Genomic DNA, 56,413 nt, shown 5'->3' with positions numbered 1-56,413 from the left:
GTTCATTGCCGGCTGAAGATCACGGCATGAGGATGTGATGTCATAGGGTTAGGTGAGAGAGATTTCATCTCTTCACCTACCTTGTCGTGAAGTCTGCCCTGCAATGTGGCCGAGCTGAAATATGGAGTGAATGTCGGCTTTACGAAAATATCTCTGACGGGTGGAATGTCTTGAATGTAGGCGTAAGCGGACCTGCCGCCTTCGCCTACATAGCTGCCGCCCCACGCGGGTATGTAGGCCTGCCGAAAGCCGACATTCTTACCCGAATTGCATACGGGTAAGCTGTTCGGAGATATCCCACAGGCGGGCAGCATCCTGCCGGTCGAGTGCGGCGGGAGGTATTTTGGCAGCGGTGGGATACCCCCGTGTCTCGCTCAGCCTGTCGGGGCCATAATAGCAGCCGCCCTTTGCCTCCGATGACGTCGCGGCGAAAAGTGTCGGGAGTGCGCCCTGGCCGGCCGGCTGGAAGAGAAACCACAATATCCGCCGCGCAAGGCCCAATATACTCGAAGCCCCGGCTCCGTTCGGAAGCAGATCGGTACGCGAGATGCCAGGATGGGCTGCGATACTGGTGATCCCCCAGTTTCCCGCGTCGCTGCGACGCTGAAGTTCCAACGCAAACATCAGGCAAGCCAGCTTGGACTGGCTATAGACCGGCATGGGCTTATAACTATGTGCGGCCTGAAGATCGTCAAACGCGATCTGACCGTCACGCGCGGCAATACTGGAGAGTGTTACAACGCGCGGATGGTTCCCCTTTCGAAGCAGGGGCAGCAAATGCGCGGTGAGTGCGAAATGTCCAAGATAATTGGTTCCGAACTGCAGTTCGAAGCCATCCGGGGTCACTTTGCGTGTGGGTGGCATCATCACGCCGGCATTGTTGATAAGCACGTCGAGATGGTCGTGTTGGCTACGCAGACGTTCGCCAAACGCGGCAATTGACGCAAGATCAGCCAGATCAAGAGCTTCAAAGCTGATGGCGGCCTTGGGAGTGTCCCTTTTGATCCGGGCAATAGCTTCCGCGCCTTTGCCCGGGTTTCGTCCGGCGAGAATGACCGTTGCTCCGGCGCGCGCGAGCGCCAGCGCATCTTCAAACCCGAGGCCGCCTGTCCCGGTTACGACGAATGAGCGGTCATTTATGTCTGGAATGTTGGACGTCGTCCATTTGCTCATGTCCGGCTCCTGTACAGGTAAGAAATTCCCTTATTGGGAAGTGATGGTCGATAGTCCGATGACGCTCGCCATGGATCTCGACAGGGGTTCGATAGTTAGCTGTGCCTATCGGGAGGACGAATGCCCGAACTGCCAAATTTCTTGCCCGATCCTGCAATGGTCTGGCTCAGGCCATGCGCAGGGCGTAGATTGAGATGTTAGAATTTGGGCCGGAGCAAGGCATGTCTTCATCTCTCGCCAGAGCTGTAACCTGCTATCTGGACGCGCAGGGTTGTGGCGCGAATGGGCTTTGCACGACGTCGTTCGACGGTCTGAATATCATCAGACTGAGCGAAAAGACGCCGCCGAGTGGCATGGTCTACAAACCGTCGCTCTGCATCACCCTTCAGGGCGCGAAGGCGGTAGAGTTTGGTGATGCCATTTTTGAGTATGGCGCCATGGCGTTCCTTCTGGTCAGCATTGAAATACCCGCTCTTGGCCGCGTGACGGAAGCAAGCCCTGAATGTCCCTATATCGGCATCACCCTGGATCTGGACGCAGGTATCCTGCGTGAGGTCATGTCGGAACTCGCTCAGCCGCCCCTTCCCTCGAATGATCAGGGTATCGGGGTCTTCGTCGCCGACCTGTCTGAAGATCTGGCGGATTGCATCCGACGGCTTATACGACTGCTCGATAATCCTGCAGCACTACCGATCCTCTGGCCGGGGATCATGCGGGAAATCTGTTTCTGGCTGTTAACAGGGCCTCATGCGGGCGAGATCTGTAAACTCGTCCTGCCCGACAGTCACATGCAACGGGTCGCAGAGGCCATTCATCTGCTGCGCGCCAACTTTACGAAGCCGGTAAGGATTGAGCATCTTGCTGCTGTTGCACGCATGAGTCTTTCGTCTTTCCATCAGCATTTCAAAATGCTGACCTCCATGACGCCGCTCCAGTATCAAAAACAGTTGCGTCTGCTTGAAGCACGCCGCCTCATGGTGTCAGAGGACGTCAGCGTCTCAAACGCCGCGTTTGAAGTCGGTTATGAAAGCCCGTCGCAGTTCAGTCGGGACTATGTCCGCAGGTTTGGGACCGCACCCAAACGCGACGTGATGGAACTTCGGTCCTTTATCATCTGATCATGCAGGGCCCGTGTGTAAGGCGCTGTCCATCGGGTGGATTTAGCAGACAGGCGGTAGTCGCCTCGTTCAGGACGTACGTTCTTCGCAGAAGGTTTTTCGCATAGCAGACACTCTTTATTCGAAACTGAACTATAGGGTTGCGCCGAAACTGCGCCAGGGCAGCCAAAACCAGCTTAATGAATACTTGGTTCTGTATGGAATTTTCATGAACGTTGACAGCACCGATGGTAGATCGGCCTTTTTGAGCAGCCGAATAAAAGCCCACTCACTCCTATAAAACAGATCTTCTTATCAAAAATACTTGATAAGATATGGAGATATTTTCTTCTCATGAGACAATACTAGAATTATTTTTGAACTGCCATTTCTTACCTCTTCCTAATTTGATGCTCTTTGTTGTGATAAGAAATATATTCGTCGTTAATTTCATGATCTGCGTGGGTTATTATCTCGTTATATTTTAGTGAGATAGAAAAATAATCAAGCATGGCATGATGATTGGGACAAACGCAGATAATATTCCCTAGTTCGTCTGGCCCATTATGCGGGGAACCAAGCGGCTGAATATGATGAGCTTCAGCATATCGCCGACCATCTACAAGTTCGATGGTTTCTCCGCATATTTGGCACGCGTATTTGTGTAGCTCTTTCACACGTCGTGCTAGAAGTGTCTCACGAAGAATTCGATATGTTGTCGTTTCCACTCGTTCAGGTTTCTTGCCATCGGACGCAACTGGAGTTTTCGGCGGCTGTTTGAGTGATGTCGCTGGTTTAGCAGTCTGTGAGTAGGGAGACCAGTCAAATGCAATGACTTTCTTGATCTCATCTTCCCACCATTGAAAATCATCTGGCTGCCGTCCATACAACGAAAAATAGCCCTTTCCGGGCACGAGGCCGTCTTGAGTGACCACTAGCCCTGTGATCCCAGGCAAACCAGCTTCGCTAACAGCGTCAGCCAGCGTTCCCAATCCTTGATTAACCAATTCGTGTGGTATGCCCGGCAAGCCCAATGCCCGGTGAACTTCACCGTATGTTTTGAACGTCTCAGGTCGTCCTGGTCGGACAGACGGAAGAATACTTACTAGATAATCTAGAACATTTTGAGCAGAACGAGTTAATTTCATAACGAGTCCAAGCAGGTTTCTGTATTGCGTATTCAATACCAGAGATGAGCCGCCATCCAAAGGAATGGTGTCCATCCGAAGGTGGGACCGTCAACTTTGGCCTGACCTTTATCCAAAGAGCCGCCGTTTCGCTTACCCCCATGCTATCTGTCGTCTTCAAGAATTAAGCAGACAGGCGGGAACCGCCTCTTTTCTGCCGTTTCCGAAGCCGAGCTTGTTTCCCGCAAGCAGACATCGATATCAGCCATCTTTCGCTTCATCGCGACCTATCAGAGCTTTACCAGATCAAACTTCCAAAAGATGGGTACGGCCTTGTTTATCAGTTCATCGACGAAAAGGTCGTTATCTATGTGATTGCTGCTGGCCGGAAAATCGATAATGAGATTTATGAATTAACTTTGAAACTGACAGAATAAACTACTTTCTTGGTAAAAAGCCAGATTCAGCCTACATACCGGATATACAGCATACCGACATACTTTCCACCTAGCGGAATTCGGAAAACCTTGTAAAAACCAGCGAGCTGCCATTAGTCCCAATAATGATGCTCCTATCCGTCCAAGCCAAACCTGATGTCGGTTGGCCTCAGAACCTTTTTGGAAATTCACGGATGGGCGTTTCTGCGTAGCATGAGGCTGCCCATGGCGATGTGGATCATGGCCTCGGAGACATCGACGCGCTGCTCGTAATCCCGCACGAGACGTCGCCAGCGGGTCATCCAGCCGAAGGTCCGCTCGACGACCCAGCGGCGGGGCAGAACCTCGAAGCCTTTTGCGCCGGCCGAGCGCCGGATGACCTCGACGCTGAAGTCCAGAAACGCTGCCTTGTCCATGAGCATCGCCCGGTCGTAGGCGCCGTCGGCGAACAGGTGCTTCACCCACGGCCAGCGCTTGCGGATCGCGTCCAGGATCATCTGTCCGCCGGCGCTGTCGGAAATATCCGCGGGCGTCAGGTGCACCATCAGCAGGCGCCCATCGGTATCGACGGCGATATGCCGCTTGCGCCCGACGATCTTCTTGCCTGCGTCATAGCCTCGCGTCTCTGCGTGAGGCGCCTTGATACTTTGGCTGTCAATCACACCGCCCGTCGGGCTCGCTTCACGCCCTTCAGCTTCACGATCGAGCATCGTACAGACGTCATGGATCGTGCGGAACAAGAACCGGCGCATCAGACGGCGAAACCACCAGTAGACTGTCTGCCAGGGGCCGAAATGAACAGGAAGCATCTCCCACCCGCAGCCTGAGCGCACCAGGTAGCGCAGGCCGTTGAGGATCTCTCGAAAATCGACGCTCCGCTTGCGCCCTCGCGGGCTTGCAGGCGGCATCAGAGGCGCGATCTGTCCCCACTCCTCGTCGGTCAGATCAGATGGGTAGCGCTTCGTCTTGCGGGATAGAGCAGCCATGCGTGCTCGGGCGTGAGGTGTCCACATCCCAAGGGTGAAACACCTTTCAGACCCAATGCAAAGCCCCATACCCCCAATTTCCAAAAAGGCTCTAAGGCCGTATGAAAAATACTTTCACCTAGGTCAGAAGAAGTCTTTCATTGATGCCGAAAATCCACATCAATCCTTCTGGACGTAAGTAATTTTAAAATATTCCAGTATTCATGGCGAATATACATTACCAAAATACTGGATGAGGCGCAGCACTCAGCCACGCTCCATAAAATCCATTTCCAACGCTGCCTACTCTCTTTGAGACGTTGGCTTTATATCCCCCGCTGAAGAAGCTCATGCGCATCCGGATCTTCGCCCTTGAATGCAGGATAGTCCGTATAACCGTGTGACCCGCCCCCATAAAAGGTAGAGCGGTCATACCGGTTTAGCGGCCAGTTATGCCGGAGCCGCTGAACAAGATCCGGATTGGCTATGAAATCGCGTCCGAAGGCAATCAGATCGGCATCCCCGGATTCCAGAAGCCGCTCGGCACTTTCGCGTGTAAATCCGCCAGCCGCGATAATGGTCCGGGAAAAAAGCGGCCGCAACATTGAAACATCCACCGGGTCACGCTCCGCATCCGCCCCGATCCTCGGCTGGACAACGTGCAGATAAGCAATCCCCATGGCGTCCAGCATCGTCGCGACATAGCTGAACGTGACATGACGGTTGCTGTCCGACATGGAGCCGTAAGAGCCGCTGGGCGTAAGCCGCACACCCACACGATCGCTTCCCCAGACGTCAATCGCAGCCTGAGTGACCTCCCGCAGAAAACGGGCACGGTTTTCTACAGAGCCACCATAGTCATCGGTCCGCCTGTTCGTCCCGTCCTGAAGGAACTGGTCGGGCAGATAGCCATTGGCCCCATGAATCTCGACACCGTCGAACCCCGCCTGCAACGCACGCCTCGCAGCCTGCCGATAGGCGTCCACCAGACCGGGGATCTCATCGCGCTCCAGGGCACGGGGCATGTCATATGGAACGGTTCCGTTCAGTGTCCAGGCCGTACCCTCAGCGCGAATGGCGGAAGGCGCCACAGGGGCTGCGCCGTCCGGCTGAAGAACACGCGCGGACTGGCGCCCCACATGCCACAGTTGCAGGAACATCCGTCCACCTTTTTCATGAACCGCATCCGTAATGCGCTTCCAGCCTAGGATCTGGGCATCGTCATAAATACCAGCGGCGCGCTCGAAACCATATCCCGTCAGCGCCACCGGAGACGCTTCGGAAATCAACAGGCCACCCTGCGTGGCGCGCTGGGTATAATATTCAAGCATCAGCTCGTTGGGCACATTGCCGACGCCTGAGCGCATCCGCGTCAGCGGTGCCATGACGATACGGTGTTCAAGCCGTGTGGGTCCAACGAATTTGGGAGAGAAAAGAAGATCGGCCATGGGGAAGAACTCCTGTGCAGACCGCGATAACCGCGGAGCACCCTGTTGCTGCTGACACGACAGAGAGTGGACATTTCCGTATTGGATTGGCAGAGCAGGATTTGATATAGATATCATTCCGTATTGGAATACTGAAATGGATCGTCTCCAGGCCATGACCACCTTTGTGCGGGTCATTGAAAGCGGATCGTTTTCCGCCGCCGCACGTCTGATGCATCTTGGGCAGCCTGCCGTTTCAAAGGCCATTGCCCAGCTCGAACGTCAGCTTGGCGTGCAGCTTCTCCTGCGTTCAGCGCACGGCCTGACCCCCACGGATGCAGGCCAGCGCTATTTTGAACGTGTCGCGCGAATCGTGTCTGACGCTGAAGACGCAGACGCGGCAGTCCGTGACAGCAGCAGTGACCTGCGCGGACGCTTGCGTGTCGCCGTGCCAACAACTTTTGGCCGCCTCCAGATCGTGCCGCGGCTTGGTATGTTCCTGAAGGAGCACCCAAGACTTGACGTCGATATGGAACTCGATGACCGACGCGTAGATCTCATGGCAGAGGGCATCGACGTCGCCATCCGTCTCGGCCCACTGACTGACAGCGCAATGATCGCAAAACGCCTCGGGCGGGGACGGCGCTCCGTCATCGCAAGCCCGGATTATCTCAGGACCGCCCCGTTTCTTGAAACTCCCGAAGACCTCATGGCCCATCAAGCCATCAGCTACACACGCAACAGCCCGGCAAAACATGTTTTCCAGCAAGACGGACAGGACATGAGCGTCCTGCTGAACTCAAGGCTGCATCTCAGTGCCGCCGAAGGCATCCGGGCTGCCGTTCTCGCCAGTCTGGGCCTGACGATTGCCGCGGACTGGATGTTCGAACCCGAACTGAAAAGCGGCGCTGTGGTGCGGTGTCTGACCTCATGGTCGCTGCCCCCCGTCGATTTATGGGCCGTCTATCCTTCCGGCAGACTGACCAGCGCAAAAGCCCGGGCTTTTGCGGATTTTGTAAGCAGAGCGGTCGGAGGCCTCGAAACCGTATCGCGATAAGACCGTGTTTTCTAAACGTCTCTGCACAGAAACGACGGCTACAACTCGAGCGATAATAAATAGAAACGTACAGTTTACGTCATTTCCATTTATTGTCCGAAGGTGGCGGAATAAAAAGGACATCAACGGCACGGTACATCCCGGGCCTGATGTCCCAGACTTCCAAAACCGAAAGATAAACCGATGAACACGTCCTTTCCCCGCGATCAGGCTCTCTTCGCCTCCCGTATCCTGCTGGCCTCACTTTTCGTCCTGATGGGCTGGAGCAAACTGACTGGCTTCGAAGGCACCGTCGGCTACATGGCCAGTACAGGCGCGCCGGTTCCAACAATCTCTGCCGTCATCGCCATCGTGACTGAACTGGGCATCGGCCTTGCTCTCGTCGCCGGTTTCCTGACGACACCCCTCTCCATCCTTCTGGCCGTCTACACCATCGTCACGGCGTTCATCGGGCATCACTACTGGACGTTTACCGGAATGGTCCGCTACGACATGTGGATCCATTTCTACAAGAACTTCAGCATCGCAGGCGGTCTGCTCGCCCTTGCCTCTGCTGGAGCCGGCCGTTTCTCGCTGGACGCACGCCGTAAATAAGCCCCTTCAGGTGTTGGACACCGCCCAGGGTGGATGTTCAAACGCCGTCACCAGATGTTCCAGAAAAGCACTGACCCGGAAAGGACGCAGCGTACTGCTCGATGTAACGAGATAAAGGGCAATACTGGCTGCGTCCCAGTCAGGAAGAAGCTGTTCGAACCGCCCTTCCTGTAAACCATCCCAGACCATGAATTCGGGGAAAAGACCAAACCCCAGATGCGCCTTCAGCGCGGGCAGGAACGCCTCTGCATTGTCGGCCCGAAACCGCGAGGCCTGGGACAGCACAAACTCTTCACCACTTTTCCCACATGTGAGGCGAACCGTGCCAGGCGCAGAACTGTTCGTGTAGACGAAGCTTTTCTGCCCTTCGAGCTCACGGGGATGCGTCGGACGTCCGGTCCGGTTCAGATATTCCGGGGTCGCCACCAGAAGCAGGCGTACCTCACAAAGGCGCCGGGCCCGCAGCGATGAATCCGCAAGCGATGCAATCCGCAGGGCCAGATCGTACCCTTCCGCCACCAGATCAACGAGCGAATCACTGAAATCGACCGTGATGTCGATCTCTGGATATCGCTCCAGAAAACCAGGGAGAACAGGCGAGAGATGTCTGATCCCAAAGGTCATGGGCGCTGCAACCCGGATCAGCCCCGAAGGACGATGCGTTCCCCCTCGGGCTTCACTTTCAGCCGCTTCAGCTTCCGCAAGAATATGGTTGGCGTGCCCCAGCAACTGACGACCGGTGTCCGTCACGGACATCTGCCGGGAATTGCGGTTAAACAGCGCAATGCCCAGAGACTGCTCCAACCGGCTGACGGCTTTCGAGACAGTCGGCTTGGAAAGCTGAAGCTCCTCGGCCGCACGCACGAAAGAGCCACGTTCAGCAACTTTTGCGAAAATAACCCAGGCTTCGAAGTCCGGCAGTCTCATTGTCACACCTTCCCGAAGCTTAGGATCTGGCCGTATTCCACTACATTTCTCCGAATTTCGTACCTTGGTACAATCAGGAAAATTCTGGAAACCGTTCTTTTCATCATTTCTATATAACTCTCAATCCGTCAGGGCTTCCGGATCTTGACTGGGGCGATCGTGTCCCCCTGAAAAGTCAGAAACTCTTCCAAGGAGCCGAAAGGCCAGCCTGTGCCTTTGGGCTGTCTGCTGCCTGATCGTACTTTCTACGCCCCGCATCCAGGAAGCGGAGAGCGGACCAATGAGCATGGTCTTCCCAGAGCAATTTCCCGAAAGCGCCTCACAAGCCTGAAAGGTTCTTTCCAGCCTTCACAAGCCGGTCGGCTCGATACTTCAGAAAGCAATCCATCCCTTCAATCAGGCGGCGTCTGGGGTCAGTCCCACCCATCTGTTTATCGCCATCATCCGTCCTGTCTGAAGTGGCCGCGATCTCCCGCCGGGCCTCCAGTGCATCGGATAGGAGCCGCTCTTCATTCATCCAGTCCGGCTTCCAATCACCATGCAGGGGCAGGAAGCCTTTCGCGGCCCCACTTCAGCCCGAAGGACTGCAAGGGCCTTGTCGCGCCTCCTAAGGGCCTCATGCTTATCCCGCGTCCCGAGTGATCGGATGACTTCCTGTTTTATGCCGGATTTGGTTCCGTAGGCTTCCCCTACATCGGCCCAGCGATTGCGAGGAATGGAAAGCCTTGCCGACCACGTGTCACCGCCTGTTTTTTTCAGGGCGCGCATATCCTCATCCTTCTTCACCATGGAAGGACTACCGATGAGACACTACCGAGCGAGTAGTAGGCTACTACCGACAAGTGGTCGTAAATGACTGATTTCATTGGTTTTCTCGATGTATGGCGGAGAGAGTGGGATTCGAACCCACGGTACGCTATTAACGTACACACGCTTTCCAAGCGTGCGCCTTAAGCCGCTCGGCCATCTCTCCTGTCGAGCGAGGCGGTGTTTACGAGAGCTTTGCCCGCAGATCAAGTCCCTTTCGGGCATTCTCGACAAATTTTTCAATAAGTTCGGCAGATTTGTGGCCCGGAGAGGATTCAACACCCGAAGAAACATCCACAGCAGATGCCTGGCTTTCCTGAATCGCTTTCTGAACGTTAGCTGGATTTAAGCCGCCTGCAAGCATCCAGAAGGAAGGAGGGATCCAACCCTGCGTCAAAGACCAGTCAAAAGTCCGACCCAGTCCACCCGGACGGCTATCCTGGGCACCCTTGGGGGCCTCTACGACATATCCTGCCATTTGTGGGTCTGTGGGAAGATCCGATGGACAGGCAATGCCGCACGCTTGCCAGACTGGTCTCCCAAACCGCGACTGGATATCGGCTGCCCGTTGCGACGTGTCGTAAATCTGCAGAATGTCCAGTGGCACTGCGCGAAGAACCTGCTCGATGAACTGGTCATCCGCCTTCACAAACAAGCCCACCCTAAGCGGCCCTCCGTCTCGAGCGGAGGGCGCACTGTTGTGCAAGCGAGAAGCCCCAGCAGGACTTACGAACCTGGGAGAGGCCTCGCAAAACACGAACCCAACCCAATCCACATTCAGGCGCGCACAGAGCGCCATTGTTTGGGGTTCGCGGATGCCGCAGATCTTGACGCCAGTCATGCGCTGGCAAGTTCTTCCATAATAGCTCTGGCCGCCAGAACCGGATCAACGGCCTTCGTGATAGGCCTTCCTACAACAATCCAGTCTGCTCCAGCACGAGCAGCCTGTGCAGGCGTCATGATGCGCTTCTGGTCATCAGATGCGCTACCCGCGGGCCGGATACCCGGCACGACAAGAACAGGCCCATCACCTAAGGCTTCGCGCAACGGCACGATTTCATGTGCAGAGCAGACCAGACCATCAGCACCTGCCTTGATGGCGAGCTTTCCCAGTCGAAGCACCTGTTCCTGAGGCGTGGAATTGACACCGGTCTCGTGAAGTTCCGCAGAATTCATGCTGGTGAGGACGGTAACCGCCAGCAGTTTAGGACGCTTCGCTTCATCAGGAAAAACAAGCTCCAATGCGTCCCGGGAACGAGCAATCATCTCTGTCCCGCCACTGGCATGGATCGTGGTGAGAGCTGGCTTCAGGGGGGCCAGGGCATACAGACCCGATGCGACTGTATGGGGAATATCGTGCAGCTTCAGGTCCAGAAAGAGTTTTTGCCCCTCTGACACTGCTTTTACCGCCTCAAGCCCGCAGGCATATGTGAATTCGAGACCCAACTTGATGGCATCGACATCATTTTTCAGACTGTCGGCCCAATGCTGTGCCTGAGAGCGGGAGGCCGTGTCGAGAGCGGCAATGAGGCGGGTGCGGCGGGACATGCTGGTGATCAGACCTTCTGTTCAGGCGTAAGAGTAGACGTGCCGGGGAGGGGAGTTCCTGCAGGGTTCTGGAAGCGGTCAAGACGCTGGTGAAGCTCTACAAGCTGGCTCTCTAGCGTCCGCACATGCTGCTCGGCGCGGCGCGCCCGTGAGCGCTGCTGCATGTCGCCAATCAGACCAATCAGGAAGCCAAGTAGCAGGGTAATTACCCCCACTCCCAGAACGAGCGTGCCGATGGACAGGTGCCAGCCGAAAGAAACCAGCCAGATGGGTTCCAGATCCGTATTGCTCAGGGCAAAAACGATCAGGACCGCAAGAAGGATAACGAGAATGAGCAGTCTGAGCATGAACATGGTCCTATCGTGCGACCTGCAGCGCAACAAGACGTGCGGGCAGGAAGATTGATTCCCTGTCAGCAATCATGATGTCCTGTCCAAAACGGGATCATGCGCCAGTGCTGACATTGCGTGGAATGGCGATATCATTCCCAACGTATCATCGAAAGGGATTGTGATGTCTGAAATCATTCCGTTGCGACCAGCTCTTCCGAAAAGTGATACATTCTGGGCGGTTTTTGCGTCCCAGGGCAGGCGCACGGTCATTGCAAACATCTACGCCACACGAGAAGAGGCTGAGGCTGACAGGCGATGGCGTGAAGGTCAGGTTCACGCCTATATTCTGTTCCTGCAATCCGAAAAGCGGAATATTCCTGAATATAGGATTGAGAAAATAAAGCGTTCCGACCTTCCCAGAAAGTGGACGCCGTTACCCGCTCTGGGAATGCTGCGTGGCGGCAGTATCTGAAATCGTCCGGCTGGCCAAAACGGAAACATCATGACAGAGTGATAGGCGCCACATTTCCTTGCATTTCAGTGCAATACGAAATGGAGGGATTGATGACCGAATGAGGACGAAAGCCAATGGATCAGACATACACCGATACTGTTGCAGGCAGCTCCGCCAGCCTGGACGTGTCGGATTCTCTACCCTCTTCTTCCTCTCTTATCGTCGGCTCCCAGTACCTCCGGGCGCTCTCCATTGATGTTCAGAACACTCCGGATGTCTACCGTGACCTTCCGTCCCAGCCTCATATCGGGATGACAGTTGACGTCACAGGCCGCCAGCTCGGAGAGCAGCCGACATTCGAAGTCAACCTGGTCATCCGGGCTCAGGGATTTGAGCGCGCTCCCACCCAGGACGCCCCCAACCCCAGAGTATTATATGAAATCAGCCTCGCTTATGCAGGTCTATTCGGTCTGACAGGACGTATCCCACAGGATGCGGTCGAGCCTCTTCTTCTGGTCGAAGCTCCGCGTTTCCTGTTTCCTCCGGCCCGCAGCACCATGTTGAACACGGTCCGGGAGGCGGGTTTCCCTTCTCCGAACATTCAGCCGATCGATTTTCATGCCCTTTGGCAGAGCAGACGCTCTCAGCAGCGGTAAAAATGTGGCAACGGCCTGACCGTCTGGCAGGTCGCTCCAGAGGACACAGCGTCAATGAAAGATCATATCCTTGCATCTCCGGCTTTTGCAGGTGATCGCCCCCCCTTATGGGCGGCCTTTGACGCGGAGTGGTACCGAACCCGGTATGGCCTGCAGCTTAGGGAAGAAGCAAAGCAAAACGGCGAAACCATCGAATTAGATCTGAGCGAAGAGGGGCTGGAGCGTCACTGGAAAGAAAAAGGCGCGAGATCCGGGTTTTCTCCAAACCGTTTTTTTGATGAAGAATGGTATCTTCGGCAAAATCCCGACGTCAGAGAAGGGATCAGCCTCGGGATCTTTAATAGCGGCTTTCTCCATTACTGTGAGAGCGGCTTTCGAAGCCGTTCCCCTCACTGGCTTTTTTCGGAAGAAAACTATTTCAGCTGCAATCCGGACCTGAGCCCCCATGTTCTGACCTCACAGGGGTTCTGCAACGGTTACGACCATTATCTTGCGATAGGTGATCAGGAACATCGCAAATCCCACATGTTCTTCGACCCTGAAATTTTCCGATCATCCAGCATGGCTGAACGGCAGCACTATGATTTCGGGATCGGTGACTTCTTCCAGTTTATCAGATTTTCATCTGCGGGGCGCCGGCGCACTTCCTGGTACTTCGATCCTCAATGGTATCTGGAACGCTACCCCGATGTAGCCAATGCGCTGGAGAACAGCAGATACCAGAGCCCGCTGCATCATTACCTTACCAATGGCAATCCAACAGCCTACGATCCCAATCCGTGGTTCAGCGAAGCATTTTATGCCGAGCAGTATCCTGATGTCGCCAATATCGTGGAGCAGGGCGGCTTCAGAAACGGATACGAGCATTTCCTCCGTTTCGGCATGGCAGAAAAACGCCGGCCGCAGACGGACGTCAACCTAGCTGACCTTTTGACACAGAGCGGAGTACAGCGTCAGCTGCGACGGCCGGATATTCCAGACATTTTCAGCCTCTGGGTTCAGTCTCAGGGAGCCCCGATTGCCGAGAGCATCGTGGAAGTTTCTGAAAAACAGTGCCAGTCTCTGGATCTTCAAAGAGCGCAAACGCTCATCCCGTCATTGATACGCGCGCCGCTGGATTTTCGCCCCGTCGCGGCCCCGGATGTGACAGTGATCATTCCTGTCTCAAACCAGTTCCCGGAAACACTCTCTACTCTTGCGGCACTTCATGCGAACATCGACCGCAGTCTCCAGATCATTCTGATCGACGCGGGATCCACGGATGAGACCTCCCAAATCGAGAGGTTTGTTCGCGGAGCCCACATCGTCCGTCCTCCCTACAGAACAACGCGTGTCGAACAGATCGGACTTGGCCTCGAGCTTGCACGAGCAGATGTCATCCTGTTGCTTCCTGCGGGCATCCAACCGTTTCCGGGCGCTGTGAATATCGCCCTCAAAGCCTTCTCTAACCCGGATGTCTGGGCAGTCGGTGGACAGTCTCTCGGTCTTGATGGAAGGGTGCGGGAAGCGGGGAGCGTAGTCTGGAGAAACGGCAGCTTTACTCCATTCGGGCAGGGGGTGCGGGCAAATGAGCCTGAGATCGCATTTCGCAGATGGGTGGATGCCTTTACCGGAGGACTTCTATTCTGCCGCCGGGCCCCGCTCTGCGCGAACAACCTTCTCAGCCCAGACTGCATTGGCTCTGAAGCCGAGATGCTTGCGATTTGCCTGTCCCTGCGTCAGGCGGGAGGAAAAATTCTATATGACCCCGATGTGATCGACAGATCGGCCTCGGAACCGGAAATCAACGGGGATCTCAGGGCTCGCAATGAGGCATGGCTGAAACGGCGCTTTGCAGGATTGCTATCGCGGCAAGCCTTCCCGGGAACCAGTGTCATGCGTGCCCGGTCTGCGTGCGGATCTCCAGCTATCCTTTTCCTGTGTGAACGATTGCCTCATGCCGCGCTCGGTACATCGTATATCCGCCATCGCGACATGATGATCAGTCTCAGTCAGTTAGGGTATCAGGTAACCGTCTTCCCTCTTGATGGCAGTCTGCATGATTGCGTAGAAACAGCGCTGGATTTCCCTGCAGATATTGAGTTGATGGATGACTGCGACCTGTCCGAGCTTCCGGATTTCCTACAACAGCGCGCCGGATGCTTCGATTATATCTGGATTGGCGGAACGAATACTCTTCAACGCACTGCCTCCATCCTGAAACAGAACCCTCAGTCGTTACCAAAGCTCGGCATGGTAGCAGACGTGCACGCCAGTCATGCAAGGGAAACCCATCTTCGGCGGCGCGTTGGCGCCATTAATAATCGGGAAATGCTTCTGGACGAACTTGAGCTTGATACTGATCAGGTATGGATTGCCCAGGCCGTCGTCGTTGGAACGGCGACAGAAAGGGCTGATCTCGAAGCTATCGGCCTAAGCAATCTCCATGTTCTTGGAGCTCCGCCCATTCCGATAGCTCTCTCTCCCCGCTTTGAAGAGCGCTCGGGTATTCTGCTTGTTCTTCCCATTCATACCAGCGGAGATGCCGTTCATGATGGACTTCACTGGTTTGTTCATGAGGTTCTGACAAAGCTGGACCGTGGCCTGCCGCCTGACGCGACGGTTCTTCTTGCTGGCTACCGAGCGCGACAGGTCGATCTTTCCGGGTACACAAGATATCGGCGACTGGAAGCGTTCCCGGAAGAAGCCGATCTCGCAACCCTCTACAGATCCCGCCGCATCCTCGTTGAGCCAGCCCGCGTTCTGGCGTCAAGGCCACGAGAAATACTGGATGCAGCTGCATCCGGATTGCCAGCGGTTCTTTCCGACACCATTTGTGAGACATTGGGTTGGGAAGATGGAAAAACCTGTCTGGCAGGAGGGTTCAGTAACCCCGACCAGTTCGCGCAGGCCATAATACGGCTGTATACGGACATGAATTTGTGGAACACGATAAGCCGTGGCGCACAGGACTGGGTACGCGACGATCCGTCCCAGTCAGGTTTCAACAATGCTCTCAGGGAAGTCCTCTCTGCGGCTGCGGGAGACACACCTCTTTCAGTTTCGAAAGTGGCACCACGAGCAGCTAAGAACATCGAAAAAGCCGCGAACTTTGCGCCTGCGCCTATCCGGCTCCAGCCCCGCCGGATAACGGCTGGCTGAGAACATGAACATGGAAAACAAGATGACTGCCACTACCGAGAAACTTGACGCCGTTCTCCAGAATGTCGACGCCCATCTGGACACTTCGGTTTCACGTCTTTTCGAGCTTCTTCGTATCCCGAGCATTTCCACACAGCCTGCACATGCAGCTGATTGCCGAAAAGCTGCTGACTGGATGCGACACGAACTCGAAAGTCTGGGAATGAAGGCAGACATTCGTGATGTCCATTGGGCCGCGCCAGGTCATCCGATGGTCGTCGGTCATGACAAGGGCACTAAAGGCAAGGACGAACGTCCGCATGTCCTGTTTTATGGCCATTATGATGTTCAGCCGACAGATCCGGAATCGCTGTGGAAGGCCCCTCCATTTGATCCGCAATTGATCGAAGAGCCCTCAGGCCGCAAAGTGATCGTGGCCCGGGGAGCAAGTGACGACAAAGGGCAGGTGATGACCTTTCTTGAGGCCTGCCGGGCCTGGAAACAGGTTACCGGTTCGCTGCCAGTCAAAGTGAGCGTGCTTCTGGAAGGCGAAGAGGAGTGTGGCGGCTCGAACCTTTTTCCGTTTCTCAAAGCAAACGCTGCTGAACTGAAAGCGGATGTGGCGCTTGTCTGTGACACGTCGATGGCGGATCGGAAAACGCCAGGTATCACGACATCCCTGCGTGGCATGATCGCCGAAGAAGTGCTCATTCAATGTGCCAGTCATGATCTTCATTCAGGTCTGTATGGCAATGCGGCCTCCAATCCAATCGCCGTCCTCTGCCAGGCTCTGGCAACGCTCCGAAATGCCGAGGGCGGGGTGACACTCCCGGGTTTCTATGACGGTATTCAGGAACCAGCTCCTGCGACACGTGCGCAGTGGAGCAAACTCTTCCCCAATGACCAGTCACTGCTTGATGAGGCAGGGCTTTCAGTTGCCGCAGGCGAAAAAGCCTATAGCGCGATCGAGCAGACATGGTGCCGCCCAAGCTGTGAAATCAATGGTATTTCCGGTGGCTATGAAGACGAGGGCTTCAAGACCGTTCTGCCTGCAAAAGCCATGGCAAAAGTCTCATTCCGGCTGGTGCCTGGACAGGATCCTGACCGTATCCGCGAGGCATTCCGCAACCATATTCGAGCCGCATTACCTTCGGACGCCCGTGTAACCTTTACAGGGCATGGTGGGTCTCCAGGCTTCGAAGTCTCCCGTGACAGCCGCTTTCTCGCGCCAGCGCTGAAAGCCTTGACGGATGAATGGGGCGTGCCTGCCGCAACAGTCGGGTCCGGCGGCTCCATACCAGTGGCCGGCGAAGTTCGGGATGCTCTGGGGCTGGATGCTCTCATGATTGGTTTTGCCCAGAATGACGACCGGATTCACTCCCCGAACGAGCAGTACGGGCTGGACTCCTTTCACAAGGGCATCCGCTCCTGGGTGCGCGTGATTGCGGCGCTGGCAGACGCGGGCTGATGCTGAATACCTCCGCACCGCTGGCCCTGACGCTGGGTGACCCTGCGGGTATCGGACCTCAACTTGCTGTAGAGGCGTGGCGTAGGCTTCGGATCTCGGGAGAGGGGACGTTTTTCTGGCTGGGCGATCCACGCCTGATTGAACAGGCGGTTCCTGTAACCCGGATTGAAACACCGGAAGAGGCGGCTACGGTTTTCGCCGACAGCCTGCCAGTTCTTCCGGTCTCCTGTGTGGCGAATGTCAGCCCGGGACAGCCGGATCCACGTAACGCCGAGGCGACAATCAGCAGTATTCGTCTGGCTGTTGAATATGCCTTGGCGGGTCGGGCCGGCGGGGTTGTGACGAACCCGATCGCCAAGCACATTCTTGCTGCAGCGGGATTTCCGTATCCGGGCCATACGGAGTTTCTGGCGGCCCTGTGTAGCATGCCGGGGGAAGAGATCATGATGCTGGCGTCACCGCAGCTCAGGGTCGTTCCGGCAACCGTTCATGTCTCGCTTCGAAAGGCTCTCGATACGCTGACGACTGATCGCATCGTCAGTGTGGCCTCGACCGCAGACGCTGCGTTGAAACGTGATTTCGGGCTTGTGGCGCCGCGTCTGGCGATTGCGGGGCTGAACCCGCATGCCGGTGAGCATGGCATAATGGGGGACGAGGAAATCACGATCATTCAGCCGGCGATCGAGAGGCTTCGGGCGCAAGGAATCATCTGCCAGGGCCCAATGCCGCCGGACACGATGTTCAGCGTTAACGCCCGGCCGAATTACGATGTTGCGATCTGTATGTATCACGATCAGGCGCTTATTCCGCTCAAGACGCTTGATATGGCGGAAGGCGTGAATGTGACGCTGGGACTGCCGATCATCCGCACATCGCCCGATCACGGCACGGCTTTCGATATCGCCGGGCCTGTGACGGAAACATGCCGGGCCGATGTATCCAGTCTTCTGGCCGCCATCCGTCTGGCTGGCGAAATGAGCACGTATCGGGAAGGAAAGAGGTCATGATCCGTCTTGGAGTGAATATCGATCACGTCGCCACGCTACGCAATGCCAGAGGCGGCACGTTCCCGGATCCGGTATCAGCGGCTGAACTGGCCATTGCGTCAGGAGCGGACGGGATCACGGCGCATCTGCGGGAAGATCGTCGTCATATCCGCGATGCCGACATGCCGCGTCTCAAAGCGCTTTCCGCACCGCTGAACTTCGAAATGGCCGCAACAGACGAGATGGTCCGGATCGCCTGTGGCCTTCGTCCCCATGCCTGCTGTCTGGTTCCCGAAAAACGGCAGGAGGTTACGACCGAAGGCGGACTGGATGTCATGGGTCAGCGAGCCTCTCTGGCGCCCCGGATTGCACGACTGAAGGACGCGGGGATCCGTGTCTCGCTCTTCATTGACCCTGATGCACGACAGATCGAGACTGCGGCAGCGCTGGGAGCCTGCGTTGTGGAGCTTCACACCGGGGCTTACGCTCTGGGTGGGGCGCAGGAACTGGAGCGCCTGCAGGCAGCAGCGAAGACCGTTGCGACATGTGGCCTGGAGCTGCATGCCGGGCATGGACTAACTTACGGGAATGTAGGCCCGATTGCCGCACTGATTGGTCTTGCCGAACTGAATATCGGCCATTTCCTGATTGGACAGGCGATTTTCGATGGGCTGGGGCCAGCCTTCCGAAAAATGAAAAGCCTTATCAACAGCTAAAAAAAAGCCGGGACGATTATCATCCCGGCTTTTTGGCTCACTTGACCGGCTGGATAACCGGCTGTGTGTCGTCCTTGGTGAATTTCGGAACATATTTCCCGGACTGATCGGAATACGTCGCCGAACCACTCTGGGCCGGGGTACGGGGCGGATGGAAGCCGGAAACAGGACCGAACGGCCCGGCATTTATGCGACGCATCGTGGATTCACGCTGACGGGCACAACCACGGGTGATGATGGAGCAGATACCATCTGTCCCGATATATTCGTCATCATTCCCGGTGTAATGAACTTCTGAAACCCGGTCATGATCCATACGGACAAGCATACGACATGCCGTACCGCCGCCGCCCAAGGCAGACTGATAGATGCTGATGGCAGACTGGACGGGAATGAAACCGGAATCGGCAGGCATGGTCGGAAGCGCCATGGTTCCATCATACTGCCAGAGTTCGGTCGTATCGTTCAGCTTCTTCGTGCTGCCCGGGATGCCGGCACAGGCCTGAAGGTCGTAGCTGGTCATGCCCACCATTTCGAACTGGGCCTTGTGGGCACTACGGGAATCAAAATAACCGCATCCGGACAGGGCGGCGGTAGCCGTCAGGGCAACGAACATGCGTGTAAAAACGGGGCGCATCATGTCTCCTTTGCGCGTAGGGGGAGCAGACTGCAGACCCGGAACGATGCATGACGAACAGGTCACAATCACATGTGAAGTGCCCTGTTTCTACAACAGCATCCCGAACGGGGATAGAGGAAGCGGGTTCCTTTGTTCCGGATGATGGGTTAGAGGGCAGTTCCCTTGCATCACAGGAATGCCACCAATGGCCGATATGACCCCATCCGAGGTGACACGCCTCCAGACCACGCTGCAGCGCCTGCTCGGGTCCCCGAAGCTCACCGTCAACAAGCCCAGCCGCAAGGGCATGAGCGTTGAACTGGCCGTTTCAGGAGAAGTCATCGGAACAGTTCACCGCGATGAAGATGAAGGCGAAATCTCCTACGCCATTCACATCACGGTTCTGGAAGAAGATCTGCCAGCAGCCTGAGACTTCAGGCTGCATGCGCCGGGGCGGGCATTTCGAATCGCGTGATCTTCCAGCCCCAGTGCTCGAATTTCATGTGCAGAACGAACGGCGTCTGCCCCGGCTGATCCAGACTGGCTTCAAATTTTCCAGCGCTCACAAAATGGGCATGCATGGAATGCCACATTCCGAGCCAGCCTGATGTCGACGCTTCACGTGGCATGACCTGATGGGCAGTGGTCATCAGTGTTGCCGGTGTCAGATGGGTGTCAATGGCATTGGATACGACCTGCCCGGCAAATGAGCTCCCGAATCCCGGAAGATCGTCATCGGCTGGCGCTGCGGGGGAGAACTGTTCCTTGAGGCAGTGACTCAGCGACGCCCAGTCCACATGCGGGGCAAGGCGCGACGGATTATTGCCGCTCATGGCCCGGTCGATATCCCACAGAGCGAGATAGGGCGACACGGCATAGGCTGCCAGAACGGCGCCTGCGCTGACACCAAGTCCCTGCCATGCCCGCGGCATAGCTCTGCGAAAACCGTTTTTCATGATGACTTCTCTGCTCGGGTCCTGCGAGACACCAGGACAGTGATGGACGATAATCACGCTAACGTCTTTCATGTGGGAAAGTCAGCAATTATCATCATTCCATGGACATGAATTTTTCCGACCACGAGCTGGAACGGTATTCCCGCCACATTCTCCTGCCGCAGGTCGGAGCCACGGGACAGGCACGGCTGCGCGATGCCTCTGTGCTGATAATTGGCGCGGGAGGCCTCGGGGCTCCCCTGCTTCAGCAGCTTGCCGCTTCAGGAGTCGGACATATCGGGATCATGGATCATGACCGCGTGGATCTCAGCAATCTTCAGCGGCAGGTGCTATATGGCACAGACGATATCGGGCAATTCAAGGTGGAAGCAGCCGCTCGGCGGCTGAAAGACCTGAACCCGCTCGTACAGGTCCGTCCGTATCCCTTTTGTGCAAGTGCGACGACACTGGATGAACTGGTGCCGCTCTATGATCTGGTCTGTGATGGCACTGACAATTTCAAGACAAGGCTGGCCGTATCCGATGCATGTGTTCGTCACGGCAGGTCTCTGGTCTCCGGTGCTGTGCAGGGTTTTTCGGGGCAACTGGCCGTATTCCGCCCCCAAAAAGGTGGCCCTTGTTATCGCTGCCTGTTTCCTGAAGCGGAAAAGACTGCGGCCCCTAACTGTGGAATGTCGGGTGTTCTTGGAGCGGCCACGGGCGTGATGGGAAGCCTGATGGCTGTGGAAGTCATGCGGGAAATCATCGGGTTGGAGGGGGCCGACGAAACGCGCATGACCATGTGGGATGCCCTGTCGGGCACGATGAACAGTTTTGTGCTGAACCGTGATCCGCACTGCCCGGTGCATCATGACGATCTGGCGCACGCATGAGCCGACCGATGTTCCTCACTCTGGCTGATGATTCCTGGCAGCGCGCCCATTATGCTCTGGTCGTCGCGGCCGGTGGCCTCTCGCTCGGGCGGGATGTAACGATTTTTGCTGGCGGAAAAAGCGTTCTGGCATTGACCCCGGACTGGAGAGCGCTTCAGGGCGTCATTTCAGACAGCGAGCTTGAAATTCGCGGGATCGCGGGCTTCGGGGAACTAAGGGACGCGGTGCTGGATCTCGGGGCAACGGTTATGGCCTGTGAGGCCGGTCTGAGGATGGCAGGCCTGTCTGGGAAGGACCTGCTGGACGGAGTGACTGTGCGGGGAATTGTCAGCTTTCTCGAACTGGCGGGAGACAATCCCGTCCTTGCGCTGTAAGTTTTCCTCAGAGACACGATTTTAGGATGTCTTTCCCGTTTTGATGACTTGCCCAAACCGTCGGCCCTTGGCAGGGATGCGCTCATGAGAATGTCAGTCCTCCCTCTGCGTCCCGTTACCAGCCGTTCCGCTCTTCTTCGTGCGCTTCTGGCCGGCACGGTCCTGTTCGCCGCTCCCGGCGCATGGGCAGCCCATCACCATAAAAAGCACGGAGAGGTCGCCGCGAAGACCGCGGACAAGCATGGGCCCGCTAAAAAGCATCATAAGGCTGATGCTTCAAAGCCTGTGGCACCGGCTGCGAAGCACAAGGCGGCACATCATACTGCCCTGAAACATGCGGCTCCGGCTGTTGCGGCGGCCGCTGCCGTCGGTGCAGCAGGTGCGGCGGTAGCGGATCAGCCGGCAACTCCTGCCGTCCCGCCAGTGCCCGAAAATACGGACAAGGGCAGCAACACTGGCCTTCCGTTGCCACGTTACGCCGCCCTCCGGGCCGACAAGGTCTATATGCGTCGTGGCCCCGGTGACCGCTATCCGATTGATTGGGTCTATCATCGCCGTGGCCTGCCCGTGGAAATCGAACGCGAGTTCGATGTGTGGCGGCTTGTGGAAGATTCTGACGGCCAGAAGGGCTGGGTGCATCAGGCGACGCTTTATGGCAGCCGGACCTTTGTTATTCCGGGCCTGCCTCCCGAAGGTGTGAAGGCCCAGACCGGTGAGGCCAGCGCGCAGGCAGGCGACCATATTGGTAAGGCCGATGCCCGTATTCTTGCCCGTGTCGCCACTCAGGATGAAGCGAGGGCACATAAAAATGATGTGCTCCTCATGAGCCATCCGGAAGAAGATAGCAGCGTCATCGCGGTGCTGGAGCAGGGAACGGTGGGCAACATCAAGCTGTGCCCCCAGAACTCCCAGTGGTGCCGGGTGAGCGTGAAGGGCTACGAGGGCTGGCTGCCCCGCCGTCTTTTCTGGGGGCTTCTCCCGGGCGAGACGATTCAACCAAACTGATTTTTCGATCGAGGACGCCGTATATGACATCGAGTTCCCATCACCGCCGCACGCGGATCGTCGCAACTCTGGGCCCGGCTTCATCCTCGCCTGAGATGATCCTTTCCCTCGCGCAGGCCGGTGTGAATGTCTTCCGGCTCAATTTCTCTCATGGTGCCCACGAAGATCACGGTGAGCGTCATGCCGCCATCCGCGCTGCCGAAGAGAAGGTCGGGCATCCGCTGGCCATTCTTGCGGATCTTCAGGGACCGAAACTGCGTGTCGGCGTGTTTGAAAACGGCCCGGTCATTCTTGAGGAAGGCAAGCCGTTCCGCCTGGATCTTGACCGGACGCCCGGCACAATCTCGCGCGTCTGTCTGCCGCATCCTGAAATCATTTCTGCCGCCAAGGCAGGCAGCCATCTTCTGCTGGATGACGGCAAGCTCAAGCTGCGTGTCGTGAATGTCGGCGAAGGCTTCCTCGAAACCGTCGTGATCGTGGGTGGCAAGCTTTCAGAGCGCAAGGGCGTCAATGTCCCGGACGTGACACTGCCCATTCCGGCGCTAACTGAAAAAGATCGCCGTGATTTCGACTTCGCGCTGTCGCTTGGCGTGGATTTTGTGGCGCTTTCGTTCGTCCAGCGCCCCGAAGATGTTCGGGAAGCCCGCGAGATTGCAGCCGGTCGTGCGGCGATCGTGACCAAGCTCGAAAAGCCGCAGGCGATGGATGATCTGGCTGCCATTGTGCATCTGTCGGATGCGATCATGGTGGCGCGTGGCGATCTGGGCGTGGAACTGCCGCCTGAGGAAGTTCCGGTTGCGCAGAAGCGCGCGATTGCCGAAGCCCGAAAGCAGTGCCGCCCGGTGATCGTGGCGACGCAGATGCTGGAGAGCATGATTGAGAGCCCGACCCCGACACGGGCCGAAGTCTCTGACGTGTCCAACGCCGTTTATGATGGCGCGGATGCAGTCATGCTTTCTGCGGAAAGCGCCGCAGGAAAGTATCCTCTGGAAGCCGTGTCTATGATGGTGCGGATTGCAGAGCGGGTCGAGCAGGATCACGAATGGCGCATCCGTATGGACCGCCTGCGTCCGGTACCGGACGAAACCGTTCAGTGCGCAATCGTTCAGGCAGCATGGCAGGTCAGCAGCACGCTGCACGCAGGTGCCATTGCATCCCACACCCGCAGCGGCGGTGGCGCGATGCGTATGGCCCGGGAGCGGCCCCATTGCCCGATTATCGCCCTGACACCGGAACTGGACGTCGCACGGCGCCTCTGCGTTGTGTGGGGAACATTCCCGCATGTGGTGGATCGTGAACAGACCGCCCATGGTATTGAAGATCTTGCTGGCCCAGCCGCTGAACTCGCGCGCAGCATGGGCTTCTGCAAGACCGGGGACCGGGTGCTCGTTCTGGCTGGATTGCCCTATGGTCATTCCGGCAGCACGAATACCCTGCGGGTCGTCACAGCCTGAAAATAAGGCCTGGCGGTTCTCGATAAGAGTCCGGCGGATGGCGCGTCCGCGCTCTATCCGACTTGTAATGGCTGCCTCGTCACCAGTTCGGATAGCATCGGCCATTGCCTGTGTGTCAGCGACGAACTTGTCGAGCGTCCCCAGAAGCGCCTCCCGATTGGCGAGGAAAATATCCCGCCACATGACAGGGTCCGAAGCTGCAATCCGTGTAAAATCCCGAAACCCAGACGCAGCATAGTCCAGAACGGCAGCACGAATTTCTTCAGACAGATTGTCAGCAGTATCGCAGATCGTGAATGCCAGAAGATGGGGCAGATGGCTGACCATGGCGCAGATCCTGTCGTGCTTTTCATCCGACAGAATTTTCGTTCTGGCTCCGCACAGCGTCCAAAGCTTCTCGATTGTGGTAACCGCATCAGGGTTCGCCCCCTCGGGAGGCACCAGCAACGCCCAGCGATTCTCAAAAAGGGTTGAAAAACCGGCATCCGGCCCTGAATGCTCGGTTCCAGCCATCGGATGCCCCGGAACATATGCAACATTCTCGGGCAGAATTGCCTGAAGCGTCGGGCCTAGCTGTCCTCGCACGGAAGCAACATCCGTCAGAATGCTCCCGGGCCTCATATGCGGGAGGAGTTTCCGGGCAACTGCCTCCACAGCGCCAACGGGCACGCAGATCATGACGCAGTCCGCCTGCGCAGCAACGGCAAGGTCGGACGTCGTGACATCCGCAATGCCAAGTTCGAGAACCCGCTTGAGAACATGAGGGTTCGAATCAGCCGCAATTAGGGTTTCGGCAATTACGCCTGTCTCGCGGGCCCGACGAAGGACAGATGAGCCAATCAGGCCGGGGCCGACAACTGCGAGAGACCGGAAGAGGGGTGTCATAGGACTTTTGGCGCTGCTGCGAAGGAATTATCCCCGGACTTCTTTCCGTCGCGGGACGTTGCCTCTTTCTTGATATTACCGGCCAGAGCAGTCACCGCGGGGGCGATGACATTCATGCGGGCCGGAGCAGGAGGAGGCTCACTCTTCGCGACCGATGCAGGACGCTCATGTCGAAGCCGACGCATTTCAATGAACTGCCAGACCAGCAGAACCGGGATGCCGATTAGAATGTCGCGCCCACGTCGCAGCAGGGAAAGACTAAGGGAGATTTCCGCATCGATACCGAAAATCATGCCCAATGCGACATAGGCCGCTTCCTGCACACCCAGTGCTCCAGGGACAAGAAAACCCGCCGACATGATACCGCAGACCACACCCTCAATGGCGACGGATGAGAAAAATCCGACATGCGCGCCCAAGAGCTGAAGCGCCAGCCACGTCATGGCAGCACTACCCATCCAGCATACCAGGTGACAGAACGCTCCAAGGGAAATGCGATCCGGACGGCTCCAAAGGCTCTCAAGCCGGGATTGGAAGGCGTCAGTATTCCCGATCAGCGCGTTACGCCACTCAGACGCGATATGGCGTCCCAGGAACATGGCGACCTTGCGTATCATCGCGCCGCCACGCTGCTGGGTCCAGATAAAACCAGAAATTCCAACGCTCAGAAGCGCCATACCGCCGATGAGTGGCCAAAAAAATCTGGCTGCGCCGTGATGACCGACAAGACAGAGTAGCGCGATCAGAACAAAAGCAATCTGCCCCAGAACCTCCGTCGTGATGTCCACCAGATTGGCTGCGACACCTTCTGGCCAGTGAAGTTCTTCGCCTTCTTCGGTTCTTGGATCAACGCCGGCCAGTGTGGCACGCACTCCAATGACCATGCCGCCGAGCTGAGAGAACGGCAGGCAGGCTCCCGCACTGTCACGAACGAGGCGTGCGCCCATGAGGCGTTTCATACCAAGAATGGGAACCGCAGCATGCCATGCAATTCCAAGACCGATGTCGATCAGGAGTTGGAAGGCCGCGAGAAGCAGGAAGCCACCAACGCCGACTTTGGAAAGCGCTTCCATGACGGGATGAATACCCGCTTTGGCCGCAATGAAGGTGAACAGGGCCACCCCGAGAAGGGAAAGGAGAACTGGGAGAGTTTTTTTCAACGTCTTCGTCACATGCCGTTTGCACACGCTCTATCGCACACAGGGTGAATATTCCACCCTTGCAGACGCTTTCCCCGAAAAGCCAGGGGGATTATGCTGTCACACATTGCTACCTTTTTTTGCTGATGACCCAAGGAGACTCTGCCACCATGAACGATGTCACACTCGTTACGGGGGCTACCGGGTTCGTCGGCTCCGCCGTCGCCCGCGTCCTTGAAGAACGTGGACACCGCCTCAGGCTTCTCGTCCGGCCGACATCCGATCGTTCAAATATTGCGGAGCTTGACGCGGAAATTGTGGTCGGTGACCTCTCCGATCCCGGGACGCTTGCGCCCGCACTAAGAAACGTCAAAACCCTTTTCCACGTTGCCGCCGATTACCGACTCTGGGTTCCGGATCCGGAAATCATGATGAAGGCCAACGTGGAAGGCACCCGCAACCTGATGCTGGCTGCCCTCGAAGCCGGTGTGGAAAAAATCATTTACTGCTCGTCGGTTGCGGCCCTGGGTCTGCGATATGACGGGGTCCCGGCGGACGAGGCGACGCCGGTTTCCGAGAGCCAGGTCATCGGGATCTACAAGCTTTCGAAATATCGTGCAGAGCAGGAAGTCCTGCGTCTGGTACGCGAGAAAAATCTTCCTGCCATTATCGTCAACCCGTCCACGCCGGTTGGCCCACGAGACATCAAGCCAACGCCAACGGGGCAGATGATCCTCGACTGCGCCAGCGGGAACATGCCGGCCTATGTCGAGACCGGCCTGAACATCGTCCATGTCGACGACGTGGCCGAAGGGCATGCGCTGGCACTGGAGCGAGGAAAGATCGGCGAAAAATATATTCTCGGTGGCGAGAATATCATGCTGGGCGATCTGTTCCGGATGGTGAGTATGATTGCTGGCGTAAAGCCCCCTGGCATCAAGCTCAAGCAGTCCTGGCTCTATCCGGTGGCCCTCGTCTCCGAATGGCTGGCGCGCGGGTTTGGTATCGAGCCGCGGGTCACACGCGAGACGCTGGCCATGTCCAGGAAACTGATGTTCTTCTCGTCCGACAAAGCGAAAAAAGAGCTCGGATATGCTCCACGCCCGGCCCGAGATGCCGTGACAGACGCAATCGCCTGGTTCCGCCAGCATGGACGGATGAAATAATGCTCTTCGGAACTGCACTGACCAGCCTGGGAGCCTGGATCTATCTTTCGCTGTTCCATGGGACATTCTGGCAGAAAGGCCCCATTCTCGATCAAAAGCCTACACCGGTCTCAGCACCGGACGTGGCCGTCGTTGTCCCAGCACGTGACGAGGCTGAGTCCATCCGCGAATGCTTGGCTTCGCTTCTGGAGCAGGATTATGACGGCAAACTGGCCGTCATTCTGGTGGACGACGAAAGCACGGACGGAACCGGCGATATCGCGCGTAGTCTGCCTGACCCGAAGCAGCGTTTGACCGTCATCAGCGGGAAGAAACGGCCGGCTGGGTGGAGTGGCAAGCTATGGGCCATCCATCAGGGGGAACAGGAAGCCCTGACGCGGATTGGCCCTTACGGCTACATCCTGCTGACAGACGCAGATATCATGCATGCGCCAGGTCATCTTGCCTCTCTGGTCGCCAAGGCGCGGGAGGATGATCTGGATCTTGTCTCGGAGATGGTCGCACTCAACTGCGAAAGCAGCGCGGAGCGATTTCTGGTCCCGGCTTTCGTCTATTTCTTTGCCATGCTCTATCCGTTTTCACGGATTGCAAGCGAGCATTCCCGGATCGCTGGTGCAGCGGGAGGGACAATCCTTCTGCGGCGGCGTGCTCTGGAGAGGATTGGCGGGATTAACGCGCTGCGTGGGGCACTGATTGACGACTGCACGCTTGCCGCGCATGTGAAGCGCTCAGGCGGGCGTCTCTATCTCGGCCATAGTGCACTGGCGTGGTCCATCAGACCTTATCGCGGGATGAAAGACGTCTGGGACATGATCGCCCGGACGGCCTATGTGCAACTTCGGTATTCGCCGCTGCTTCTGATTGCAACGATCATCGGGATGGCCATCATCTGGCTCCTGCCAGTTGCTCTAACAGTGTTTGGTAAAGGACGGGAACGCCGGGTCGGGCTTCTGACCTATCTGCTCTCCTGCCTGACTTTTGTGCCGACCCTGCGTCGTTTTGGTCTGCCTTTGTGGCGTGCTATTCCCCTTCCACTTGTTGCCGCGTTCTATATGGCGGCGACCATTGGCTCAGCCCTCGACCATCATCGCGGGGTCGGCGTTCGGTGGAAAAATCGTTCCTACACGGATGAAACATCGTGACAGACAACATCTGGGGGACGAAAGACGTCACCTCTGCCAAAGGCAAATCCGACGAAAATTTTCCCGTCGGTTCATTCCTGATCGCACCAAGGCTTAGGCCTTACGTCCACACCTACTATAATTTCGCGCGCGTCGCGGATGACATGGTGGACACGACTGAGCTCACACCTGCCGAAAAAATCGCTCGACTCAGAGGAATGGCGGCCGTCATCCGGGGCGAAATCACCGCGCCACAGCGCGCCGATGCCCAGACGGCGGTCAAACTTCGTGACGTCCTTCTCCAGACGGGTGTGCCGCTGGAGACCGCGACGGATCTGCTCGAAGCGTTCTGCATGGATGCGGAAAAGACCCGTTATGAGAGCTGGGACGAGTTGCTGCATTACTGCAAATATTCAGCAAATCCCGTGGGCCGTTTCCTGCTCCTGCTTCACGGCGAGGGCGAGGAGACACTCGCACCATCCGACGCGCTGTGTTCCGCGCTTCAGGTGGTCAACCATCTTCAGGACGTTGCGGACGATCTGAAGACTCTTGATCGCTGCTATGTTCCGCTGCCGTGGCTGGAAGAGGAGGGCGTCTGTCTGGATGATCTGCGTCTGGTGCGCAGCAAGCCAGGGGTCCGTCGCGTGTTTGACCGGATGCTGGATGGTGTGGACGCCCTCAACAGGAGCGCCCGGATCCTGCCGCTTCTGGTCAGGGATCGCCGGATGCGGCTTGAAGCGGCCGTTATTGTCGAACTTTGCCATATCCTGACAGCACGTCTGCGTCGGCAGGACCCGCTGCTCGAACGTGTCGCCCTGACAAAATCGGATGGCGCGAAAGCTCTGTTCCGGGCTCTGCGCTATTTCCCTGCCGCTGGCTGAGCCAGAACGACAGGGAGAGCTGGGCCAGATCAGGCGATGATCTGGTCCAGTGCGGTACAGAACGTCTTCATTTCATCCATGGAGCCGACAGTGATCCGCGAGGCGTTAGGCCAAACAGGCCAGGACCGTCCGATCACGATATTCTGCTTCAGGAACGCATCCTTGATAGGCTCCGCCGGCTTCTTCCAGTCGATAACAAACATGTTTGCATCTGACGGGATGAAGTGAATGCCACGCTTGCGCAGATGCTGGAACGTCATGCTCCGGGCCGCAATCATTTCCTGACGACGGGCTACGATAGCGGATTTCATGGTCAGGCTCATCGTGCCACAGGCCATGGCCGGAACCGGAAGCATCGCGGTTGCGCTCTTGCCATCATAGCGCATCATGCTCTCATGCAGATCGGGCCTGGCAAATGTCAGGCCAAGACGCATCCCCGCCATGGCGAACATCTTGGAGAAGGTCCGTAGGACGACAACATCCTTGTTCTTGGCGACCAATTCAACTGCGCTCGGCGCACCCGAAAAATGGATATAGGCTTCATCAACCAGAACAACTGAGCCCTTCGGCTTGTTCTCAACAAGCCATGCGATGTCGCGAAGCGGCGTGAGGGTGCCAGTCGGGTTGTTGGGGGAGCAGATGTAGTAAACGCCAGCATTGGGATCTGCAGCCAGCATGGCCCGCACATCGGTGCGATAGCCATTTTTGGCCACCAGTGGCACCCGGGCAAGGGGGATTTTCAACCAGTCCGCTGCCACCCAGCCAGCTTCATAGCTCGGATCCGCCGTGACAAGCCCACGCGTAGGCGAACAGAACGTGACGATCGCACGGGCAAGGGGGTCGGATGATCCGCACCACGTCATGACATGGCTCTCGGGGATCGCCTCCACATCCGATGCAGCTTTGACCAGATCATCGCGCATGTGACCGGTCGGATCATAGCGGTTGCTCTGGAAAACGGACGAGGCACCAGCCTGCGCGGCTTCCGGGAACGGTCCCGTCCAGCACTCATTGCTTCCGAGGCGCGTCATGCCCTCGAAATTGATACCTGATGGCAGAATGCCGGCATGTGCAGATTTCGTCATCGCATGGACGGTCGCGCCCGCTGCCAGAAGCGTGGCGATCCGTCCGAAGCTGCGACGGGAGTATCCCCGGGCAAGAAGGTCGCTACGGGCGGCGGGAGAGAGGGGACTGGTCATTATGGGCCATACTCCAGACTAGGGCCGGAACATGTTAATTCCGAAACGTTTTCCCTGTCAAAGCAGGCCCGGAAGATATTTTCAGTATTCTTCCTGCTGGCCGGGCAGGGGCACGGAAGTCGGCTTTCCGGGAGATCCCGCATACGTCAGCAGGAGAACGGTCTGGCTGTCTCCGGTTACCCCGCGATGAACGTCGTTAACCGACTCCGCAAAGGCTTCACCTTGATGGAAGGTCCGCCTTTTGCCGCTCTGCCGATCCTCGATTGTAAGGGTTCCTTCCAGCACATATCCGGCGTTCGGATAGGGGTGAACATGCCAGGGCAGCGCGGAATGCGCCGGGATGGTCAATCGGATCATGCTCAGCATCGGACGTGTCGTCGGATAATGATCGTAAGGCGTGCCATTCCAGGAGTGATCATCCGCGAGAAGATGATCGGCGTGTCCACTGGCCGTCGTGGGGGGCGACATCTGTGCTAAAGCGAGCGGCGCCGAAAAGGCTCCACCCACGAGCACTCCGGCAAGAAGGGCTGTGGTCTTCAGAGGGGAAAATTGCATGGTGGAAGACTCCTTTTCAGGTGTTGCCTTTTGGCATCACCTTAACGCATGGCAGCCCTTTCCGTTCAGGTCATCTTTGTCTCGCGGGGATTTGAGGTTAGAACCCTGATCTTCTGGAACAAGACAGGGGACGGACATGGTTTTCAGCAGGATGCGCGCTTCTTCCGGTCTTCCCTGCGCGCAGGCCGATCTGGACCATGTCGAGAGGATTGTTACCGCTTCGGGGACATCCTTTGCCCGCGGGATGCGCATTCTTCCCACGGACCGGCGTCAGGCGATGTTCGCGGTCTATGCGTTCTGCCGCCAGGTGGACGACATTGCGGATGGTGACGCTGGCGTCGCGGACCCGATGGCGGCCCTTCAGGACTGGCATCGCCGGATCGACCAGCTCTACGAAGGTGTGGCCTCGGATGCGCTCGATCGCATCCTGATCGTGGCCATCCATCGCTATCAGCTTCAGGCCAAGGATTTTCATGACGTTATTGACGGCATGGCCATGGACTGCGGCGCGCCGATCGTAGCGCCCGATGAAGCCACGCTTGATCTATACTGTGACAGGGTAGCCTCGGCGGTCGGGCGGCTTTCGGTCTGTGTGTTTGGAGATGCCTCGGACAATGCCAGGCGTGTGGCATACCATCTGGGACGCGCACTCCAGCTGACCAACATCCTGCGTGACATTGCCGAGGATGCCGAAAGAGGCAGACTATACCTTCCCGCCGAGCTCCTGACCCGCTTCGATGTTGCCAAGGATCCGAAGGAAGCGCTCTACGCCCATGGTCTGGACAATGTGGCGCGTATTCTTGCCCAGCGGGCGAAGGACCATTTCCGTGAGGCCCGGGATTCCATGCGACTGTGCGACAGCACTGCAATGCGCCCAGCCCGCATGATGGCGGCGTCCTATGCGCCCATCCTCTCCGCGCTGGAAAAACGTGGATGGAAAACGCCGGATATCGCGCCAAAAGTCTTCAAACCCTGGAGGCAGCTGCGCACCCTCGCAGCGTATGTGAAGTAAGACCCATGAGCCATGTCCACATCATCGGCGGTGGTCTGGCAGGCCTCTCCGCCGCAATCGAACTCGCGGCGCAGGCTCGTGTCACGGTCTATGAAGCAGGGCCGGCCTGTGGTGGCCGGGCGCGTTCGTTTCATGACCGCTCTCTCAATGCCCGGATCGATAACGGCAATCATCTCATCCTGTCGTCCAACGATCTGACATTCCGCTATCTGGACATCATCGGCGCACGTCATACCCTGACGGGGCCGGGACTGCCGATCTTTCCATATTACGACCTTGAAGACAGTCTTGCCTGGACCTTGCGCTTATCGAAGGGAAAGCTTCCCTTCTGGGCGCTTCCCGGCGGACGCCGCGTTCCGGGCATGAAGTTGTCCGAGCTCGCTTCTCTGGGGCGTTTCCTGCGTGCGGGCGACAGCACGACTGTGGACACCTGCCTGAGTTCCGGGCAACTGAGCCGCAGGCTGCTGGTGCCCTTTGCGATTTCCGTCCTTAATACGGATATCCATACTGGTAGTGCGAAACTGCTTGGAAATGTCATCCGCAAATCCCTCGCGAAAGGCGGAATGGCCTGCTGCCCATGGTTTCCGGCGGTTGGTCTCTCCGAGACACTCATCGATCCGGCCTTGGCTTATCTGAAGCGCTTTCACGGCGAAGTCCGTACGGGCATTCGCGTCAGTGGCATCGAACAGCAGAATGGCCGTGCAACAGCGCTCGAAACAGCTGAGGGACGCATTGAACTTGGCCCCGAAGATCAGGTTATCATGGCCGTGCCTGGGCCGGTTGCGCAGTCCCTTCTTCCGGGACTGAAAGCTCCGGATGCTTTTGAAAGCATCGCGAACGCGCATTTCCGCCTTCCCGCAGCCGTTCAGGCGCGCGGTGTTGTGGCACAGGCCGGGTTCGTAGGGCTGGTGGGCGGCATTTCGGAATGGATTTTCCTTAAGGGAGACATCCTGTCCGTCACCGTCAGTGCGGCCAATCGCTATGCCGATCGCCAGAACAGCGAACTGCTGGCCACGATCTGGTCCGAGATCCGGCGCGCACTTGATCCTGTCCTGTCACAATCGCTTCCGGTTGCCATGCCACCCGCACGTCTGGTCTGGGAAAAGCGGGCGACATTCGCCGCGACACCCGAGCAGAACCGCCTGCGTCCGGGCCCCCGCACGGATCTCGTGAATCTGGCTCTGGCCGGGGACTGGACCGACACCGGACTGCCATCCACGATCGAAGGATCCATCCAGTCAGGCCTTCAGGCTGTTGCTGCGCTGGGCTTCCGCTCGGCCGTTGAAAACACAGGATCGTGATGAGCGCTCTCGCAGTCATGATTGTAACACAGCTCCCGCGTTTCAGGACTGCCTGTGTCGGGGGAACCGAACAATGCTGATCTATTCTGATATTCTGGAAAAGGAGGACCGCGTGAGCGCGACCTTGTCCCGCCAATCCGTCGAACCCGATGAGATCAATCATGCCATTGAGGGCGCGCAAACTGCGCTGGGCGGGAAGCAGAAGTCAGACGGACACTGGGTGTACGAGCTCGAAGCAGACGCGACGATCCCTGCGGAATATGCGCTGCTCGAACATTATCTCGACCGGATCGATCCGGAAAAGCAGGCCAAGATCGGTGTCTATCTGCGCCGGATCCAGGGCGATCACGGCGGATGGCCCCTTTATCACGATGGCGGTTTTGATCTCTCGGCGACCGTAAAGGCCTATTTCGCGCTCAAGGCGATCGGGGACGACATCGACGCGCCACATATGCGCATTGCACGCGAGGCCATTCTAGATCACGGCGGTGCTGCGCGAACAAACGTGTTCACGCGGATCCAGCTTGCCCTGTTTGGGGAAGTGCCTTGGGACGCAACGCCCGTGATGCCGGTCGAGCTCATGCTCCTGCCACGTAAGGCGTTCTTCTCGGTCTGGAACATGTCCTACTGGTCGCGGGCCGTCATTGCACCGCTGCTTGTGCTGAACGCGCTTCGGCCCAAGGCCATCAATCCGCGCGGCATCCATGTTCAGGAACTGTTCGTTAAGCCGCCTTCCGAGGTCACCGACTGGATCCGTGGTCCATATCGCTCGGCCTGGGGACGGTTTTTCAAGCACCTGGATTCCGCACTGCGGCCTGTTCTGCCGCTCATTCCGCGTAGCCTCCACAAGAAAGCCCTGAAAGCCGCCAGCGATTTTATCGAGCCGCGTCTGAGCCGGGGAGGGCTTGGTGCCATCTATCCGGCCATGGCAAATGTCGTGATGATGTATCGTGCGCAGGGCGTGCCGGACAGCGACCCGCGTGCAATGACGGCATGGGACGCGATTCAGGATCTTCTTGTGGATCATGGTGACGAGATCTATTGCCAGCCCTGCGTGTCGCCCGTCTGGGATACAGGCCTGTCTGGCCTTGCGATGATCGAAGCCGCATCGGGACCCGCGGGCACCAAACATGAAGAAACGCTCGCTTCTCTGAAAAAGAGCGCTGAATGGCTCCGGGATCGCCAGATCCTGGACGTCAAAGGCGACTGGGCCATCAACGCGCCGGACCTGCGCCCTGGTGGATGGGCCTTCCAGTACGAGAACGATTACTACCCCGACGTCGATGACACTGCTGTTGTTGGCATGCTGCTCCATCGTGTCGATCCTGAAGGAAGTCAGGAAGCCATTGCCCGCGCACGGGAGTGGATCATCGGCATGCAGAGCACCAATGGCGGTTGGGGTGCGTTCGATATCGACAACGATCTCGAAATGCTCAACCACATTCCGTTCTCGGACCATGGCGCCCTTCTGGACCCACCAACGGCCGATGTTTCGGCGCGCTGCATCTCTTTTCTTGCGCAGCTTGGAGACCCGGACGACAGGCCGGTCATCCTCAAGGCGCTTGACTATCTGCGCTCCGAACAGGAGGCCGAGGGCTGCTGGTTTGGCCGTTGGGGAACAAACTATATCTACGGGACATGGTCAGTCCTGTGTTCGCTGAACATCGCTGGCGTGCCGCATGACGATCCGATGGTTCTGCGCGCGGTGAACTGGCTCGAAAGCGTCCAGCGCCCGGATGGCGGCTGGGGTGAGGACTGTGCAACCTACGAAGGCGGGACGGCTGGCGAGTATAACCAGAGCCTTCCGTCTCAGACAGCCTGGGCGGTTCTGGCGCTTATGGCCGTGGGGCGCCGTGAGAGCGAGGCCGTGAAGCGCGGTGTGGCCTATCTTGTGTCTCAGCAGGACGACAAGGGAGAGTGGCAGGAGGAAGCCTATAATGCCGTCGGTTTCCCCAAGGTCTTCTACCTGCGCTATCATGGCTACAAGCAGTTCTTCCCGCTGACTGCGCTGGCCCGCTACCGCAATCTCGGTGCGAGCAACAGCGGCAAGGTGGAGTTCGGTTTCTGATGCTGGGTATTCTCGCAGGCCTGAAACAGGAAGCCCGTCTGATCCGGCGGTTTTTGCCCAATGCCCCTCTGGCCCTGAGCAATGCGACACCGGAAGGTGCGCGCGGTGGGGTGGAGCGTCTGCTCGCGGCAGGCGCAACGGAACTCCTGTCTTTCGGATGCGCAGGAAGCCTTTCACCAGATGCGCCGCCAGGCACCGTCATCGTCGCCGACCATGTGCGGTATGAAGGGCGGGATATTCCCTGTGATCCCGATCTAAGCCAGGTGTTTGGTTCGGCCTATGCCCGACGCGGTGGCATTCTGCATAGCGACGTGCTGGTTGAGCTGGCTCTGGAAAAAGCGTGGTATTTTTCGGAAACGAAATGCCTTGCCGTGGATATGGAGAGCGGTGTCGTGGCGGCGGCTGGTGTTCCCTTTGCTGTTCTCCGCGTTGTCTGTGACGATGCAGGCAGAGACCTTCCCCCTGCGGTCAAGACAAGTGTGAGGGATGGAGCCGTATATGTCCCGGGGCTGATAGGTTCTCTATTGCGGCATCCGCTACAGATCGGCGGCCTGATGCGCCTTGGAAAAGAAGCAGCTCTAGCGCAGCGCGCAATGGGCTCATTCCTTCAGGCCAACCCGCCTCAGCGCTGAGAACGTACCCGCTCCAGCAAAGGTCGCCATCACCCCGATCGGGACGAGCCAAGGAAATGCAATGGTATGGCCTTGAATCCTGACATAGGACGCAAGCGCCAGCACACCAACTGCGGAGATGAAACCAGCAATTGCGGCACGCTCATCTCGCGAATGGCCAATCATTGCGAACAGGAAAACTCCGAGCGTTGCACCGTAGCTGTAGGACGCAATTGAAAGTCCAAAGACAACAGCCGATCCACTCGGCCGAGAAAACAGCAATGCGGTCAGGACAAGAAGAACGGCCCAGACAGCCGTGAGAGTCCTCAGCGAAAAGGGGCCTCGCGGCAGGAAGTCAGCCTTGGTTGCGGCCGCCATCGCATTCATGGCGCTGGAAAGAGATCCCATGGTCGCAGCAAGAATGCCGGCTATCAGGATCCCGCTCAGCACTGGCGGCAAAGTGAGAATAAAGTGCGGAAACAGGGCATCAGGCCGGCTGCCCTGACCGGGCATAAGGTCGCGCAGCGATACCCCGATGCACGACAACAGAGCAAACAGGCCGCCTACAACGAAAACGCTGCCAATCATCGCTGCCCGCGCACCATTGAGCGTCTTTGCGGCCAGACAGCGCTGGAGCATCAACTGGTCTGTACCGTGGGACGCCAGAGACAGGATTGCGCCACCTATGACAGCGCCTGCGATAGAAAACGGGTCCGTAAACGGCGGCAGACCATGACTGAAAACAGGCGCCCCGTGAAAGGGCGGCATTGCACTGCGAGACCATATCACGCCCAGACAGGCGATACTTCCACCAAGATAGAGACCAAGTTGCAGACTGTCTGACCAGACGACGGCTCTCAATCCACCTGCAAGCGTATAAGCTAGTGTCAACAGAACGATTAAGACCAGAAGGGACAGGTCCGATATCGCATAGCCCATGCTCGCAAACAGCATCGACACCGGAAGCATCCCCGCATAGAGACGAACGCCCTCTGCCACCAAGCGTGTGACCAGGAATGTGCCGGAGAGAAGCTTCTGAAGTCGGGCACCAAATCTCTGGCCGATATAGCGGTAGATGGATGTCGCACCCCGTTCGTGCAACGGCAGAAACCAGATGGCGACTGCCATGCGACCAATGAGATAACCAGCCGCCAGACCAACGAAAACATACCCCTTCAAGTAAGCCACACCAGGGACGCTGACGATGGTGAGGGTAGAGGTTTCCGTCGCAACCAGAGAAAGGCAGATTGCCCAAGGAGGAAGATCCTTGTGGGGCTGTCGGGCCAGCATGATGGAAATAACGGGAAGCAGACAAAGATACAGTAGAATAATAAGCAGGCTTACAGTCATGTGTTGTTATTGCTTTATCGGAATGTCTTTATGCAAGAAAAAGGGAGGCGCTGATGCCCCCCTCTTTTCTAAACGAATATTTCAGGCAGGTTCGTTTGCGTCAGCCAGACGCTCGGGACGGAACCCGGTGGCGATGACATACAACTCGCTGGACTCCTTGCGGGAAGCGGGAGGTTTAACATGCTTCACGCTGGAAAATGCAGTTTTCATCACAGCCAGCATTTCCTTTTCCGAGCCGCCCTGAAACACCTTCGCGATGAAGCTGCCCCCTTCGGCCAGGACCTGAAATGCAAAATCGAGCGCCCCTTCGGCAAGACCCATGATGCGCATGTGGTCGGTCGCCGCATGACCCGTCGTGTTGGGCGCCATGTCGGACATGACCAGATCGGCAGGGCCGCCAAGCATATCTTTCAGACGGTCGGGCATGTCGGGATCCGTAAAGTCTCCTTCGATGATCTCCGCCCCTGCAACCGGGTCAACCGGAAGCAGATCGAGCCCCACGACATGCTTTGCGCCGCGCTTGACCGCAACCTGCGTCCAGCCGCCGGGAGCGGCGCCCAGATCGATGATGCGGGTGCCTTCTTCAATCAGCTTGAAGCGGTCGTCGATCTCGATCAGCTTGAAAGCCGCGCGTGACCGCCAGCCCTGCTTGCGCGCGGCTGCGACATAGGGATCATTGAGCTGACGGTTGAGCCAGCGCTGCTGTGCCGTAGTGCGTCCGCGGGCTGTTTTGAGCGAAACCGTCTTGTTACGGGCGGTTTTCGACGTTGCGGAATCACGTGTTGCGTCGTTCTCACCGGGATTGGATGCGCTTTTCAGGGCCTTGCCCGGAATACGCTTCGGTCCCGTGTCCTTGCTGGAACCGGAGCGGGATCTTGGCGGCTTCATATCGTGGCATATGTCCCGAATGGGCCCCGTGACCGGGGCGTGGCATGGCGACTGGTCGTATAGCGTCCCTTGCCGGAACGCTGACCGTGATCGCGGGCCATACGCAGCAACATCCCGTCGCGCAACCCCCGGTCTGCAATCGTTACGTCTTCAACCGGCCACAAACGGTGGATTGCCTCAAAGATTGCACAGCCTGGCAGGACGAATTTCATGCGCTCAGCTCCCACGCAGGGATGATCCGCCAGTTCGTCATTGTTCAGGCGTCGCAGACTTCCGATAGCATCAACCATGCTGGGGCCGGGAAGAGTCAGTCCATCAATGGCCGCGCGGTTATAGCGGGGCAGTGACAGTGCCACCCCGGCCAGCGTCGTCACGGTTCCGGACGTCCCGATCAGACGCGTCTTTCCATGCGTGACTTCCCGCCGGATGCGGTGCACGTTCTCGAAGCCTTGCAGATAATCCTGAACATGGCTGATCATCGTCTCATAAGAAGGGCCATGGCCTTCACCGAACATTTCCTGAAGCGTAATTACGCCGACGGGAACGCTTGTCGTGCCGATCAGGGTCTGGGTCTGACGCTCGGGGTCGATCCGGACCCAGGCGACTTCAGTAGAGCCGCCGCCAATATCAAAAAGGACCCCGCGATCCGCACGGACAGGTTTGTGTTCCGGTTGACGGAAGAGGGGGGAGCAGCTTTCCAGCGCCAGTTCCGCTTCTTCACGCGCCGTGATGATGTCGATGGTCAGGCCGGTTTCATGCTGCACACGGGCCAGAAACTCTCGACCATTGGCGGCCTGCCGGCAGGCTTCGGTCGCAACAGCACGCACATGAACGAGGGGCCACTGCTTCATACGTTCCGCACAGATACGGAGTGCATCGAGGGCGCGCTTCATGGACTCTTCAGCAAGACGACCACTAGCCCGAAGGCCTTCGCCCAGACGGACCGAACGATTGAAGCTGTCCACAACACGAAAACCATTGGGCGTACCCGCCGCAATCATGAGACGGCAGTTATTGGTGCCAAGATCAATGGCGCCAAAGAACGGACCCGTACGTCGTGCAGACGCATGAACAGGCACCGGGCCTGACAGGTTGTGATCCGTTCCGTACCTCATCATGTGTTTCGGCTCCCGCTTGCCCGTGATCTGGGACCTTGGAAAAGCAGCATGGGGTGCGGGCGACCTTACTCGCAAGAAAAATATCAGTTTTTTCCAAAAAAATGTCCGAACCCCTCTTGCGCCGTATGGGGGCGGTTGATAAACACCCTCTCACCGCTTGGGAGATAGTTTAGCGGTAGAACTACCGGCTCTGACCCGGTCAGCCCTGGTTCGAATCCAGGTCTCCCAGCCAAGAAATCCTCAGAAAATACCGCAAAAAAGAGACTTCCCCTCAGGGGGCAAAGTGCTCTATGAGGACCCGCCAACGGCCGGTCGGCCTTCTGGCCTCCGGTTCACACACATTGCGTCTTTCACGACGCATGACGTAACGGGGGCACGCGGCTCATGACTTCATCTTCCCACACAACAAATCTGAATGAGCGCATCCGCGAAGCGCTGGCTTTCGATGACGTTCTTGTCGAACCGGCTGAATCGTCGGTTCTTCCGGCCCAGACCTCCACGCGCACACGCCTGACGCGTTCCATCGAGCTGAACATCCCCCTGATGTCTTCCGCCATGGACACCGTGACCGAAGACGGCATGGCCATCGCGATGGCGCAGCAGGGCGGTATGGGTGTCATTCACAAGAACCTCTCCATCGAGGAGCAGGCCGAGCAGGTCCGTCGCGTCAAGCGCTTCGAATCAGGCATGGTCGTCAATCCCGTCACGGTCGGCCCGAACCAGACACTGGCCGAGGTTCAGGCCATCATGGCCCGGCATGGCGTCTCCGGCCTTCCTGTCATTGAAGACGGCAGCGGCGTTCTGGTCGGCATCCTGACCAACCGCGACATGCGCTTCACGACAGACCCGAACACGCGCGTCCGTGACCTGATGACGCACGAAAACCTCGTGACCGTCCTCAACGGCGCAGCGCCGGACGAGGCACGTACGCTTCTTCATCGTCATCGCATCGAGAAGCTTCTGGTCGTTGACGAGGCGCAGCGCTGCATTGGCCTGATCACCGTCAAGGACATGGACAAGGCCATCGCGCATCCGCTGGCCATCAAGGACTCCCAGGGTCGTCTGCGCTGCGCCGCCGCCGTAGGTGTCGGTGAAGACGGGTTCCGTCGCGCTGCGGCTCTCGCTGAAGCCGGTGTGGACGTCATTGTCGTGGATACGGCTCATGGTCACTCGCACGGCGTTCTGAGTGCGGTGGAAACGCTCAAGAGCCGCCATGGTGATCTTCAGGTCATCGCGGGCAACGTTGCAACACCCCAGGCTGCGCGTGCCCTGATTACAGCTGGCGCTGACTGCGTGAAGATCGGCATCGGACCGGGATCAATCTGCACGACGCGCGTTGTGGCCGGTGTGGGTGTGCCGCAGTTCTCCGCTGTCATGGAAACGGCCGCAGCCTGTCATGAGCTGGATATCCCGGCCATCGCAGACGGTGGCGTCCGGACATCGGGCGACATCGTCAAGGCGATTGGCGCGGGTGCGGACGTGGTCATGGTCGGCTCGCTGCTGGCGGGTACGGATGAAAGCCCGGGCGAGACGTTCCTGTATCAGGGCCGTTCCTACAAGGCCTATCGCGGCATGGGATCGCTCGGCGCCATGGCCCGCGGCTCTGCAGACCGTTATTTCCAGGCGGAAGTCCGCGATACGCTCAAGCTGGTTCCGGAAGGCATCGAAGGCCAGGTTCCTTACAAGGGCAGCATGGCTCCGGTCATCCATCAGCTCGTTGGCGGCCTGAAGGCTGGCATGGGCTACACGGGTTCGGCCACAGTGGCCGATCTTCAGGTCCGTACCATGTTCCGTCGCATCACGAATGCCGGCCTGCGTGAGAGCCATGTTCATGACGTGACGATTACCCGCGAAGCCCCGAACTACCGCCGGGACTGACCGTTCCTGCATCAAAGCCTCTCGCATTGAGAGGCCAAACGGGCTACGGGGGCGCTATGACCCCCGCAGCCCGTCTTTCAGGCGCCATCGATCTGCTCTGTGCGATCCAGAATGCGCCCCGCCGTCCAGCCGACGCCACAGCCAACGCCTTTTTCCGCGAGCGCCGCTATATCGGTGGCGGTGACCGTCGCGCCATTTCCACGATTGTGTGGGACGTCCTGCGTGGTTGGAGACGGCTGCAATGGCATCTCAAGGATATTTCCGGCGACATTTCCCCACGCCTTGTGTGCTCAGCATCGCTTCTCCTCAGTGGGGAGACGATGGAGAATGTGCGCAAGCTGTTCAGTGGTGAGCGTTATGCGCAGAAGCCTCTGACATCACGTGAGGATATCGCGCTTAAGGGTTTGGAAGGAAAAGAACTTTCCACCCAGAAGCAGCCTCTGGCCGTGCGCCTTGAATACCCGGACTGGCTGGAAGGCGGCCTTCGCGAAACCTTTGGCAGCCGTCTGCCAGACGAGATGGAGGCGATGCTGGGCACGCCGACGCTCGATCTTCGTGTCAATCTGCTCAAGGGAAGCCGCGAGACGGCCGTTCGGGAGCTTCGTCGCGAATCGCTACAGGCGGAAATGACGAAGCTTTCACCCTGGGGGCTGCGCCTTGACGGACGCCAGCCGGTGACGGCGACACAGGCTTTCAAGGAAGGTCTGGTCGAGATTCAGGACGAGGGCAGCCAGCTTGTGGTGGCGGCTGCCGATGCGCGCGGCGAGCATCGGGTTCTGGATTATTGCGCAGGTGCGGGCGGCAAGACGCTGGCACTGGCGATGACCATGGAAAACCGCGGGCATATCGTGGCCTGCGACGTGCATGAGAAGCGTCTGGATGGGGCGGTCAAGCGGCTGCGTCGGGCAGGCGTTCATAACGTCGAACGTCATCTTCTGGTGTCGGGAGACAAATGGGCCAAACGTCGTGCTGGCAGTTTCGATCGGGTACTGGTCGATGCACCGTGCTCGGGGACCGGAACCTGGCGACGCAACCCGGATGCACGCCTGCGTCTGACGCCGGAAGACATTCAGGAACTTGTCATCAAACAGGCGCAGATCCTTGATCGTGCAGCATCTTTGGTGAAGCCGGGCGGACGCATTATCTATGCGACCTGTTCACTTCTGGCCTGTGAGAACGGGCAGCAGATCGACGGTTTCCTCAAGCGCCGCACAGACTTCGTGCGCCTGCCGAAAGAGCAGATGTCCGAACTTCTGCCCGCAGACCTGCGGAACAAGACGCAGTTCTCTCTGACACCACTGCGGGACGGCACGGACGGCTTCTTCGCCTGCGTGCTGGAACGGGTCGTGACGGATGTGAAGACGGAAGACGCACCAGAGACGGCTGAAACTGCCTCTACGGCGCCGGGGGCAGAAGGTCCTTCCACATAACCAGCGCGTCCACATAGCCTTCGGATGGGTGATCGAATGCGCCGGGAAGCATTCCGATCACCCGGAAACCAAGGGATTTCCAGAGAGCTATGGCACGCTGGTTCGTGCTGACGACGAAATTGAACTGCATGGCGCGGAAGCCGAGCTTCGTGGCTTCCGACAGGGCGTGTTCACCCATAAGACGCCCCGCACCAAAGCCGGGCCGCGCGACAAAACCGGCATTGGCGATATGCGCGCCACCGCCTTTCTGGTTGGCCTGAAGATAGAACGTCCCGACGATTTCATGGTCGCGGGTCTGCGCAACATACACGCGATGCTCCACATCCATCCAGTAGGCCAGCGCCTGCCGTCGGCCCCAGTGACGGGGCAGTGCATAGGTCTCGGCCTTGCGCAGGACGGGTGACAGGAGACGCCAGATTCCTTCACGATCCAGCGACTGCGCGGGACGGATCAGGATATCCTTGTCGGAGTGCGACAGGTTAGGCGTCATGACGGAACATTATTCCAGATTTTAGGTGCATCGGCTGATCCGGGATATGATACCGCTTCGTATCCATAACGCGGAGCCCGTGCCGAACATCCATGCAATATGACATTCTTATCGGCATCGCCTCGACTTTCGGAGCGGGGATGCTGGCCCAGTGGGTCGCCTGGCGATTCCGGCTTCCGGCTATTGTTCTTCTGTTCTCGCTTGGTCTGATCTTCGGACCCGGGCTTGGTATTCTTCATCCATCGGAGACGATGGGATGGATGTTCCGGCCATTGGTGTCGCTGCTTGTGGCGCTTGTGGTGTTCGAAGGCGGCATGGCGCTGGATTTCCGCCAGTTGCGTGAGGCTGGAGAAGGCGTTGCGCGCCTGACGATGCTGGCACTTCCGATCAACTGGGTCCTGGGCTCCCTGGCCGCGCATTATGTGGCGCATCTGGAATGGGGCACGTCCATGCTGTTCGGGGCGATCGTCGTCGTGACGGGGCCGACGGTGGTTCTGCCGCTGCTGCGGAGTGCCAAGCTTCAGCCGCGCGTGGCGGCATTCCTGCGCTGGGAAGCCATCGTCAACGATCCGCTAGGAGCGATTCTGGCGGCTGTCGTCCTTCAGCTTATGATGCTACATGTGGACGTTCATGCGGATGTATTCTTCACGCATACGCTGCCGGACCTGCTAGGAGCGATTGCGGTTTCGCTGTCTGCTGGGATCCTGCCGGCCTATCTGATCCGCTACCTGTTTACGCGCGATCTGATGCCGGAAATCCTCAAGACGCCGATGCTGATCTCGATGGCGCTGGTGATCTTTTCCCTGTGCAACCTGGAAATGGGTGGCGCGGGACTGATGGCGGTCACGATTTTCGGCATGGCGCTGGCGAATCTTCAGATCCCCGGCGTTACGGAACTGCGGCGCATGAAAGAGTCGCTCGTGGTTCTGGTGGTGTCAGTGCTGTTCATTATGCTGACGGCCGATCTGCACCGCGATGTTCTGGCGCAGCTTTCCATTCCGATCTTCGCGCTAACGGTGGTGGTGCTGTTTGTCGTCCGACCTCTGGGCATTTTCCTGTCCACGCTGGGGACGAGCATGCCCTGGAAGGAAAAGCTGTTCGTTGGCTGGATCGCACCACGCGGTATCGTTGCGGCGGCCGTCGCCGGTGAGGCGGGGATCAGCCTCAAGGAAGCGGGGTATCAGTCCGCCGATCTTATTATGCCCGCAGTGTTCGCCGTGATTGCAGTCACGATGATCCTGCACGGGTTTTCGCTGGGGCCGATTGCACGGCTGTTGAAGCTCACGCTGTCCAATGATCCGGCAATTGCGATTCTGGGGGCCAGCGGCTGGTCCATCAATTTTGCATCTTGTCTGCGCAGGGCCGGGGTTCCGGTGCTGCTGGTGGACAACCGCTCCAGTGCGCTGATGCCCGCCACGCGACAGGATATTCCCGTCCTGCGGGCAGAGCTCCTGTCCCAGCACGGGCAGGAATCCTTTGAAGAACGGCCTGCGGATTACCTGATCGCGACGACGGGTGATGGTATTTATAATGGAATGGTCTGCGGGCATCTGGCGCCGACCATGGGGCGGCAGCGCGTCTATCAGATCAGCCCCGGTGTGGCGCGGCTGGATTTCTATCACGGCCTGTCACGCGACGCGCGCGGCAAGGTCCTGGGTGAACCTGCCTGGAACTACACGCTGTTCGATACGCTGTTCGAACAGGGGTGGCGCTTCGTGGCAGTGGAAGCCACGGAAGAGAGTGCCCCGTCCTTTGGGACAGATGAAAATCGGCTCGACATCCTCGTGGTGCGGCGGGACGGCGGCATTCTGATCCGTTCGGCCGAGGACAATGACAAATCCGTGCCCCAGCCTGGCGATCATATGGTGTCCATGGTCCCGCCATCGACGGAATAAGGTCGGCTTATGACGGTTTTTCCACGGTGATGTGGGAAAGACCGCCCTGCAGGAGAGCACGAAGCTCCTTTTCCTCCACTGCGATGCAGCCCTCCGTAGAGCCGCTTGCTGGAGGCAGATGGAGGAAAATGGCCGAACCGCGACCCGACTCGGCTGGGTCATCGTTCCATCCCATCACAATGCAGAGATCGTAGACATGGTCGTCGCGCCAAAGAGTTTCGCATGATGCAGGGTGTGGAAGAGTGACTGCGCTGTTGTAATCGGGGTGGGTCGGATCGTCGCACCAGCCGTCATTCGGACCGATAGGCTCGATGGGCAATGCAGCGCCGCAAACCGGGCGTGATGTCCGGTCTGCGCGATAAAGAACACGCCGTAGCGGCAGCTCTCCGACCGGGGTGCAGAGATCTCCTTCCGCTTTGTCAAGGGACAGACCGCGCCGACCTGTCAAAGCCGGAACGATTTTGCCCTGGAAGTGGAGAAAAGCGCGGTCTCCAGCGGTTTTCAAAATAGCTTTAGTCATAATGCTGTTTCCTTTTTAAGCTGTACTTGCCATAGTCTGGCTCGAGAGCATGCTGCTTTCTTCCCCGTTAGTGGGATATGGTAAGTCCGGATGCGCGAGTTACGAACGCTGACCTCTGCGGATGTAACTTTTCTTCCGTCGCGATAGAACGAGACAGGTTATTATGGCAGGTCCACGCCCCATTCTGGTTGTTGACGATGATGATACGCTGCGTCGTCTTCTGGCGGAGCAGCTTCAGCACGGCGGCGAACTGGAAGCCGTTGAGGCAACCTCCGTTGCCGCGGCGCGCGAACTTCTCGCCAAGCCTGGTGCCCGATATGACGCCATGCTGCTCGATATCACTCTCCCTGACGGAGACGGGCGCGATTTCTGCGCCGAGCTGCGACGCGAAGGCGTCCGCATGCCGATCATCATTCTGACCGGCTCCGATGACGAGCACGACGTTGTGCGTGGTCTGGATGCTGGCGCCAATGATTACGTCGCCAAGCCTTTCCGGATTGGCGAACTTCTGGCGCGTCTGCGTGCCCAGCTTCGGATTTTCGAGAACAGCGAAGATGCCGTTTTTGAAATCGGGCCGTATGCCTTCCGTCCGTCCGCCAAGCTGCTGGTCGAGACCGCCCGTAACCGCCGGATCCGTCTGACGGAGAAGGAAGCGGCGATCCTGAAGTATCTTTACCGTGCAGGTCAGCGTCCGGTGGCGCGTCAGGTTCTTCTGAACGAGGTCTGGGGCTACAACGCCGCCGTTACCACCCACACGCTTGAAACGCATATCTACCGCCTGCGTCAGAAGATCGAACCCGATCCGGCGCGTACGTCGCTGCTGATTACGGAAGGGGGCGGGTACCGTCTCGATCCGGAAGGCCGTGGTGTCATCGGCTCCGACAGCCTGTCAGCCTGAAGGCTGACAGGGAGGGTAACGGGTCAGGCTGGATCGAAATCCAGCACGACCGGGACGTGATCTGAGGGGCTGACCCAGTCCCGCACGTCCTGCAGAACCCGGACATTGCGCAGGCCCGGCATCAGGTCTGGCGTCATCCACACATGATCCAGCCGCCGTCCCCGGTTGGACTTCTTCCAGTCCTTGTTGCGGTATGACCACCACGTATAGAGCTTTTCAGGCTCCGGGGTGATCGTGCGCATGGCATCCAGAAAACCTGTTGCCATCCACGCCTTGAGACGTTCGATCTCGGGTGGCGTGTGACTGACGATCTTCAGAAGCTGCTTGTGACTCCAGACGTCATGCTCCAGTGGCGCGATATTGAGATCGCCAACCAGAATGCTGCGGGCAGGCGGAGTGCTGGTGAACCAGCCCGTTGCTTCGTCCACGAAAGCCAGCTTATGGGCAAATTTTTCGTTTTCCTCGGGATCAGGAATATCGCCGCCGGCCGGCACATAGAAATCGTGCAGGAGGATCGGCCCCGCTGGCGTCGCAATGCTGGCAGCCACATGCCGGCAATCGGAGCGGGTGCACCAGTCAGGCGTGCCCGCCACGCTCTGCAGCGGATGGCGCGACAGGATCGCCACGCCGTTATAGCTCTTCATGCCTCTATAAACCTGATGGGGCAGCCCCATTTCGGCTAGAGCTTGAGCTGGGAAGAGGGGATCCGGGACTTTCGTTTCCTGTAGACAGACGATGTCCGGGTTTTCCTGTTCGACGATCTGCTTCAGCAGAGGCAGCCTGAGTCGAAGGGAATTGATGTTCCAGGTGATAAGACGCATGGAAACTGGATCGACCGGATCAAACGTTTTGACAAGCGCCCTCTTGCACATAACGCATTCCCGTCCGATCTAGAACAAACCATGATTGATCTTCACGACACGCTCCTCACACTTGATTCCCATATCGATATTCCCTGGCCTGACCAGCAGGATGCCTGGGCAGAAGAAACGCCCCGTCAGGTGAATATTCCCAAGACTCACAAGGGCGGTCTGCGGGCCGTCTGTCTTGCAGCATATATTCCGCAGGGGCCTCGTGATGATGCGGGCCATGCGGACGCCTGGGAGCGGGTTCAGGGCATGCTGGACGTTATTGCAGGGCTTGAGGGACGGCAGGGCGACCATGGCGCGCGCGTCTGCCGGACAGCTGCAGATGTCCGGGCAGCTTATAAGGCAGGCGATCTGGCCGTCATTCCGGCAATTGAAAATGGGCACGGTCTGGGCGGCCAGCCGGAGCGTATCGCGGAACTCGCTCGTCGATATGGCGTACGTTACATGACGCTGACCCATAATGGGCATAATGCGCTCGCAGATGCGGCCATCCCACGCAAGGATCTGGGAGATGCCCAGACACTTCACGAAGGTCTGTCGGACCTGGGGCGTGAGGCGATTGCGGCGATGAACCGTTCCGGGGTTCTGGTGGATGTTTCACATACGGCGAAGTCAACCATGATGCAGGCCACCGAGGCTTCCACCACGCCTGTTTTCGCCAGTCATTCCTGTGCCCGAACCCTGTGCGATCATCCGCGCAATCTGGATGATGAACAGCTCGATCGTCTGAAAGAGACGGGAGGTCTGGTCCAGGTTACCGCGATGGGATCGTTTCTGAAGAAGGGCGGCGGTGGAACAGTCGAGGATCTGGTTCGGCATGTATCCTACATTGCCGATCGGATCGGCGTGGAGCATGTAGGCATTTCTTCCGACTTTGACGGTGGGGGTGGCATTCCGGGCTGGAGAGATGCGACCGAGACCGCGAACGTAACGCGCGCTCTTCAGGCTGCTGGCTTCAGTGACAGAGAGATTTCTGCCATCTGGGGTGGTAACATGCTGCGTCTTCTGGAGACGGCTGAGAAGGCTGCCTTAAAGGTCTGAGGATAGGGCTGGGGGTATGCCCCTAGCCTTCACTGGAGAACAGAACATGATCACGGTGCGCGAAAGAGGAGCTTGTTCGTCCACCATGATCTACTGAGGTGTTCTCAGGGCCTTTCTTGTTCCCGTCGCTCTTAAAGAGCAGAGCAGAAGACAAGAGAACGAAAGCAAGATGCTAGCGTTTTCAATGACTTGCAAAACATGATTAAAAATTGGGCAATCTGATGGCAGGTCTGGCAAACCGGGGCTTTCATGATTCTGTCACGTAGCAGCCCACAGACTTTTCCACAGGTTCAGTGGATGACTGAAGAAGCCGAATGACCGACTTTCCTCCTCACAGTTCCGACCTTCCGACCGATCATGGCGAACCCCTTGTTCCTGCGGAAAAAAAGCAGGGTGTGGAAGCGATCCGGGACGCTCTGAAGACCATCCCCTACAGCCCAGGCGTGTATCGCATGCTGAGTGCCAAGGGAGAGGTTCTTTATGTTGGCAAAGCGCTGAGCCTGAAGAAGCGCGTCTCGTCCTATACCCGCATCAACCAGTTGCCGGAGCGGCTGCGACGTATGGTGTCGATGACGGTATCGATGGAGATCGTCATTACGCGGACTGAAGCGGATGCCCTGCTTCTGGAAGCGAATTACATCAAGCGGATGAAGCCGCGCTTCAACATCCTGTTGCGCGATGACAAGAGTTATCCGTGGCTGATGCTGACAGAAAGCCATGAATTTCCCCAGATCACCAAACAGCGCGGCAAGCCGGTCAAGGGTGCGACCTATTGGGGACCATTTGCGAATGCCTGGGCCGTCAACCAGACACTGAATCTGGTACAGCGCAGCTTCCTGCTGAGGTCATGCTCGGACGCGGTTCTGAACAGCAGGACACGACCTTGTCTGTTGTACCAGATCAAGCGCTGTTCAGCGCCGTGTGTGGACCGGATTTCCAAGCCCGATTATGCGGAACTGGTGAGCGAGGCGCGGCAGTTCCTTTCCGGACACAGCACGGAATTGCAACAGCGACTGGCTGCGGAGATGGAACAGGCTTCTCAGGCCATGGACTATGAGCGGGCTGCGTCGATCCGTGACAGGATCCGGGGGTTTGCAAGCATTCAGGGATCCAGCACGGTCAATCCTGCGTCGATCAATGATGCCGATATCATGACCATCTGGCAGGAAGCCGGCCAGAGCTGCATCCAGGTCTTCTTCATCCGCGGCAGCCGCAACAACGGCAACCGGGCATTCTATCCGGCACACGCGGAAGAGGAGACTGCGGCAGATGTGCTGTCGGCATTCATGATCCAGTTCTATGACAACAAACCACCTCCGCCGACCATTCTCGTGAACTGTGAGCTTCCAGAGTTAGGTCTCGTCGAGGAAGCCCTGAGCATCCGCCGCGGACAGAAGGTCGAGATCCTGAGGCCTCAGCGGGGCGAGAAAAAGGAAGTGGTCGACCATGCGGCGCTGAATGCGCGGGAAGCCCTGGAGCGGAAACTGGCTGAGAATACCGGGCAGCGAAAACTGCTGGAAGGTGTGGCAGAAGTTTTCGAGTTACCTGAAACGCCCCAGCGGATCGAAACCTATGACAACTCCCACATCATGGGGCAGGCGCCCTATGGCGTGATGGTCGTGGGCGGACCGGAGGGGTTCAACAAGCGCGCTTATCGCAAATACGGAATCAAAGGACCGGTAGCACCGGGGGATGATTTCGGAATGATGCGGGAAGTTATGGAGCGCCGGTTTGGGCGTCGGGCAGAAAATGGCGAGCGCCCGGAAGACTGGCCGGATCTGCTCCTTATCGACGGTGGCCTTGGACAGTTCAATGCGGTGCGGAAAGTGCTCGAAGACATGGGTGTGACGGGAATTCCGATCGTTGCAATCGCCAAGGGTCCCGATCGGGACGCCGGACGCGAGTGGTTCTTTACCGAGACGAAGCCGCCGTTCCAGCTGCCACCACGCGATCCGGTTCTCTATTATCTTCAGCGGCTGCGCGATGAGGCCCACAGATTCGCAATCACCACACACCGGGCAGGGCGGTCCAAAGGATTACGCAGCTCGGAACTGGATCATGTGCCGGGAATCGGGGCGGCAAGAAAGAAGGCTCTCCTCAACCATTTTGGCTCGGCGAAGTCCGTGAGGCAGGCGAGCCTCGAAGAACTGGAAACTGCGCCGGGGATCAGCTCAAGCATGGCAACCGCCATCTACGGGCATTTTCATCCGGAATGGGTTCAGAAGGCCTCAGTCGATAACCGCAGCCATTAGGAGGTGACCCAAGGTTACACGAAAAATACATCTTTCGCGGGCACATTGGCGCATACCGAAGAGACAGAAACTGTTCTAGACTGAATGCGATGCTGACAGATCTGCCAAACATTCTGACACTGCTGCGTATCGCGTCCATTCCGGTATTGGTCGTGCTGCTAGCCCTGCACTCGCCAACGGCGAATGTGATTGCCTGCGTTGTCTACACGGCGGCGTGCATCACGGACTATCTGGATGGGGCGCTGGCACGGCGCTGGCAACAGCTCTCCGAGCTGGGGCGCATGATGGATCCGATTGCAGACAAGCTGCTTGTTGGTTCTCTTCTGCTGGCTCTGGCAGGGCTGACGCAGCTTCCCGTTTATTCGCTTTACGCCGGCATCATCATCATGATCCGGGAAATTCTGGTGAGTGGTCTGCGGGAGTATATGGCGTCACAGCGGGAGACGCTGCCTTCAACCCGCCTTGCGAAGTGGAAGACAGGCATCCAGATGGTCGCCATCGGATTTCTGATTGGTGGTGACAGCGCGGCAGGAATGCTGGGACTTTCCTTTCTGCCAGCAAGCCTGATTGGTGGCATTTTGCTCTGGTTCTCCGTTATTCCGACGGTCATCAGCGGTTGGGGCTACCTGACTGCGGGGCTCACCCGCATTATGGCAGGGCAGTCCCGCAAATCCTCCAAGATCAGCTTCTGACATGCCACAACTGACGAATTATGGACGTCTTTGACTGTCTTCATCTGGCGTTCCGTTACAAGGAACGCTAAAGGTCATCTATTGACCTCGTGGGAGTAAGAAATGCGGAAGGCCGCTCTGCTGGCACTACCTCTCGCTCTGAGCGGCTGTTCAGGCATGGGCAAGTATATCCGTGACACCATGGTGTGGACGGCTCTCGACAACCCTAATGGTCCGCATGGTGACAGTGAGAATATTCACCGTGCCCGTGGTGAAAAGTTCGCCGAGACACCCATTTTCCCTGAGAGCGGCAATATCTGGCCTGGCGCTCCACAACCGCTTCCGACTCTCAAGGATGTGGAAAATCCCGACAGCTCGTTCAGTCATGCTCTGGGTGACCCCGCCACATATTTCGGCGGTGCTGCACTCGATGAGACTTTCATGGGCGGCATCGGAAGCAAGGGAGGCCTGGGCTCCTCTGGTCAGCAGCTTATGCAGGGTCAAAGCATGTCGGTCGGCGAAAATGCCGATATGCATCAGGGCGTGAGCCGGGATCGTAGCCACGTAATTCCGACACTCCCATCATCGGTTCCTGATAGCGCTGCACGCTTCCTGAACAAGAGCCCGAGCAAAACCATCGTCATTCCCAACGGTGACGGCACAAGCACGCTGATTGCACAGGATGGAAGTGTAAAAGTCGTGCGCGGCACGCCCGCACCCCAAAAATAGTGGTTTGGCTAACGGATTTCAAAACCGTTAGCCAATGCGCACTTTCTCAGTACTGCCTGAAGAGTGCCACCAGACGTCCCTGAATGTGAACGCGCTCTGCTGGAAAAATCCGGGTTTCGTATTCCCGGTTGGCCGCCTCGAGCGCAATCATCGATCCGCGGCGACGTAATTTTTTGAGCGTCACTTCCTGTTCGTCGATCAGTGCAACAATGATCTGGCCATTTTCCGCGGTTTCGCGTCGTCGGATAATCGCGATGTCGCCATCCAGAATGCCGGCTTCGATCATCGAATCACCGGCCACTGTCAACGCATAATGTTCTCCGGTCCCGAGAAGGGATATGGGAACCTCGATCCTGTCACTGTCATCCTGCATGGCTTCAATCGGAAGCCCAGCCGCGATACGGCCATAAAGCGGTATGCTGACAGTCTGACGGTCATTGGCGACGCTGGCTTCAGAGAATGCTCCCTCAAGCTCCGTCTGCCCCTGGCTGAGTACCGCCGGGACAAAAGCTGCATCACTTGAAGGCGCCAGCGTGGTCACTGGCGCTTCAGTTCCCATATGCGGCAGACGCAGCACTTCGAGCGCACGGGCACGATGATGATGACGACGCAGAAAGCCACGCTCTTCCAGAGCCGAAATCAGGCGGTGAATCCCTGATTTCGAGCGCAGTTCGAGCGCATCCTTCATTTCATCGAATGAGGGGGAGTACCCCGTCCGGCGAAGGTGATCGTCGATATATAGCAAAAGCTGGTGCTGTTTGCGGGTCAGCATACAGGCGCTCCCATGCGCCTCGGCGGAGGCATGTCGAAAAACAAGGTGCAGAATGAGAAGCATCCCGCATTTGTTCCTTATAGGTTCCTGTCTGTTGCCTCACAAGCGAAAGAGAAGCCCTTACACGGTTGTCTGATAAGATTTTCGGGGGGTGAAAGTCCTTGAAAGCGCAGGAAAACCCCGAAATCGTGTGCAAGGGCCTTGACCTGTGGGCCACAAATCAGCATGGTGCGCCCAATCTAAAGATCAACATGCTGCATCGACACCTTCGAGCGGCATCAGTATGGCGAAAGCCCGAGGGTATCATGGGAAAGAGCAACGTAATTCAGATCCGGCTCGTTTCGTCAGCCGAAACCGGCTACTTCTACGTGACGAAGAAGAACGCCCGTTCCGCTACGGGAAAGATGGAAGTGCGCAAGTACGATCCGGTTGCACGCAAGCACGTCGTGTTCCGCGAAGCCAAGATCAAGTAAGACTGCTCTAATAGTCTTTATGAAAAAAGCGGCCTTTTCGGGCCGCTTTTTTTGTATCTACAGAAACGGTTTTCTGAACCCCAGCTCAGAACAGCTTGTCATGCGGGCCGTAGGGGACGACCAGATCACCGCTGCGCGTCAGATTCATCGTGGCCCGGGCGCGTTCGTCCAGCATGTCTGCGTCCAGCGCCTTTTCTTTCAGAGCGACCACACGGCGACGCCAGACATTCTGTTCGTCATCCGCATCCTGACGGGCCTGAAGAGCATCTTTCTGAAGCTGGGTCTGTTCCTGATAGGCATGGATACCATGAGCGCCGTGCAGGGCGTTCCAGCCGAAATATGCCGTGAGAGACAGAAAGAAAGCTGGCGGAGCTACGGCGCGGACACCACGCTTGATAAGTCGGATCAGTGTCACGTCGTGTAAACTCCGTTCTGAGAGACTGCTTCAGGTTTATATCAGTCAATCATAACCAGACAATGAATGATACGGGGATTTTGTACATCCGGACCTGAAAAAACGGCCTCATTCCCGAAAGAAATGAGGCCGTCGTGCACTCTCAGGAGTTCTTGAGAATGCTGCGGCCGGCGTAGCGGGCTGCGCTGCCGAGCTGCTGCTCGATACGGATGAGCTGATTGTACTTTGCCGTGCGGTCGGAGCGGGAGAGGGAGCCCGTCTTGATCTGGCCGCAGTTCGTGGCGACCGCGAGATCGGCAATAACGGAATCTTCCGTCTCACCCGAACGATGGCTCATGACGCAGGCATAACCGGCCTTGTGAGCGGTTTCGACAGCCTCAAGCGTCTCGGTCAGCGTACCGATCTGGTTGACCTTCACGAGCAGGGCGTTTGCCGTGCCAGCCATGATGCCACGACGCAGACGATCGGGGTTGGTCACGAACAGGTCGTCACCAACGAGCTGGAGCTTCTTGCCCAGACGGGTCGTAAGCTCTGCCCAGCCTTCCCAGTCATCTTCAGCCAGACCATCCTCGATGGAGACGATCGGATAACGGTTGGCCAGATCCTCAAGGTAGGAAATCATGCCCGAAGCATCGAACTCCTTGCCTTCACCCTTCAGGTTGTAACGGCCATCCGCATAGAATTCGGTAGCGGCGCAATCGAGTGCGAAGGTCACGTCCTCGCCCAGCTTATAACCAGCACCCTCAACAGATTTAGCAATAAATCCAAGAGCTTCATCAGCAGACTTCAGGTTCGGTGCGAAGCCACCCTCATCGCCAACATTGGTGTTGTGACCAGCTTCGGACAGACCCTTCTTCAAACGTGCGAAGATTTCAGATCCCATACGGATGGCATCTGCAATGGTCGGAGCGCCGACCGGCTGGATCATGAATTCCTGGATGTCGATCGGGTTGTCGGCATGCTCACCGCCATTGACGATGTTCATCATCGGCACGGGCAGGAGATGGGAATAGGCACCACCGACATAGCGGTACAGCGGCAGTTCCAGCTCTTCAGCCGTGGCCTTCGCGACGGCGAGGGACACACCGAGGATGGCATTCGCACCGAGGCGGGACTTGTTGGCCGTTCCGTCCAGATCGATCATCGCGTTGTCGATGGCGATCTGGTCTTCCGATTCGGCACCCTGAAGCACTTCGAGGATGTCGTTCTCGACGTGGCTGCAGGCTTTCAGGACGCCCTTGCCGCCGTAGCGGGACTTGTCACCATCGCGCAGCTCCACGGCTTCATGCGCACCTGTGGAGGCGCCAGACGGGACAGCAGCGCGACCGCGGGCGCCGGAGGACAGTTCGACCTCGACCTCGACGGTAGGATTGCCGCGGCTGTCCAGGATTTCGCGGGAGGTGATATCAACGATGGCGCTCAATGGAAGCTCTCCTGGAATGCGTGAACCGGGGTGGCTCGTGACCGTTCGGAATGGAACAGCTATTCCAAGTCTCAAAATCACGCCGTGAGGTCAACGACGACATGCGCCTTCCTTTTCCCGTTTTCGTGCTTGGCATTGCCGGACTGCTCCCCTTCATGACGCTTGGGGGGTGGATCTTCCTAGCCGGACTGTTCACGCCGCTGCCCCATCTGAAAATCATTCTGCTGGCGTACGGGGCCTGCATCCTGTCATTTCTGGGGGCTGTGCACTGGGGGCTGGCCATGGAGCGGCCGGACATCATCACTGTCGGAGGATCGTCGCAGCGAGACCGTCAGCGTCTTGTACTGGGCGTCTGCCCTGCACTCTGGGCATGGCTGGCACTCTGCATCGGCGTACTGGGACATGTCCGGGCCGGTTTCGGGCTGGAAATCATCGGCTTTGTCGGGACGTTCCTCGTGGAACGGGAAGCCTGGAGGAAAGGTGCTCTTCCCCCAGGCTATCTGCCGCTGCGTACAGGACTGACGGCTATTGCGGTGCTGAGTCTGTTTCTGGCGGCTCTGGCACCATCTGGCAGCTAGGCCAAAAAGGACTTTGCCAGAGCGTCAAAGGCTTTCAGACGCGTCAGGAGGCCGCGCATTTCACCCAGCGGCACCATGGTCGGGCCGTCGCTGGGAGCGTGGTCCGGATCCTGATGCGTTTCAATGAAGACTGCGGCGACACCGATCGAAAGAGCCGCACGGGCCAGTGGCTCAACAAACTCGCGCTGACCGCCCGTTGAAGCCCCGAGGCCGCCCGGCTGCTGCACCGAGTGGGTAGCGTCAAACACGACGGGATAGCCCGTCTGCGCCATAATCGGCAGACCGCGCATGTCGCTGACGAGCGTATTGTAACCAAAGCTCGTACCACGGTCGCAGAGCATGATGCGCTTATTGCCCGTCGAGGCGATCTTCGCCGCAACATTGGCCATATCCCATGGTGCAAGGAACTGGCCCTTCTTGATGTTGATGGCCCGTCCGGTCTCGCCAGCAGCCAGCAGCAGATCCGTCTGGCGGCACAGGAAGGCCGGGATCTGGAGAACATCCACGGCCTGAGCGGCGGGTGCACACTGTTCAGCCGTGTGCACATCCGTCAGAACAGGAACGCCGAATCGCTCGCGGATGCCCGCAAGAATGTCGAGACCGGCATCCATACC

At 57.9% G+C, this 56,413-nt stretch carries 55 protein-coding genes, 2 tRNA genes and 1 pseudogene (2 of these 58 running past the window's edge); 33 read left to right on the top strand and 25 right to left on the bottom strand.

Annotated elements, in window-relative coordinates; genetic code table 11:
* Positions 1-16: the 3' portion of an alpha/beta fold hydrolase gene (locus JK202_RS03640; RefSeq protein ID WP_211558251.1), read on the top strand. It extends 821 nt beyond the left edge of the window; the window shows 16 of its 837 coding nt (coding positions 822-837); the start codon falls outside the window, past its left edge; its stop codon occupies positions 14-16.
* 242 nt (positions 17-258) lie between these two features.
* Here JK202_RS03640 and JK202_RS03635 read toward each other — a convergent pair whose 3' ends face one another.
* Positions 259-1,173, bottom strand: a complete 915-nt coding sequence (locus tag JK202_RS03635) for an SDR family oxidoreductase (RefSeq protein ID WP_211558249.1) — start codon at positions 1,171-1,173, stop codon at positions 259-261.
* A 221-nt stretch (positions 1,174-1,394) separates the two neighbouring features.
* Between JK202_RS03635 and JK202_RS03630 the strand changes: the two genes are divergently transcribed.
* Positions 1,395-2,291 (top strand): AraC family transcriptional regulator, encoded by an 897-nt coding sequence (locus JK202_RS03630; RefSeq protein ID WP_211558247.1) that lies wholly within the window; start codon positions 1,395-1,397, stop codon positions 2,289-2,291.
* Between the two features lie 371 nt (positions 2,292-2,662).
* Here the strand turns inward: JK202_RS03630 and JK202_RS03625 are convergent, their stop codons facing one another.
* The 3 genes from JK202_RS03625 to JK202_RS03615 form a co-directional block, all read right to left on the bottom strand.
* Positions 2,663-3,493 (bottom strand): HNH endonuclease, encoded by an 831-nt coding sequence (locus tag JK202_RS03625; RefSeq protein WP_211558245.1) that lies wholly within the window; start codon positions 3,491-3,493, stop codon positions 2,663-2,665.
* Positions 3,494-4,022: 529 nt separating this feature from the next.
* A complete protein-coding gene (locus JK202_RS03620) occupies positions 4,023-4,847 on the bottom strand; it encodes an IS5 family transposase (protein WP_211558243.1) in 825 nt (274 codons plus the stop codon).
* 278 nt (positions 4,848-5,125) lie between these two features.
* A complete protein-coding gene (locus JK202_RS03615; RefSeq protein ID WP_211558241.1) occupies positions 5,126-6,247 on the bottom strand; it encodes an alkene reductase in 1,122 nt (373 codons plus the stop codon).
* Positions 6,248-6,383: 136 nt separating this feature from the next.
* Between JK202_RS03615 and JK202_RS03610 the strand changes: the two genes are divergently transcribed.
* Both JK202_RS03610 and JK202_RS03605 read left to right on the top strand, forming a co-directional pair.
* Positions 6,384-7,283, top strand: a complete 900-nt coding sequence (locus tag JK202_RS03610) for a LysR family transcriptional regulator (protein WP_211558239.1) — start codon at positions 6,384-6,386, stop codon at positions 7,281-7,283.
* A 183-nt stretch (positions 7,284-7,466) separates the two neighbouring features.
* Positions 7,467-7,877, top strand: a complete 411-nt coding sequence (locus JK202_RS03605) for a DoxX family protein (RefSeq protein WP_211558237.1) — start codon at positions 7,467-7,469, stop codon at positions 7,875-7,877.
* Positions 7,878-7,883: 6 nt separating this feature from the next.
* On the opposite strand, the gene JK202_RS03600 is transcribed toward JK202_RS03605, so the two are convergent.
* The 5 genes from JK202_RS03600 to JK202_RS03580 form a co-directional block, all read right to left on the bottom strand.
* Entirely contained in the window at positions 7,884-8,804 is a 921-nt protein-coding gene (locus JK202_RS03600; protein WP_211558235.1) for a LysR family transcriptional regulator, read from the bottom strand.
* 882 nt (positions 8,805-9,686) lie between these two features.
* Positions 9,687-9,777, bottom strand: a tRNA-Ser gene (locus JK202_RS03595).
* 18 nt (positions 9,778-9,795) lie between these two features.
* Complete coding sequence (locus tag JK202_RS03590) at positions 9,796-10,452, bottom strand: phosphoribosylanthranilate isomerase (RefSeq protein ID WP_211558233.1); 657 nt, start codon at positions 10,450-10,452, stop codon at positions 9,796-9,798.
* A complete protein-coding gene (pyrF, locus tag JK202_RS03585; protein WP_211558231.1) occupies positions 10,449-11,159 on the bottom strand; it encodes an orotidine-5'-phosphate decarboxylase in 711 nt (236 codons plus the stop codon). The genes JK202_RS03590 and pyrF overlap by 4 nt, the downstream gene beginning before the upstream one ends.
* 8 nt (positions 11,160-11,167) lie before the next feature.
* Entirely contained in the window at positions 11,168-11,506 is a 339-nt protein-coding gene (locus JK202_RS03580; RefSeq protein WP_211558229.1) for a lipopolysaccharide assembly protein LapA domain-containing protein, read from the bottom strand.
* A 166-nt stretch (positions 11,507-11,672) separates the two neighbouring features.
* Here JK202_RS03580 and JK202_RS03575 point away from each other — a divergent pair, with 166 nt between their 5' ends.
* The 6 genes from JK202_RS03575 (at position 11,673) to JK202_RS03550 (ending at position 18,891) form a co-directional block, all read left to right on the top strand.
* The gene (locus tag JK202_RS03575) at positions 11,673-11,963 is read left to right on the top strand and encodes a hypothetical protein (protein WP_211558222.1); all 291 of its coding nucleotides are present in this window, start codon (positions 11,673-11,675) and stop codon (positions 11,961-11,963) included.
* A 116-nt stretch (positions 11,964-12,079) separates the two neighbouring features.
* Entirely contained in the window at positions 12,080-12,601 is a 522-nt protein-coding gene (locus JK202_RS03570; RefSeq protein WP_211558220.1) for a protein-export chaperone SecB, read from the top strand.
* A 54-nt stretch (positions 12,602-12,655) separates the two neighbouring features.
* Positions 12,656-15,742, top strand: coding sequence for a glycosyltransferase (locus tag JK202_RS03565; protein ID WP_211558212.1), 3,087 nt, complete (start codon positions 12,656-12,658; stop codon positions 15,740-15,742).
* Between the two features lie 22 nt (positions 15,743-15,764).
* Positions 15,765-17,189: a M20/M25/M40 family metallo-hydrolase gene (locus tag JK202_RS03560; RefSeq protein ID WP_249199576.1), complete on the top strand. Its 1,425-nt coding sequence runs from the start codon at positions 15,765-15,767 to the stop codon at positions 17,187-17,189.
* Positions 17,189-18,196: a 4-hydroxythreonine-4-phosphate dehydrogenase PdxA gene (gene pdxA / locus JK202_RS03555; protein ID WP_211558208.1), complete on the top strand. Its 1,008-nt coding sequence runs from the start codon at positions 17,189-17,191 to the stop codon at positions 18,194-18,196. The genes JK202_RS03560 and pdxA overlap by 1 nt, the downstream gene beginning before the upstream one ends.
* On the top strand, positions 18,193-18,891 hold the full coding sequence (locus JK202_RS03550) for a pyridoxine 5'-phosphate synthase (protein ID WP_211558206.1): 699 nt from the start codon (positions 18,193-18,195) through the stop codon (positions 18,889-18,891). The genes pdxA and JK202_RS03550 overlap by 4 nt, the downstream gene beginning before the upstream one ends.
* A 37-nt stretch (positions 18,892-18,928) precedes the next feature.
* On the opposite strand, the gene JK202_RS03545 is transcribed toward JK202_RS03550, so the two are convergent.
* Positions 18,929-19,528 carry a hypothetical protein gene (locus tag JK202_RS03545; RefSeq protein WP_211558710.1) on the bottom strand — a complete coding sequence of 200 codons (600 nt, stop codon included), beginning with the start codon at positions 19,526-19,528 and terminating at the stop codon, positions 18,929-18,931.
* Between the two features lie 187 nt (positions 19,529-19,715).
* On the opposite strand from JK202_RS03545, the gene JK202_RS03540 reads away from it, so the two are divergent.
* Positions 19,716-19,940, top strand: coding sequence for a DUF3126 family protein (locus JK202_RS03540; protein ID WP_206033499.1), 225 nt, complete (start codon positions 19,716-19,718; stop codon positions 19,938-19,940).
* Between the two features lie 4 nt (positions 19,941-19,944).
* Here the strand turns inward: JK202_RS03540 and JK202_RS03535 are convergent, their stop codons facing one another.
* Complete coding sequence (locus tag JK202_RS03535) at positions 19,945-20,466, bottom strand: DUF2939 domain-containing protein (protein WP_211558204.1); 522 nt, start codon at positions 20,464-20,466, stop codon at positions 19,945-19,947.
* A 101-nt stretch (positions 20,467-20,567) separates the two neighbouring features.
* On the opposite strand from JK202_RS03535, the gene JK202_RS03530 reads away from it, so the two are divergent.
* The 4 genes from JK202_RS03530 (at position 20,568) to pyk (ending at position 24,171) form a co-directional block, all read left to right on the top strand.
* Positions 20,568-21,338 (top strand): HesA/MoeB/ThiF family protein, encoded by a 771-nt coding sequence (locus JK202_RS03530; protein WP_211558202.1) that lies wholly within the window; start codon positions 20,568-20,570, stop codon positions 21,336-21,338.
* Entirely contained in the window at positions 21,335-21,712 is a 378-nt protein-coding gene (locus JK202_RS03525) for a DsrE family protein (RefSeq protein ID WP_211558200.1), read from the top strand. Before JK202_RS03530 ends, JK202_RS03525 begins: the two co-directional genes overlap by 4 nt.
* Positions 21,713-21,796: 84 nt before the next feature.
* Positions 21,797-22,717: an SH3 domain-containing protein gene (locus JK202_RS03520; RefSeq protein WP_211558198.1), complete on the top strand. Its 921-nt coding sequence runs from the start codon at positions 21,797-21,799 to the stop codon at positions 22,715-22,717.
* 23 nt (positions 22,718-22,740) lie between these two features.
* Positions 22,741-24,171 carry a pyruvate kinase gene (gene pyk, locus JK202_RS03515; RefSeq protein WP_211558196.1) on the top strand — a complete coding sequence of 477 codons (1,431 nt, stop codon included), beginning with the start codon at positions 22,741-22,743 and terminating at the stop codon, positions 24,169-24,171.
* A 6-nt stretch (positions 24,172-24,177) separates the two neighbouring features.
* On the opposite strand, the pseudogene JK202_RS03510 reads toward pyk, so the two are convergent.
* Together JK202_RS03510 and JK202_RS03505 are read right to left on the bottom strand one after the other, a co-directional pair.
* Positions 24,178-25,056: pseudogene (locus JK202_RS03510) on the bottom strand (prephenate dehydrogenase/arogenate dehydrogenase family protein); the annotation flags it as partial.
* Positions 25,053-26,228: an HpnL family protein gene (locus JK202_RS03505; protein ID WP_211558194.1), complete on the bottom strand. Its 1,176-nt coding sequence runs from the start codon at positions 26,226-26,228 to the stop codon at positions 25,053-25,055. The gene JK202_RS03505 and the pseudogene JK202_RS03510, both read right to left, overlap by 4 nt.
* Positions 26,229-26,365: 137 nt before the next feature.
* Between JK202_RS03505 and hpnA the strand changes: the two genes are divergently transcribed.
* Genes hpnA through hpnC form a run of 3 tightly spaced genes read left to right on the top strand, consistent with a single transcriptional unit; the run spans position 26,366 to position 29,363 of the window.
* Positions 26,366-27,361 (top strand): hopanoid-associated sugar epimerase, encoded by a 996-nt coding sequence (gene hpnA, locus JK202_RS03500; protein ID WP_211558193.1) that lies wholly within the window; start codon positions 26,366-26,368, stop codon positions 27,359-27,361.
* Positions 27,361-28,503, top strand: coding sequence for a glycosyltransferase (locus JK202_RS03495; protein ID WP_211558191.1), 1,143 nt, complete (start codon positions 27,361-27,363; stop codon positions 28,501-28,503). Before hpnA ends, JK202_RS03495 begins: the two co-directional genes overlap by 1 nt.
* A complete protein-coding gene (gene hpnC, locus JK202_RS03490) occupies positions 28,500-29,363 on the top strand; it encodes a squalene synthase HpnC (protein WP_211558189.1) in 864 nt (287 codons plus the stop codon). The genes JK202_RS03495 and hpnC overlap by 4 nt, the downstream gene beginning before the upstream one ends.
* A 29-nt stretch (positions 29,364-29,392) precedes the next feature.
* Here hpnC and JK202_RS03485 read toward each other — a convergent pair whose 3' ends face one another.
* Positions 29,393-30,562 (bottom strand): pyridoxal phosphate-dependent aminotransferase, encoded by a 1,170-nt coding sequence (locus JK202_RS03485; RefSeq protein ID WP_211558187.1) that lies wholly within the window; start codon positions 30,560-30,562, stop codon positions 29,393-29,395.
* An 81-nt stretch (positions 30,563-30,643) separates the two neighbouring features.
* Positions 30,644-31,117, bottom strand: coding sequence for a cupin domain-containing protein (locus tag JK202_RS03480; RefSeq protein ID WP_211558185.1), 474 nt, complete (start codon positions 31,115-31,117; stop codon positions 30,644-30,646).
* Positions 31,118-31,253: 136 nt separating this feature from the next.
* Between JK202_RS03480 and hpnD the strand changes: the two genes are divergently transcribed.
* From hpnD to JK202_RS03460, 4 genes are all read left to right on the top strand, one after another.
* Positions 31,254-32,129 carry a presqualene diphosphate synthase HpnD gene (gene hpnD / locus JK202_RS03475; RefSeq protein WP_211558183.1) on the top strand — a complete coding sequence of 292 codons (876 nt, stop codon included), beginning with the start codon at positions 31,254-31,256 and terminating at the stop codon, positions 32,127-32,129.
* Between the two features lie 5 nt (positions 32,130-32,134).
* Entirely contained in the window at positions 32,135-33,430 is a 1,296-nt protein-coding gene (gene hpnE, locus JK202_RS03470; RefSeq protein ID WP_211558181.1) for a hydroxysqualene dehydroxylase HpnE, read from the top strand.
* 73 nt (positions 33,431-33,503) lie between these two features.
* Positions 33,504-35,498, top strand: a complete 1,995-nt coding sequence (gene shc / locus JK202_RS03465; RefSeq protein WP_211558179.1) for a squalene--hopene cyclase — start codon at positions 33,504-33,506, stop codon at positions 35,496-35,498.
* The gene (locus tag JK202_RS03460; protein ID WP_211558176.1) at positions 35,498-36,130 is read left to right on the top strand and encodes a hypothetical protein; all 633 of its coding nucleotides are present in this window, start codon (positions 35,498-35,500) and stop codon (positions 36,128-36,130) included. The genes shc and JK202_RS03460 overlap by 1 nt, the downstream gene beginning before the upstream one ends.
* Here the strand turns inward: JK202_RS03460 and JK202_RS03455 are convergent.
* The 3 genes from JK202_RS03455 to JK202_RS03445 all read right to left on the bottom strand — a co-directional run bounded on the left by JK202_RS03455 (position 36,098) and on the right by JK202_RS03445 (position 39,465).
* Positions 36,098-37,459, bottom strand: coding sequence for a sodium:solute symporter family transporter (locus tag JK202_RS03455; protein WP_211558174.1), 1,362 nt, complete (start codon positions 37,457-37,459; stop codon positions 36,098-36,100). The genes JK202_RS03460 and JK202_RS03455 overlap by 33 nt on opposite strands.
* Positions 37,460-37,540: 81 nt before the next feature.
* Positions 37,541-38,347, bottom strand: coding sequence for an RlmE family RNA methyltransferase (locus JK202_RS03450; protein ID WP_211558172.1), 807 nt, complete (start codon positions 38,345-38,347; stop codon positions 37,541-37,543).
* Positions 38,344-39,465, bottom strand: coding sequence for a Ppx/GppA phosphatase family protein (locus JK202_RS03445; protein ID WP_211558171.1), 1,122 nt, complete (start codon positions 39,463-39,465; stop codon positions 38,344-38,346). Before JK202_RS03445 ends, JK202_RS03450 begins: the two co-directional genes overlap by 4 nt.
* Positions 39,466-39,623: 158 nt before the next feature.
* Between JK202_RS03445 and JK202_RS03440 the strand changes: the two genes are divergently transcribed.
* From JK202_RS03440 to JK202_RS03430, 3 genes are all read left to right on the top strand, one after another.
* Positions 39,624-39,697, top strand: a tRNA-Gln gene (locus JK202_RS03440).
* Between the two features lie 152 nt (positions 39,698-39,849).
* Positions 39,850-41,343, top strand: a complete 1,494-nt coding sequence (gene guaB / locus JK202_RS03435) for an IMP dehydrogenase (RefSeq protein ID WP_211558169.1) — start codon at positions 39,850-39,852, stop codon at positions 41,341-41,343.
* Positions 41,344-41,399: 56 nt separating this feature from the next.
* Entirely contained in the window at positions 41,400-42,773 is a 1,374-nt protein-coding gene (locus JK202_RS03430; RefSeq protein ID WP_211558167.1) for an RsmB/NOP family class I SAM-dependent RNA methyltransferase, read from the top strand.
* On the opposite strand, the gene JK202_RS03425 is transcribed toward JK202_RS03430, so the two are convergent.
* Positions 42,739-43,263, bottom strand: coding sequence for a GNAT family N-acetyltransferase (locus JK202_RS03425; RefSeq protein ID WP_211558164.1), 525 nt, complete (start codon positions 43,261-43,263; stop codon positions 42,739-42,741). The two genes, JK202_RS03430 and JK202_RS03425, sit on opposite strands and share 35 nt — an antisense overlap.
* 92 nt (positions 43,264-43,355) lie before the next feature.
* Here JK202_RS03425 and JK202_RS03420 point away from each other — a divergent pair, with 92 nt between their 5' ends.
* Positions 43,356-45,158, top strand: coding sequence for a sodium:proton antiporter (locus tag JK202_RS03420; protein ID WP_211558162.1), 1,803 nt, complete (start codon positions 43,356-43,358; stop codon positions 45,156-45,158).
* Between the two features lie 7 nt (positions 45,159-45,165).
* Here JK202_RS03420 and JK202_RS03415 read toward each other — a convergent pair whose 3' ends face one another.
* Entirely contained in the window at positions 45,166-45,678 is a 513-nt protein-coding gene (locus JK202_RS03415; RefSeq protein ID WP_211558161.1) for a L,D-transpeptidase, read from the bottom strand.
* Between the two features lie 163 nt (positions 45,679-45,841).
* Between JK202_RS03415 and JK202_RS03410 the strand changes: the two genes are divergently transcribed.
* Positions 45,842-46,576, top strand: a complete 735-nt coding sequence (locus tag JK202_RS03410; protein WP_041112431.1) for a response regulator transcription factor — start codon at positions 45,842-45,844, stop codon at positions 46,574-46,576.
* 23 nt (positions 46,577-46,599) lie between these two features.
* Here the strand turns inward: JK202_RS03410 and JK202_RS03405 are convergent, their stop codons facing one another.
* Positions 46,600-47,397 carry an exodeoxyribonuclease III gene (locus tag JK202_RS03405; protein ID WP_249199570.1) on the bottom strand — a complete coding sequence of 266 codons (798 nt, stop codon included), beginning with the start codon at positions 47,395-47,397 and terminating at the stop codon, positions 46,600-46,602.
* A gap of 81 nt (positions 47,398-47,478) precedes the next feature.
* Here JK202_RS03405 and JK202_RS03400 point away from each other — a divergent pair, with 81 nt between their 5' ends.
* The 4 genes from JK202_RS03400 (at position 47,479) to JK202_RS03385 (ending at position 52,138) form a co-directional block, all read left to right on the top strand.
* The gene (locus JK202_RS03400; RefSeq protein ID WP_211558157.1) at positions 47,479-48,486 is read left to right on the top strand and encodes a dipeptidase; all 1,008 of its coding nucleotides are present in this window, start codon (positions 47,479-47,481) and stop codon (positions 48,484-48,486) included.
* Positions 48,487-48,800: 314 nt separating this feature from the next.
* Positions 48,801-50,738 carry an excinuclease ABC subunit UvrC gene (gene uvrC, locus JK202_RS03395; protein WP_211558155.1) on the top strand — a complete coding sequence of 646 codons (1,938 nt, stop codon included), beginning with the start codon at positions 48,801-48,803 and terminating at the stop codon, positions 50,736-50,738.
* A gap of 89 nt (positions 50,739-50,827) precedes the next feature.
* Positions 50,828-51,430: a CDP-diacylglycerol--glycerol-3-phosphate 3-phosphatidyltransferase gene (gene pgsA / locus JK202_RS03390; protein ID WP_211558153.1), complete on the top strand. Its 603-nt coding sequence runs from the start codon at positions 50,828-50,830 to the stop codon at positions 51,428-51,430.
* 102 nt (positions 51,431-51,532) lie between these two features.
* Positions 51,533-52,138, top strand: a complete 606-nt coding sequence (locus JK202_RS03385) for a hypothetical protein (RefSeq protein ID WP_211558151.1) — start codon at positions 51,533-51,535, stop codon at positions 52,136-52,138.
* A 46-nt stretch (positions 52,139-52,184) separates the two neighbouring features.
* On the opposite strand, the gene lexA is transcribed toward JK202_RS03385, so the two are convergent.
* Positions 52,185-52,910, bottom strand: a complete 726-nt coding sequence (gene lexA, locus JK202_RS03380; RefSeq protein ID WP_211558708.1) for a transcriptional repressor LexA — start codon at positions 52,908-52,910, stop codon at positions 52,185-52,187.
* Positions 52,911-53,215: 305 nt separating this feature from the next.
* Between lexA and rpmG the strand changes: the two genes are divergently transcribed.
* Positions 53,216-53,383: a 50S ribosomal protein L33 gene (gene rpmG / locus JK202_RS03375; RefSeq protein ID WP_011253780.1), complete on the top strand. Its 168-nt coding sequence runs from the start codon at positions 53,216-53,218 to the stop codon at positions 53,381-53,383.
* An 85-nt stretch (positions 53,384-53,468) separates the two neighbouring features.
* Here rpmG and JK202_RS03370 read toward each other — a convergent pair whose 3' ends face one another.
* A complete protein-coding gene (locus JK202_RS03370; RefSeq protein WP_099286734.1) occupies positions 53,469-53,798 on the bottom strand; it encodes a septum formation initiator family protein in 330 nt (109 codons plus the stop codon).
* A gap of 142 nt (positions 53,799-53,940) precedes the next feature.
* Positions 53,941-55,221 (bottom strand): phosphopyruvate hydratase, encoded by a 1,281-nt coding sequence (gene eno, locus JK202_RS03365; RefSeq protein WP_211558150.1) that lies wholly within the window; start codon positions 55,219-55,221, stop codon positions 53,941-53,943.
* Between the two features lie 101 nt (positions 55,222-55,322).
* On the opposite strand from eno, the gene JK202_RS03360 reads away from it, so the two are divergent.
* Positions 55,323-55,799, top strand: coding sequence for a DUF3429 domain-containing protein (locus tag JK202_RS03360; RefSeq protein ID WP_249199569.1), 477 nt, complete (start codon positions 55,323-55,325; stop codon positions 55,797-55,799).
* Here the strand turns inward: JK202_RS03360 and kdsA are convergent.
* Positions 55,796-56,413, bottom strand: partial view of a 3-deoxy-8-phosphooctulonate synthase gene (gene kdsA / locus JK202_RS03355; RefSeq protein WP_211558145.1) — the 3' portion only. It continues 207 nt past the right edge of the window; only the last 618 of its 825 coding nucleotides appear in the window; the start codon falls outside the window, past its right edge; the stop codon is at positions 55,796-55,798. The genes JK202_RS03360 and kdsA overlap by 4 nt on opposite strands.

Source organism: Gluconobacter sp. Dm-62, assembly GCF_018256155.1.
In the GTDB taxonomy this organism is placed as follows: Bacteria; Pseudomonadota; Alphaproteobacteria; order Acetobacterales; family Acetobacteraceae; genus Gluconobacter.
This window is presented reverse-complemented; position numbering and strand designations above follow the sequence as displayed.

Bases quoted from the DNA above. Each gene is read 5' to 3' on its own strand.
- JK202_RS03635 (WP_211558249.1), bottom strand. From the start codon at position 1,173: ATGAGCAAATGGACGACGTCCAACATTCCAGACATAAATGACCGCTCA.
- JK202_RS03630 (WP_211558247.1), top strand. From the start codon at position 1,395: ATGTCTTCATCTCTCGCCAGAGCTGTAACCTGCTATCTGGACGCGCAG.
- JK202_RS03625 (WP_211558245.1), bottom strand. From the start codon at position 3,493: ATGGACACCATTCCTTTGGATGGCGGCTCATCTCTGGTATTGAATACG.
- JK202_RS03620 (WP_211558243.1), bottom strand. From the start codon at position 4,847: ATGTGGACACCTCACGCCCGAGCACGCATGGCTGCTCTATCCCGCAAG.
- JK202_RS03615 (WP_211558241.1), bottom strand. From the start codon at position 6,247: ATGGCCGATCTTCTTTTCTCTCCCAAATTCGTTGGACCCACACGGCTT.
- JK202_RS03610 (WP_211558239.1), top strand. From the start codon at position 6,384: ATGGATCGTCTCCAGGCCATGACCACCTTTGTGCGGGTCATTGAAAGC.
- JK202_RS03605 (WP_211558237.1), top strand. From the start codon at position 7,467: ATGAACACGTCCTTTCCCCGCGATCAGGCTCTCTTCGCCTCCCGTATC.
- JK202_RS03600 (WP_211558235.1), bottom strand. From the start codon at position 8,804: ATGAGACTGCCGGACTTCGAAGCCTGGGTTATTTTCGCAAAAGTTGCT.
- JK202_RS03590 (WP_211558233.1), bottom strand. From the start codon at position 10,452: ATGACTGGCGTCAAGATCTGCGGCATCCGCGAACCCCAAACAATGGCG.
- pyrF (WP_211558231.1), bottom strand. From the start codon at position 11,159: ATGTCCCGCCGCACCCGCCTCATTGCCGCTCTCGACACGGCCTCCCGC.
- JK202_RS03580 (WP_211558229.1), bottom strand. From the start codon at position 11,506: ATGCTCAGACTGCTCATTCTCGTTATCCTTCTTGCGGTCCTGATCGTT.
- JK202_RS03575 (WP_211558222.1), top strand. From the start codon at position 11,673: ATGTCTGAAATCATTCCGTTGCGACCAGCTCTTCCGAAAAGTGATACA.
- JK202_RS03570 (WP_211558220.1), top strand. From the start codon at position 12,080: ATGGATCAGACATACACCGATACTGTTGCAGGCAGCTCCGCCAGCCTG.
- JK202_RS03565 (WP_211558212.1), top strand. From the start codon at position 12,656: ATGAAAGATCATATCCTTGCATCTCCGGCTTTTGCAGGTGATCGCCCC.
- JK202_RS03560 (WP_249199576.1), top strand. From the start codon at position 15,765: ATGACTGCCACTACCGAGAAACTTGACGCCGTTCTCCAGAATGTCGAC.
- pdxA (WP_211558208.1), top strand. From the start codon at position 17,189: ATGCTGAATACCTCCGCACCGCTGGCCCTGACGCTGGGTGACCCTGCG.
- JK202_RS03550 (WP_211558206.1), top strand. From the start codon at position 18,193: ATGATCCGTCTTGGAGTGAATATCGATCACGTCGCCACGCTACGCAAT.
- JK202_RS03545 (WP_211558710.1), bottom strand. From the start codon at position 19,528: ATGCGCCCCGTTTTTACACGCATGTTCGTTGCCCTGACGGCTACCGCC.
- JK202_RS03540 (WP_206033499.1), top strand. From the start codon at position 19,716: ATGGCCGATATGACCCCATCCGAGGTGACACGCCTCCAGACCACGCTG.
- JK202_RS03535 (WP_211558204.1), bottom strand. From the start codon at position 20,466: ATGAAAAACGGTTTTCGCAGAGCTATGCCGCGGGCATGGCAGGGACTT.
- JK202_RS03530 (WP_211558202.1), top strand. From the start codon at position 20,568: ATGGACATGAATTTTTCCGACCACGAGCTGGAACGGTATTCCCGCCAC.
- JK202_RS03525 (WP_211558200.1), top strand. From the start codon at position 21,335: ATGAGCCGACCGATGTTCCTCACTCTGGCTGATGATTCCTGGCAGCGC.
- JK202_RS03520 (WP_211558198.1), top strand. From the start codon at position 21,797: ATGAGAATGTCAGTCCTCCCTCTGCGTCCCGTTACCAGCCGTTCCGCT.
- pyk (WP_211558196.1), top strand. From the start codon at position 22,741: ATGACATCGAGTTCCCATCACCGCCGCACGCGGATCGTCGCAACTCTG.
- hpnA (WP_211558193.1), top strand. From the start codon at position 26,366: ATGAACGATGTCACACTCGTTACGGGGGCTACCGGGTTCGTCGGCTCC.
- JK202_RS03495 (WP_211558191.1), top strand. From the start codon at position 27,361: ATGCTCTTCGGAACTGCACTGACCAGCCTGGGAGCCTGGATCTATCTT.
- JK202_RS03485 (WP_211558187.1), bottom strand. From the start codon at position 30,562: ATGACCAGTCCCCTCTCTCCCGCCGCCCGTAGCGACCTTCTTGCCCGG.
- JK202_RS03480 (WP_211558185.1), bottom strand. From the start codon at position 31,117: ATGCAATTTTCCCCTCTGAAGACCACAGCCCTTCTTGCCGGAGTGCTC.
- hpnD (WP_211558183.1), top strand. From the start codon at position 31,254: ATGGTTTTCAGCAGGATGCGCGCTTCTTCCGGTCTTCCCTGCGCGCAG.
- hpnE (WP_211558181.1), top strand. From the start codon at position 32,135: ATGAGCCATGTCCACATCATCGGCGGTGGTCTGGCAGGCCTCTCCGCC.
- shc (WP_211558179.1), top strand. From the start codon at position 33,504: ATGCTGATCTATTCTGATATTCTGGAAAAGGAGGACCGCGTGAGCGCG.
- JK202_RS03460 (WP_211558176.1), top strand. From the start codon at position 35,498: ATGCTGGGTATTCTCGCAGGCCTGAAACAGGAAGCCCGTCTGATCCGG.
- JK202_RS03455 (WP_211558174.1), bottom strand. From the start codon at position 37,459: ATGACTGTAAGCCTGCTTATTATTCTACTGTATCTTTGTCTGCTTCCC.
- JK202_RS03450 (WP_211558172.1), bottom strand. From the start codon at position 38,347: ATGAAGCCGCCAAGATCCCGCTCCGGTTCCAGCAAGGACACGGGACCG.
- JK202_RS03445 (WP_211558171.1), bottom strand. From the start codon at position 39,465: ATGATGAGGTACGGAACGGATCACAACCTGTCAGGCCCGGTGCCTGTT.
- guaB (WP_211558169.1), top strand. From the start codon at position 39,850: ATGACTTCATCTTCCCACACAACAAATCTGAATGAGCGCATCCGCGAA.
- JK202_RS03430 (WP_211558167.1), top strand. From the start codon at position 41,400: ATGACCCCCGCAGCCCGTCTTTCAGGCGCCATCGATCTGCTCTGTGCG.
- JK202_RS03425 (WP_211558164.1), bottom strand. From the start codon at position 43,263: ATGACGCCTAACCTGTCGCACTCCGACAAGGATATCCTGATCCGTCCC.
- JK202_RS03420 (WP_211558162.1), top strand. From the start codon at position 43,356: ATGCAATATGACATTCTTATCGGCATCGCCTCGACTTTCGGAGCGGGG.
- JK202_RS03415 (WP_211558161.1), bottom strand. From the start codon at position 45,678: ATGACTAAAGCTATTTTGAAAACCGCTGGAGACCGCGCTTTTCTCCAC.
- JK202_RS03410 (WP_041112431.1), top strand. From the start codon at position 45,842: ATGGCAGGTCCACGCCCCATTCTGGTTGTTGACGATGATGATACGCTG.
- JK202_RS03405 (WP_249199570.1), bottom strand. From the start codon at position 47,397: ATGCGTCTTATCACCTGGAACATCAATTCCCTTCGACTCAGGCTGCCT.
- JK202_RS03400 (WP_211558157.1), top strand. From the start codon at position 47,479: ATGATTGATCTTCACGACACGCTCCTCACACTTGATTCCCATATCGAT.
- uvrC (WP_211558155.1), top strand. From the start codon at position 48,801: ATGACCGACTTTCCTCCTCACAGTTCCGACCTTCCGACCGATCATGGC.
- pgsA (WP_211558153.1), top strand. From the start codon at position 50,828: ATGCTGACAGATCTGCCAAACATTCTGACACTGCTGCGTATCGCGTCC.
- JK202_RS03385 (WP_211558151.1), top strand. From the start codon at position 51,533: ATGCGGAAGGCCGCTCTGCTGGCACTACCTCTCGCTCTGAGCGGCTGT.
- lexA (WP_211558708.1), bottom strand. From the start codon at position 52,910: ATGCTGACCCGCAAACAGCACCAGCTTTTGCTATATATCGACGATCAC.
- rpmG (WP_011253780.1), top strand. From the start codon at position 53,216: ATGGGAAAGAGCAACGTAATTCAGATCCGGCTCGTTTCGTCAGCCGAA.
- JK202_RS03360 (WP_249199569.1), top strand. From the start codon at position 55,323: ATGCGCCTTCCTTTTCCCGTTTTCGTGCTTGGCATTGCCGGACTGCTC.